Source organism: Secundilactobacillus muriivasis (assembly GCF_054785195.1).
Genome location: NZ_BAABMI010000021.1, coordinates 1 through 44,963, shown reverse-complemented (window position 1 = coordinate 44,963; position 44,963 = coordinate 1). Strand labels below are relative to the sequence as shown.

General features: G+C 47.9%; 45 protein-coding genes, 2 pseudogenes and 1 other annotated feature. Of the genes and pseudogenes, 2 read left to right on the top strand and 45 right to left on the bottom strand.

All coding sequences use genetic code 11. The features are described from left to right. The 8 genes and pseudogenes from ACYVR3_RS06155 to ACYVR3_RS06120 all read right to left on the bottom strand — a co-directional run. Positions 1–236: pseudogene (locus ACYVR3_RS06155) on the bottom strand (hypothetical protein); the annotation flags it as partial. 24 nt (positions 237–260) lie between these two features. Next, a complete protein-coding gene (gene smc / locus ACYVR3_RS06150; RefSeq protein WP_461243512.1) occupies positions 261–3,821 on the bottom strand; it encodes a chromosome segregation protein SMC in 3,561 nt (1,186 codons plus the stop codon). Positions 3,822–3,846: 25 nt separating this feature from the next. Further along, positions 3,847–4,548: a ribonuclease III gene (rnc, locus tag ACYVR3_RS06145; RefSeq protein ID WP_054737265.1), complete on the bottom strand. Its 702-nt coding sequence runs from the start codon at positions 4,546–4,548 to the stop codon at positions 3,847–3,849. Positions 4,549–4,701: 153 nt separating this feature from the next. Next, entirely contained in the window at positions 4,702–4,950 is a 249-nt protein-coding gene (acpP, locus tag ACYVR3_RS06140; protein ID WP_054737264.1) for an acyl carrier protein, read from the bottom strand. A gap of 93 nt (positions 4,951–5,043) precedes the next feature. Next, on the bottom strand, positions 5,044–6,078 hold the full coding sequence (plsX, locus tag ACYVR3_RS06135) for a phosphate acyltransferase PlsX (RefSeq protein ID WP_054737263.1): 1,035 nt from the start codon (positions 6,076–6,078) through the stop codon (positions 5,044–5,046). 33 nt (positions 6,079–6,111) lie between these two features. Next, positions 6,112–8,142, bottom strand: a complete 2,031-nt coding sequence (recG, locus tag ACYVR3_RS06130; protein ID WP_461243511.1) for an ATP-dependent DNA helicase RecG — start codon at positions 8,140–8,142, stop codon at positions 6,112–6,114. Between the two features lie 154 nt (positions 8,143–8,296). Beyond that, positions 8,297–9,949, bottom strand: coding sequence for a DAK2 domain-containing protein (locus ACYVR3_RS06125; protein WP_461243514.1), 1,653 nt, complete (start codon positions 9,947–9,949; stop codon positions 8,297–8,299). 58 nt (positions 9,950–10,007) lie between these two features. Continuing rightward, on the bottom strand, positions 10,008–10,370 hold the full coding sequence (locus ACYVR3_RS06120) for an Asp23/Gls24 family envelope stress response protein (RefSeq protein WP_054737260.1): 363 nt from the start codon (positions 10,368–10,370) through the stop codon (positions 10,008–10,010). 424 nt (positions 10,371–10,794) lie between these two features. Here ACYVR3_RS06120 and rpmB point away from each other — a divergent pair, with 424 nt between their 5' ends. Then, positions 10,795–10,980: a 50S ribosomal protein L28 gene (gene rpmB, locus ACYVR3_RS06115; RefSeq protein ID WP_054737259.1), complete on the top strand. Its 186-nt coding sequence runs from the start codon at positions 10,795–10,797 to the stop codon at positions 10,978–10,980. 172 nt (positions 10,981–11,152) lie between these two features. On the opposite strand, the gene ACYVR3_RS06110 is transcribed toward rpmB, so the two are convergent. The 11 genes from ACYVR3_RS06110 to gmk form a co-directional block, all read right to left on the bottom strand. Continuing rightward, positions 11,153–11,806, bottom strand: coding sequence for a thiamine diphosphokinase (locus ACYVR3_RS06110; protein WP_461243510.1), 654 nt, complete (start codon positions 11,804–11,806; stop codon positions 11,153–11,155). Between the two features lies 1 nt (position 11,807). Then, positions 11,808–12,458 (bottom strand): ribulose-phosphate 3-epimerase, encoded by a 651-nt coding sequence (gene rpe, locus ACYVR3_RS06105; RefSeq protein WP_054737257.1) that lies wholly within the window; start codon positions 12,456–12,458, stop codon positions 11,808–11,810. 11 nt (positions 12,459–12,469) lie between these two features. After that, entirely contained in the window at positions 12,470–13,363 is an 894-nt protein-coding gene (gene rsgA, locus ACYVR3_RS06100) for a ribosome small subunit-dependent GTPase A (protein WP_461243509.1), read from the bottom strand. Between the two features lie 562 nt (positions 13,364–13,925). Then, a complete protein-coding gene (gene pknB, locus ACYVR3_RS06095) occupies positions 13,926–15,917 on the bottom strand; it encodes a Stk1 family PASTA domain-containing Ser/Thr kinase (protein ID WP_461243508.1) in 1,992 nt (663 codons plus the stop codon). Next, positions 15,917–16,660: a Stp1/IreP family PP2C-type Ser/Thr phosphatase gene (locus ACYVR3_RS06090; RefSeq protein WP_057151617.1), complete on the bottom strand. Its 744-nt coding sequence runs from the start codon at positions 16,658–16,660 to the stop codon at positions 15,917–15,919. Before ACYVR3_RS06090 ends, pknB begins: the two co-directional genes overlap by 1 nt. 16 nt (positions 16,661–16,676) lie before the next feature. After that, the gene (gene rsmB / locus ACYVR3_RS06085; RefSeq protein WP_461243507.1) at positions 16,677–18,029 is read right to left on the bottom strand and encodes a 16S rRNA (cytosine(967)-C(5))-methyltransferase RsmB; all 1,353 of its coding nucleotides are present in this window, start codon (positions 18,027–18,029) and stop codon (positions 16,677–16,679) included. After that, positions 18,026–18,973: a methionyl-tRNA formyltransferase gene (gene fmt, locus ACYVR3_RS06080; protein WP_461243506.1), complete on the bottom strand. Its 948-nt coding sequence runs from the start codon at positions 18,971–18,973 to the stop codon at positions 18,026–18,028. Before fmt ends, rsmB begins: the two co-directional genes overlap by 4 nt. A 32-nt stretch (positions 18,974–19,005) precedes the next feature. Then, the gene (priA, locus tag ACYVR3_RS06075; protein ID WP_461243505.1) at positions 19,006–21,417 is read right to left on the bottom strand and encodes a primosomal protein N'; all 2,412 of its coding nucleotides are present in this window, start codon (positions 21,415–21,417) and stop codon (positions 19,006–19,008) included. A gap of 1 nt (position 21,418) precedes the next feature. Then, a complete protein-coding gene (gene coaBC, locus ACYVR3_RS06070) occupies positions 21,419–22,630 on the bottom strand; it encodes a bifunctional phosphopantothenoylcysteine decarboxylase/phosphopantothenate--cysteine ligase CoaBC (protein ID WP_461243504.1) in 1,212 nt (403 codons plus the stop codon). 287 nt (positions 22,631–22,917) lie between these two features. After that, the gene (gene rpoZ / locus ACYVR3_RS06065; protein ID WP_057151619.1) at positions 22,918–23,130 is read right to left on the bottom strand and encodes a DNA-directed RNA polymerase subunit omega; all 213 of its coding nucleotides are present in this window, start codon (positions 23,128–23,130) and stop codon (positions 22,918–22,920) included. 2 nt (positions 23,131–23,132) lie between these two features. Continuing rightward, complete coding sequence (gene gmk / locus ACYVR3_RS06060) at positions 23,133–23,744, bottom strand: guanylate kinase (RefSeq protein WP_461243503.1); 612 nt, start codon at positions 23,742–23,744, stop codon at positions 23,133–23,135. 358 nt (positions 23,745–24,102) lie between these two features. Between gmk and ACYVR3_RS06055 the strand changes: the two genes are divergently transcribed. Continuing rightward, a complete protein-coding gene (locus ACYVR3_RS06055) occupies positions 24,103–24,417 on the top strand; it encodes a hypothetical protein (protein ID WP_461243502.1) in 315 nt (104 codons plus the stop codon). A gap of 135 nt (positions 24,418–24,552) precedes the next feature. On the opposite strand, the gene recN is transcribed toward ACYVR3_RS06055, so the two are convergent. The 26 genes and pseudogenes from recN to ACYVR3_RS05925 all read right to left on the bottom strand — a co-directional run bounded on the left by recN (position 24,553) and on the right by ACYVR3_RS05925 (position 44,956). Then, positions 24,553–26,253, bottom strand: a complete 1,701-nt coding sequence (recN, locus tag ACYVR3_RS06050) for a DNA repair protein RecN (RefSeq protein WP_461243501.1) — start codon at positions 26,251–26,253, stop codon at positions 24,553–24,555. 105 nt (positions 26,254–26,358) lie between these two features. Further along, positions 26,359–26,811: an arginine repressor gene (locus tag ACYVR3_RS06045; RefSeq protein ID WP_054737094.1), complete on the bottom strand. Its 453-nt coding sequence runs from the start codon at positions 26,809–26,811 to the stop codon at positions 26,359–26,361. Between the two features lie 89 nt (positions 26,812–26,900). Continuing rightward, positions 26,901–27,713, bottom strand: a pseudogene (locus ACYVR3_RS06040) (TlyA family RNA methyltransferase). A gap of 8 nt (positions 27,714–27,721) precedes the next feature. Next, positions 27,722–28,624 carry a polyprenyl synthetase family protein gene (locus ACYVR3_RS06035; RefSeq protein WP_461243500.1) on the bottom strand — a complete coding sequence of 301 codons (903 nt, stop codon included), beginning with the start codon at positions 28,622–28,624 and terminating at the stop codon, positions 27,722–27,724. Beyond that, positions 28,617–28,862: an exodeoxyribonuclease VII small subunit gene (locus ACYVR3_RS06030; RefSeq protein ID WP_054737091.1), complete on the bottom strand. Its 246-nt coding sequence runs from the start codon at positions 28,860–28,862 to the stop codon at positions 28,617–28,619. Before ACYVR3_RS06030 ends, ACYVR3_RS06035 begins: the two co-directional genes overlap by 8 nt. 5 nt (positions 28,863–28,867) lie before the next feature. Then, the gene (gene xseA / locus ACYVR3_RS06025) at positions 28,868–30,214 is read right to left on the bottom strand and encodes an exodeoxyribonuclease VII large subunit (RefSeq protein WP_461243499.1); all 1,347 of its coding nucleotides are present in this window, start codon (positions 30,212–30,214) and stop codon (positions 28,868–28,870) included. Next, the gene (locus tag ACYVR3_RS06020; RefSeq protein ID WP_461243498.1) at positions 30,201–31,067 is read right to left on the bottom strand and encodes a bifunctional 5,10-methylenetetrahydrofolate dehydrogenase/5,10-methenyltetrahydrofolate cyclohydrolase; all 867 of its coding nucleotides are present in this window, start codon (positions 31,065–31,067) and stop codon (positions 30,201–30,203) included. Before ACYVR3_RS06020 ends, xseA begins: the two co-directional genes overlap by 14 nt. Before the next feature lie 574 nt (positions 31,068–31,641). Then, positions 31,642–32,064, bottom strand: a complete 423-nt coding sequence (gene nusB / locus ACYVR3_RS06015) for a transcription antitermination factor NusB (RefSeq protein ID WP_082405091.1) — start codon at positions 32,062–32,064, stop codon at positions 31,642–31,644. After that, complete coding sequence (locus tag ACYVR3_RS06010) at positions 32,061–32,504, bottom strand: Asp23/Gls24 family envelope stress response protein (protein WP_054736575.1); 444 nt, start codon at positions 32,502–32,504, stop codon at positions 32,061–32,063. Before ACYVR3_RS06010 ends, nusB begins: the two co-directional genes overlap by 4 nt. Positions 32,505–32,540: 36 nt before the next feature. After that, positions 32,541–33,101, bottom strand: a complete 561-nt coding sequence (gene efp / locus ACYVR3_RS06005; protein WP_057151926.1) for an elongation factor P — start codon at positions 33,099–33,101, stop codon at positions 32,541–32,543. Positions 33,102–33,192: 91 nt separating this feature from the next. Next, entirely contained in the window at positions 33,193–34,248 is a 1,056-nt protein-coding gene (locus ACYVR3_RS06000) for a M24 family metallopeptidase (RefSeq protein ID WP_461243497.1), read from the bottom strand. A gap of 62 nt (positions 34,249–34,310) precedes the next feature. Continuing rightward, complete coding sequence (rpmA, locus tag ACYVR3_RS05995; protein ID WP_054736572.1) at positions 34,311–34,607, bottom strand: 50S ribosomal protein L27; 297 nt, start codon at positions 34,605–34,607, stop codon at positions 34,311–34,313. A gap of 23 nt (positions 34,608–34,630) precedes the next feature. Beyond that, positions 34,631–34,960 carry a ribosomal-processing cysteine protease Prp gene (locus ACYVR3_RS05990; protein ID WP_054736570.1) on the bottom strand — a complete coding sequence of 110 codons (330 nt, stop codon included), beginning with the start codon at positions 34,958–34,960 and terminating at the stop codon, positions 34,631–34,633. 19 nt (positions 34,961–34,979) lie between these two features. Further along, a complete protein-coding gene (rplU, locus tag ACYVR3_RS05985) occupies positions 34,980–35,288 on the bottom strand; it encodes a 50S ribosomal protein L21 (RefSeq protein WP_054736568.1) in 309 nt (102 codons plus the stop codon). 22 nt (positions 35,289–35,310) lie between these two features. Continuing rightward, positions 35,311–35,388: a sequence feature (ribosomal protein L21 leader region), on the bottom strand. A 71-nt stretch (positions 35,389–35,459) separates the two neighbouring features. Further along, the gene (gene accA, locus ACYVR3_RS05980; protein WP_461243496.1) at positions 35,460–36,218 is read right to left on the bottom strand and encodes a carboxyltransferase subunit alpha; all 759 of its coding nucleotides are present in this window, start codon (positions 36,216–36,218) and stop codon (positions 35,460–35,462) included. Then, positions 36,215–37,075 carry an acetyl-CoA carboxylase carboxyltransferase subunit beta gene (locus ACYVR3_RS05975; RefSeq protein ID WP_461243495.1) on the bottom strand — a complete coding sequence of 287 codons (861 nt, stop codon included), beginning with the start codon at positions 37,073–37,075 and terminating at the stop codon, positions 36,215–36,217. The genes accA and ACYVR3_RS05975 overlap by 4 nt, the downstream gene beginning before the upstream one ends. Continuing rightward, the gene (locus ACYVR3_RS05970) at positions 37,075–38,451 is read right to left on the bottom strand and encodes an acetyl-CoA carboxylase biotin carboxylase subunit (protein WP_461243494.1); all 1,377 of its coding nucleotides are present in this window, start codon (positions 38,449–38,451) and stop codon (positions 37,075–37,077) included. Before ACYVR3_RS05970 ends, ACYVR3_RS05975 begins: the two co-directional genes overlap by 1 nt. A 9-nt stretch (positions 38,452–38,460) precedes the next feature. Beyond that, on the bottom strand, positions 38,461–38,910 hold the full coding sequence (fabZ, locus tag ACYVR3_RS05965) for a 3-hydroxyacyl-ACP dehydratase FabZ (protein WP_082405090.1): 450 nt from the start codon (positions 38,908–38,910) through the stop codon (positions 38,461–38,463). An 11-nt stretch (positions 38,911–38,921) separates the two neighbouring features. After that, positions 38,922–39,395 carry an acetyl-CoA carboxylase biotin carboxyl carrier protein gene (accB, locus tag ACYVR3_RS05960; RefSeq protein ID WP_461243493.1) on the bottom strand — a complete coding sequence of 158 codons (474 nt, stop codon included), beginning with the start codon at positions 39,393–39,395 and terminating at the stop codon, positions 38,922–38,924. Between the two features lie 2 nt (positions 39,396–39,397). Further along, entirely contained in the window at positions 39,398–40,630 is a 1,233-nt protein-coding gene (gene fabF / locus ACYVR3_RS05955) for a beta-ketoacyl-ACP synthase II (protein ID WP_461243492.1), read from the bottom strand. A 12-nt stretch (positions 40,631–40,642) separates the two neighbouring features. Continuing rightward, positions 40,643–41,377 carry a 3-oxoacyl-[acyl-carrier-protein] reductase gene (fabG, locus tag ACYVR3_RS05950; RefSeq protein WP_461243491.1) on the bottom strand — a complete coding sequence of 245 codons (735 nt, stop codon included), beginning with the start codon at positions 41,375–41,377 and terminating at the stop codon, positions 40,643–40,645. 2 nt (positions 41,378–41,379) lie between these two features. Next, positions 41,380–42,312, bottom strand: a complete 933-nt coding sequence (locus ACYVR3_RS05945; protein WP_461243490.1) for an ACP S-malonyltransferase — start codon at positions 42,310–42,312, stop codon at positions 41,380–41,382. Position 42,313: 1 nt separating this feature from the next. Beyond that, positions 42,314–43,264: an enoyl-[acyl-carrier-protein] reductase FabK gene (gene fabK, locus ACYVR3_RS05940; protein ID WP_461243489.1), complete on the bottom strand. Its 951-nt coding sequence runs from the start codon at positions 43,262–43,264 to the stop codon at positions 42,314–42,316. Further along, the gene (locus ACYVR3_RS05935) at positions 43,264–43,512 is read right to left on the bottom strand and encodes an acyl carrier protein (protein WP_054736554.1); all 249 of its coding nucleotides are present in this window, start codon (positions 43,510–43,512) and stop codon (positions 43,264–43,266) included. The genes fabK and ACYVR3_RS05935 overlap by 1 nt, the downstream gene beginning before the upstream one ends. 51 nt (positions 43,513–43,563) lie before the next feature. Continuing rightward, on the bottom strand, positions 43,564–44,541 hold the full coding sequence (locus ACYVR3_RS05930; protein ID WP_461243488.1) for a beta-ketoacyl-ACP synthase III: 978 nt from the start codon (positions 44,539–44,541) through the stop codon (positions 43,564–43,566). Between the two features lie 13 nt (positions 44,542–44,554). After that, the gene (locus ACYVR3_RS05925) at positions 44,555–44,956 is read right to left on the bottom strand and encodes a MarR family winged helix-turn-helix transcriptional regulator (protein ID WP_461243513.1); all 402 of its coding nucleotides are present in this window, start codon (positions 44,954–44,956) and stop codon (positions 44,555–44,557) included. Positions 44,957–44,963 lie beyond the last annotated feature (7 nt).

Below are 44,963 nucleotides of genomic sequence, written 5' to 3'. Positions count from 1 at the left end.
TCAGCCTCTGGTTCAGTTGCCGGTTCAGCCTCTGGTTCAGTTGCCGGTTCAGCCTCTGGTTCAGTTGCCGGTTCAGCCTCTGGTTCAGTTGCCGGTTCAGCTTCTGCCTGATTAGCCACTTTTGGTTCAGGTGTCGACTCTGGTGCTACCGGCGTTTCAACCTGTTCTTCAGCCGGTTTTGGGCTCGTTTTCTTATCTTCTTTCGAGCGTCGCTTAAAAAAATCAAATAATCCCATGAGCTTCACTTCCTGTTGTTATGATTAGTTTTGACTAACAGTTTGGTTCAAATCAACGGAAACCAGTTTTGATACACCGGATTCCTGCATTGTGATGCCATACAAACGATCCGTTTGGACCATCGTTTCTTTTCGGTGGGTGATAACAATAAACTGAGTGTCATCCTCGAATTGGCTTAAATAACTGGCAAACCGGGCCGTGTTGGCTGGATCTAAGGCCGCTTCGGCTTCATCCAGTACACAGAATGGTGCTGGTTGAACCTGTAACACCGCAAATAGCAACGTAATCGCTGTTAATGCGCGTTCACCACCAGATAACAATCGCATACTTTGGAGCCGTTTACCAGGTGGCTCGGCCATAATTTCAATTCCAGTCGTCAATAATTGATCTGGCGTCGTTAAAACAAGTTGCGCCTTCCCACCACCAAACATCCGCTTGAAGGTCGTTTGGAACTGTTCATTTAGTTCATCAAAGGTCACCTTAAAGCGTTCACTGACCTGTTGATCCATCTCATTCATGGTCGTTAACAGGTTTTCCTTTGACGCACTCAAGTCGGCCTGTTGCTGACTCAAGAAATCGTAGCGTTCCTTGACCCGATCATACTCTTCAATCGAAGCAACGTTTACCGTTCCAATATCGGCTAACCCCCGCTTGACCAACTTCAACTTTTGCTGAATCGTTTCAAGTGGCAGCGCCAAAATTTGCCGTTTGGCGATTGCGACGCTAACATGATATTCCTCAGTCAGGGTTGATTGCAGATCATCTAATTGACGAGATAATTCCGAACAGTTGAAGGTTAACTGTTGCACGTTGCGTTCTTCGCTAGCCAGTGTCTGACGCGCAGCCTGATTAGTACGTTCAAGCTCGGTCTGCTTATCCTGAGCTGCTGTCAAAGCGGTGTCATTGGTTGCTAACTGGCTTTCGAGTTGCTTTTGTTGCTTCGTTAATTCTGCCAACGTCGCCTGATGGGTGCTAGCCTCTTGACCAACATCCGTCTGGCGTTGCGTCAACGCAACCACTTTATCATCAAATGCCGCTAACTGAGCTGTTAACGTTGCGATGGTTTCCTTGGTTGCTTGTTGATCCTTGCGGGACTGCTTGACTTCCACGGAATGGCGTTCAATGATTGCGCGCTGGTCTTGATACTGGTCACTCACAGCTTGCGTTGTCTGGGACTGATTTTGCTGTTGATCCTTGGCCGCCGCCATCTGGGTTTCGAGGGTGGTGATCTTTTGGTCGGTCAATGTGGTTTGTTGCTCGTTTTGACGTAACGCCGTTTCAAAATCATCAACATCATCGTCCTGCAGCCCCCATTGTGCTTGTTGCACTTGGATCTGTTCAGTGACTGTTGTAACCCGCTCCTGCAGTAATTTGACCTGACCTGCTGCTCGTTGCTGCACGGTTAACGCTTGTTGACGAGCAGATTGATGCGCTTGCTCATCAGCTTGCGCATCCGTTTGTGCCTGCTTCAACGTTTGTAAGGCTGTTTGTTTTTCCGCCAACTGTGTCGTCATTTGCTGAACGGTAGCTGCCAGACGTTTCAAGTCTTGTTGCTGGCTTAAAACGCCAGCTCGGTCACGTTTATCGCGGCCACCAGTCATGGTCCCACTCGTCGATACCACTTCACCGGCAAGTGTAATAATGCGGTACCGGTGATGAATCAGTTGGGCTAACTGAGTAGCGTGCGTTAAGTCATCAACAATTAACACATTACCTAGTAAATGCGCCTTAACTACATTGAATTTAGGTTCGGCAACCGTTACTAGGTCGGCCCCAACACCTAAAAATCCGGGTGCTTGCTGACAAGTGACTAAGATACTTGAGGTCACCTGTGACGTGCGAATCGTCGTCAGCGGTAAGAAGGTGCTTCGCCCTAAGCGCTGGCTGGTCAAATACTTAATGGCCGTTTTACCAGCCGCCTCATCCGCCACCACCACGTGCTGTTGTTGCGCACCAATGGCGACTTCAATGGCCTTGGTATAATCGGCGGGCACCTGTAACAACGTTGCCACCGGGCCAATAATTCCAGGTAGTTTAGCCTTAGCCTGCATAACCGCCTTGGTGCCTTGATAAAAGCCACCGTAGTTGTTCGCAAATTCCTGCATGCTCTTCAAACGCGCCTTTGCGGATTCGCTTACTTCCAAAGCAGCTAACCACTGCTGATTTTGTTGATCTAACTGTGTGGCTCGCTTTTGGCGAATCGCGTTATCTTCATCACAGACTGCTTGTTTGTCAGTGAGTTCCGTCTCCGCTTGTTGAAGTGCCTGCTGCGCGTCCGTTAGTTGCTTTTGCTGATCAGCCAACTGCGTTTTAAGCGCGGTTAACCGCTCGCGCGCCTGATGATTCTCAGAGTTAGCCCGCTGCTGATTTTTTTCCAAATACTGTCGCTGATTATGCAGTGTCGTGCGGGCCTGTAGTTGTTCGATATACTCAGCTTGTAACTGCTCTTGCTTGGCGGCTAATCGATCCGCATCTAAAGCATCCAACTGCGTTTTCAACTTAGTCGCCGCCTCACGAGCCGCCTTCAAAGCAGCTTGTTGCGTGGTGAGTTGTTCGGTCAGTGCTGTTAACTTAGTTTGCGCGGTTGTTAGCGCCGTCGACGTTTCCTTGATGCGCGTCTTGAGTTCCGTCAACGATTGCGTGTGACTCCGTTGCCGCTCACTACTCAACGCCCGTTCGCCCGCAGTCCGTTCCCGTTTTTCATTCACCGTCATCAACTGTTGCGTCAACGTATCCTTCGTTTTTTGAAGTTGCGTGACCGCTTTTTTAGCCGCAGTTAACGCGGTTGTTGTTTGATCAACGTGTTCGGTCGTTGCTTTGACCCGCGCCTCTTGCTCAGTCTGTTGCGCCTGTTCAGCTCGCAACTTCGTCTGAGTCGTTTCAATCGTAAGGACTAGCCGTGACTGTTCTAACTGATCATAGGTCTTTTTTTGTTCCAGATATTCCTTTGCCAAGCTACTTTGCTGCGCAAGTGGCTCGATTTGACCACCAAGCTCGGTCATTAAGTCGTTGACCCGGTCAAGGTAGCCCGCCGTTTGTTCAAGTTCTCGTTGGGCTTTTTCCTTGCCCTGGCGGTATTTTGAGACCCCAATCAGTTCTTCCACGATGAACCGGCGATCTTCTGGTTTACTGTTGAAGATAGCTTCAACTCGGCCTTGTGAAATCATCGAAAACGAACCGTCACCAATACCCGAATCCATAAACAGGGCCAAAATATCCTTTAATCGGCAATCCTGACCGTTTAACTGATAGACACTATCGCCATTCCGAAACAGCTTTCGCGTGACACTCAGCTCCGTGTACGTTGATTTCAGATAGTGATCCGAATTATCAAGCACCATCGTGACCATTGCGCGATTCAGCGGTTTACGGTCAGCAGAACCCGCAAAAATCACATCAGGCATTCGTTGTCCACGCAAATTCTTAGCCGATTGCTCCCCCAACACCCAGCGAATCGCTTCACTCACGTTACTTTTACCGCTCCCATTGGGGCCAACGATACCGGTCACGCCGTCTTCAAATTCAATTTTAGTATCGTCCGCAAAGGATTTGAAACCACTAATTTCTAGCGATTTTAACTTCATCGCTCAATTCCCCAATCATTATAAATTAACGCGCTTGCTGTTGCAGCTTGTTGAGTGCTTGCTTAGCTGCGACCTGCTCCGCATGTTTCTTTGAGTGTCCTTCACCGACACCTAGCGTTTTACCATCAATCTTAACGGCAACTTTAAACGCCCGGTCGTTATCAGGACCGTTTTCAGATAACAGCTCGTACGCAATCGTCACTGGCCCATTTTGTTGTGCCAATTCCTGTAATTCCGTTTTGTGATCGAAAAACTCATCAAACCGACCCTCATCAAGTTTTGGAAAAATCACCTGGTTGGCAAATGCCACAACCGGTTCCACCCCTTGATCAAGGTATAAAGCCCCAATGAATGACTCAAAAATATCACAGAGTAGTGAATCTCGTTCACGGGCGTGGGCCTTCTCTTCACCCTTTCCTAATCGAATGTACTGGTCAAAGTGACATTCTCGGGCAAAACTAGCGAAACTATCTTCGTTCACCATGGCTGCCCGTAACCGAGTCAACCGGCCCTGAGGCAGTTTCGGATAACGCCGGTAAATATACTCGGATACAACTAATTGCATCACGGCATCGCCCAAAAATTCGATCCGTTCGTAAAACTTCAAGCCTTCGTTTGGATGTTCGTTAACGTACGACGCCTGAGTAAACGCCTCATCCAATAAACTTTTATCATGAATCGTAATATTAAAATTATCTTTTAATAATTGGTCTAATCCCTTAATCAAACCGATACACTCCTTTAATGATGTTTGTGATTGACGTACAAAAGGGTTGTGACAAAACAATCCGTTTTACCGCAACCCCACTTGTCTAACTGCCAGAACAATGCCGCCAAGGCGCACACCGTTCCTTGTTTTACCATCCTAGTGAATCCTAGTTCAGTTATTATGAGCCACGATGTAGTCCACCGCTTCGCCCACCGTATTTAGATTTTCAGCCGCTTCATCAGAAATCTCGGCACCAAACGTGTCTTCAAGTTCCAAGATGAATTCAACGAAATCGATTGAATCGGCATCTAGATCCGTTTTAAAGTTCAACTGTAACGTGATCGTTTCCCGATCAACTTGGAACCGGTCCGCAATAATATCTGCAATTTGGTTAAAGACTTCTTCTTTTGACTGTGCCATTATTATCCCTCACTCATTCTTGACGTTGTTAATCGTTAGTTAGTTTATCACAAAAACCGCCGTCCGCAAACCATTGCTGGTACGGACACGTGATTACTTCAGTGCTTCCTTAGCAGCAATCATCTCATCACTGTGCTCGCCAAAGTAAGTGACCACGTCATCGACAATGTGATTTTCAAGCATTGACTTGATTTGGCCGATCGTGTTGGCAACCGTTTCGGCCTTCGTTGAGCCGTGAGTCTTGATTACTGGCGCCTTAACACCGAGTAAAACGGCGCCACCGTACTGCGAGTAATCCATCTTTGCTTGAATGGCCTTAAAGGTTGGCTTCAACAACGCAGCGCCCAGTTTGCCACCAAGCCCGCCATCCATGATCGATTGCTTGATCAGCTTCAACATGGATAATGCGGTGCCTTCCGTGTTTTTCAAAACGGCATTACCAGAGAAACCATCGCTGACAACGACATCAGCGGCACCATTCAACAGTTCACGTGATTCAACGTTGCCGATGAAGTTAAGGTCTTTGGCATTGGCTAAAGCTTCATGAGTGGCCTTGTGAACCAAGTCGCCCTTATCCGCTTCGGTCCCGTTATTCAGTAACCCAATGCGGGGATTCTCAACGCCCATCACCGTTTGCGCGTAGTATTTGCCTAAAATGGCGTATTGATACAAGTTAAATGGTTTTGTATCAGCGTTAGCACCCACGTCTAACATCAAGAACTGGTCTTGATCAGGGTTATTCAACACTGGCAACGTGGTCGTTAAGCCGGGCCGGTCGATCCCCTTGATTCGGCCAATGATCAACAAACCGGCAGCAAGGATCGCACCAGTGTTCCCAGCAGAGAAGAAGGCATCCGCTTCGCCGTCCCGAACCGCTTGGGCAGCTAATACAATGCTAGACTGCTTTTTACGGCGAATCGCTTTAACGGGTTCGTCTTCCATCGCAATCACTTCATCCGCTTGGACGAGGTTGATTCGATCTGACGTTGTTAAGAATGGTTTGACCTTATCAATTTGGCCGTAAAGGTCAAACTCAATTTCTGGGTACCGGTCGCGAGCCTCTTCAACTCCGGCAACAATTTCCTTTGGGGCGTAATCGCCGCCCATTGCGTCAACTGCAATTTTCAATATGTTCATCCCTTCTGAGGTGCTACATTTCAATTAATCATACATATACGTGCTTGCTTCTTGGTGTTCCATGTAATTGGCTAACCCTAAGTTTTCTGGTTGAATCGACCAGTCGGCGGCATCCGTGATGCGCTTGGCTTCTTGTTGAGCCACGCTCAGCATGGTGATATCCGCCACCGGATCGCCCACTTTAAAATCAGGCATGCCGGATTGCTTCTTACCTAACACGTCACCAGACCCCCGTAACTCAAGGTCCTTTTGCGAAATCACGAAGCCATCGTTGGTTTCGGTCATGACTTTCATCCGCGCGACACCGGTTTTGTTTTTCGGATCCGCTACCAAGATACAGTAGGACTGCTGATCTGACCGGCCAACCCGACCACGTAACTGGTGCAACTGCGCCAACCCAAAGTGATCGGCATCATAAATCAGCATCACCGTGGCGTCCTTCACGTCCACCCCGACTTCGATCACCGTGGTTGCCACCATAACCTGAAACTTTTTAGCTTTAAAGTCACTCATAATGGCGTCTTTTTCGTCGTTCTTCATCCGGCCATGGAGCAACCCAACTTGGTACTGCGGGGCAAAATACTGCGAGAAGCGCTCATAAATGGCTTGCGCATTCTTCATATCCACCGCTTCAGACTCTTCAATCAGCGGTGTCACTACGTACGCTTGATGTCCCGCTGCTAACTCCCGCATCACAAATTGGATTGCGGCATCGATCTGCGCATTTTTGATCCACCGGGTCGTAATCGGTTTTCGCCCAGCTGGCAGTTCATCAATGACCGAAATGTCCATCTCACCATAGCTGGTGATTGCCAAGGTCCGCGGAATCGGCGTTGCGGTCATCGCCAGTACATCGGGATTAGCGCCCTTTTGACGTAACGCTTGTCGTTGCGCGACCCCAAAGCGGTGTTGCTCATCGACCACGACTAACCCTAGCCGGTGATAGTCAACACCCTCTTGAAACAGCGCGTGGGTCCCAACGATCAGGTTCACTTCACCCGAAGCCAGCCGCGGTAAAATCTCTTTACGGGCGGCTGGTTTCGTTGCCCCAGTCAACAACACAATGTTGACTGGGAAATCGGCAAACAACTGTTGGAGTTTATTGGCGTGCTGTTCAGCTAAAATTTCAGTTGGTGCCATCAAGGCTGCCTGATAGCCAGCAGTGATCGCGGCGTACATCACAATAGCTGACACAACCGTTTTCCCACTCCCAACGTCTCCTTGAAGGAGGCGGTTCATGTGGATCGGTCGCTTTAAATCCGCACAGATTTCATTAACGACCCGTTTTTGAGCGTTCGTTAACTCGTAAGGTAAACTGGCAATCAGTGCTTGCAGCGCGGCATTGTCGTAAGGCAACGCTTGCCCGACCTGAGTTTGGTCATGTCGTTTCAGTAACTGCAGTTGCATTTGGAATAAGAAGAACTCTTCAAACTTTGCGCTACGACGAGCCGCCTGTGCATCCGGTGTTGTTTTGGGAAAATGCATGTCATGAACCATTTTCGCGCGGTCTAACAGTCGATAATGTTGCTGAATCGATGCTGGTACAACGTTGACAATGTCATCATGGTACTGTTCCCAAGCAGCAACCACCAACTGTTGAATCGTCTTTTGACGAATACCAGCGTTGGCCGGATAAACCGAAGCCATCGGGTCATCACGACCGCTCGATAAAATCTTCATCCCATTCAACTGTTTCTTAGCCGCATCGAAGCGACCGTACACCATGATAGGCGCTTCAACCTCAATTTGGTTTTTCAACCAAGGTTGATTAAAGAAAGTCACGGGGACCACGTCTTGATCGATCAGTAATCGAAAGTTTAACCTACTCTTCTTGCGACCAAATCGGCTAAGTGTTGGCGGTGCCGCCACGATTCCCTTCAGGGTGACTTGTTCTTGATCTGCAATCTCAGTCAACGCTTTGGCCCGCAGATCTTCGTAGCGAAACGGGAAGTAGGTTAACAGGGACTCAATGTCCGTAATGCCAAGTGACGCCAGTGCTTCAACTCGTTTCGGGCCAACGCCCGGTAACGTACTCACTGAATCTGTTAACGGCATCACAACGCACCTCCTCACATCTTTACCGTTTAAATTAACTCGGTGTAGCCACATAAGTGGAAAATCCGGATGAGTCGATCAACGTCATCCGGACTTTCCACTTATGCGCTAGATACCATTACTGGTAATCCGGGCGTTTATTTCAGGGTTTAATTTATTCCACAGACACGATGAATGGATAGACTGGTTGGTCACCTTCGTGAACTTCAATTTCAAGTTCATCGTCCAGCTCACCAATGGCAGCCTGCACTTTATCGGCAACCGCCGCAGTTGTGTCACTGCCGTAAATCACAGTAACAATTTCGCTGTCGTCATCCAGCATCTTGTTCACCATTTGAACGGTGGTTTCTTCAAGGTTCTCCGTAACCACTTGAATCTTACCGTCAATGATGCCCATGTAGTTGCCTTCTTTGATTTCAAAGCCATCAACGTGAGTGTCACGAACGGCGTGAGTCACTTCGCCACTCTTAACCGTTGATAAGTTGGCTTCCATGTCCGCTTGATTATCCGTTAAGCTGTGATCTGGTTCGTAACCCAGCATCGCGGTCATCCCTTGCGAGATCGAGCGACTATGCACGATAACCGTTGGAATATCGACCACGTCAACGGCTTGTTCAGCCGCTAAAAAGATATTGCTGTTGTTTGGAATCACGATTGCTTGCTTGGCGTGACTGGCCTGAATGGCATCCACGATATCTTGCGTACTTGGGTTCATGGTTTGACCACCACTAATGACCGTCGTTGCGCCAAGGCTTTCAAACAATGATTTAATCCCATCACCAGCAGCAATCGTAATGATTGCGGTCTCAGGGGCTTCAACTGGAGCGGCTGGTTCAGCAGCCTGTTCGTTGGCTTCATCTTGTTCGATAATGGTTTCTTGTTGAAGGCGCATGTTATCGACCTTCACCTTCGCAAGATCCCCAAATGATTGCCCCCAAGCGATAACCGTTCCGGGATGTTCCGTATGCACGTGAACCTTCACGATTTCGTCATCATTAACAACGAGTAGTGAATCCCCAAGTTCGGCCAAACGTTGGTAGAAGGTATCGTAGTCAAACTCATGTTCAACTTGCTTGCCCTTACCCAGACGAACCATAATTTCGGTACAGTAACCGTACACGATTGAATCTGGATCAAGCTTACCTTGTACGCTCCGGTGATGTTCAGCGTCAATCATCTCATCCATTTCAGATGAGTTTGGTTGGTGTGTTGCCGAAACCGTAATCTCACGACCATTTAAGACATCGTCAAATGCCTGAAGCACAAACGTCAGCCCTTGGCCACCGGAGTCAACAACCCCAACCTGCTTCAAGACGGGTAGTAAATCTGGGGTCGTCTTCAAAGCGGCTTCAGCGGCCTCGTAAGTTGCATCCATCACTGCCACAATATCATCACTGCGAGCAGCGGTTTTCCGGGCGGCCTTTGCGGCTTCTCGAACCACCGTCAACACCGTACCTTCAGTTGGCTTCATCACTGCTTTGTAGGCCGTTTGCGCCCCTGCGGCAAATGCATCGGCCAGATCAACGGCACTTAGCTCGGTCTTATCCGCAACGTCCTTAGAAAAACCACGGAAGATTTGAGACAGAATAACGCCAGAGTTACCCCGAGCCCCCATTAGTAATCCTTTAGCTAACGCTTGCGAAATGTCACCAACTGAAGTTGATGCCGTTTCATTCACGTACTTTAACCCGCTATCCAGAGATAGACTCATGTTTGTCCCAGTATCGCCATCCGGCACGGGGAACACATTCAGTGAATTGATAAATTCAGCGTTTTGATCCAAAAAGGCCGAAGCCGCTTCAATCATCTTTCTGAATTCACGATCCGTAACTTTCTTAGTTTGCAACAACTTATTCCTCCGATTCTTACTCGCTGAGCACTTGTACGCCCTGTACCGTCACGTTCACAGCGTTAGCGGTAATGCCGAGCATTGTTTCTAGATTATACTTTACTTTTGATTGGACTGTTCGTGAAACTTCAGAAATCTTGGTCCCATAGCTGACGATGATGTTCACGTCAACGGCGACCCCGTTATCTTCTTGGCGCACGACAACACCCTTTGCGTAGTTTTCGCGCTTCAAAATATCGTTCACATTATCGCGAATCTGATTTTTGCTTGCCATACCCACAACACCATAACTGTCGGTAGCAGCCCCACCAACAACCGTTGCGATGACATCATTATCAATATCAATCAAGCCATGTTGCGTTTTAATTTTTACGGCCATCAAGAACAGCCTCCTTGCATCCTAGTCTTAACGATAATTTATATTAACACAAGCCTGCTAAAAAACAAATTTTCAGATTAACTGACAGCTATCAGTAACAGACTCGCTATCGTCACATAGTTTCATTATACACTGCCTGAACGCCGGTGAAAAGCCAAGCGTTCGCTTTAATTCACGTCATTTTTTTAGGCATCATTTCGCTTCATTGAATCTTCCTTTATCTTTCATTCAATCGGTTAATGACCGTTAATATTTTGATACAAAATCACATATTTGACACTTTTTTCAAAAAAAAGCGGCAAATTTCACTGTAAAGTAATTTTACTTGCCAGAAAACTATTGCAATCCGAATTTGTCTATGATAAATTGTTTTAGTGAGCTAAAAACAACGTTTTATAGATAAGTCTTAAAGGAGGTAGTTACCATGGCAAAAGATTTCATCAACGGCAAGCGTACTCGTTTCGGTAACAAGCGCTCCCACGCCTTGAACTCATCACGGCGTTCATGGAAGCCAAACTTGCAAAAAGTTACGATCTTAGTGAATGGCAAGCCTAAGAAGGTTTGGCTTTCTGCTCGGACTTTAAAGTCAGGTAAAGTAACCCGCGTTTAATTAAAAAAGTTTGGCGCTGCGCCAAGCTTTTTTTGTTTCAACGACGTGGTCATGGTCGTGAGGTCACTCACCCTCTCAGACGTGATGCGTCAAACAATTCAGTTCTTTCAACCAAAAAATGGCGACCAGCGCACTTGCGCTGATCGCCATTTTTTGTTGTCTTGACGTTTGTTTAATGGGTGTCTCGGCTTTGAATCACCGCTAACAACCCTGACGTAAATGAGAAGTGACCCGTTTCGCCCACAAACTCGTTACTAGCATACGAAATCGGATACGGCACATTTTCGTCCGCTAACCGGTATTTTTCATCCAGTAGTTTCAAATGATCGACCTTTTCCAAGGGAACAAAAGCCAGATACTTTTTATCGGCTTCTTTTTGGAGCTCATATTCCCCAGGGAGGTAAAAGGTGATCGTGTTGCCGCGATCGATGAAGCGAATCTTTGGCGCAAATTCACGATAGCGTGGTTTTAGCACTAACCATAAATTCGCTAAAAAGTGATCAAGCCGGCCGCCAGTCGCACCATAGATATCTAATCGATCAGACTGATACTCCTTGAGCGCCACCGTAATAGCTAACTCGGTATCCGTCTCATCTTTTTCGGGAATCGCCTGACGAATATCCGTTACGGATTGCTTCACTAATGAGAGCTCGTCAGCTGATAATGAATCAAAATCACCGATGGCAACCAACGGCGTAATTCCCATTTTGAGCAATCGTAACGTACCGCGATCCACCCCGATCCAATCGCCACTTACCTTGCCAGCGGCTAATTGATCTGGCCATTCGCTGGTTGGACCACCGACCAGCAAGTTTAAGTGTGTCATGTTACTTCGTCGCTTCCTTCAAAGTGGCTACTTGACCAGCAGGATCAGCAGCATCAAAAATGTATGAGCCGGCAACAGCAACGGTCGCCCCAGCATCCTTGCAGGCCTTGATGGTGTTGTCCTTAACACCGCCATCAACTTCGATATCAAAATCGTAGCCTTCAGTTTGCTTTAATTGATCTAATTGTTGAATCTTCTTCAACGTTTCTGGCAGGAACTTTTGGCCACCAAAGCCTGGGTTAACGGTCATTACAAGGACTTGGTCAACCATGTAAAGAACTGGCTTGATCATTTCAACTGGGGTCCCAGGGTTGATCACAACTTCAGCCTTGGCACCAGCGTTCTTGATTTGTTGTAAGGCCCGGTGAATATGTGGGGTTGCTTCAACGTGCACCCCGATAATATCAGCGCCACTTTCAGCAAATAATTCAACGTACCGTTCGGGATTTTGCACCATTAAGTGAACATCTAACACCATGTTGGTAATTGGGCGAATTGCTTTGACCCAACCAGGACCGTATGACAGTGCGGGTACAAATGATCCGTCCATCACATCAATATGCAGGTATTCGGCCCCAGCCTTATCAACTACTTCGATATCCTTTTGAAGATTAACGTAATCAGCACTCAAAATCGATGGTGCAATTTTCATGAAAAAGTCCCTCATTTCTTATAGTTTGGTTTTTGATTCTTTAACGCTTGGTATAACAACAAATAGTTATCGTACCGACTCTGAAGAATAGTCCCGTCCTCGACCTGTGCTTTGACGGCACAGCCGGGTTCATTCACGTGAACGCAACCCCGAAAACGACAATCAACGGCAGCCCGCCGAAACTCTCGGAAATACTGGCCGAGTTCCTTTTCGGTCAAGTCAAACGCATCATACGATGAAAAGCCAGGGGTGTCAGCAATCAAGCCATCGGCAACGGGTAACAACTGTACCCGCCGAGTCGTATGCTTCCCACGGTTCAGCGCCTGTGAGATCTCACCCGTCGCAAGTTCAAGGTCGGGCGCAACGTGGTTCAGCAGGGTCGATTTACCCGCCCCAGTTTGCCCCATGATGACGCTCACCTTATTAGCCAACAATTGCTTGACCGTCGCAATTGCCTCATCCGAAAACGGCACCGGCGTATACACGACCTCATACCCAATTTTGCGGTAATCTGCCGCTAACTGATCAAACTCAGTTTGTTCAGTCGCCGTCAATAAATCCGTTTTGGTGAGGTAGATCACCGGTTCAATGTCGGCAATTTCAAGTGCCAATAACTGACGATCCAATAAATTGGTTGAAAAAACCGGTTCCCGAACCGCAGTAGCAACAATCGCCTGATCAACGTTAGCAACCGGTGGTCGAACCAGGCTATTGTGCCGAGGCTTGACTTCCAAAATATACCCTTCGTGATCATTGGGGGCATCGATCACCACCCGATCCCCCACCAATGGGGTAATCTTTCGGCTCCGAAAATTGCCTCGTGCCCGGGTTCGAACTAACTGCCCCTCATCTGTCATTACGTCGTAAAATCCGCTTAATGATTGTCGAATTTGGCCTTCCGCCACATCAACGCCACCTTTCAAAGTTGTTTAAAGTATCAAAACCAATTCTTTTTCATTATAAAAGATGTCTAGACAAAAAACAATTAAGAGTGTGCGGAGCGAGGCGGTTAGAAAGCGGCGTGTAACGGGGACTAAGGTAAACTACCGGGGTTTGGTAGTTTGGCTTAGTCCCCGTTACACATAGCTTTCTGCCTCGCGTAGCACCATTCGGCACGGTAGTCGAAAAACACGTGATGGCTGCGTTACAACGACTTCAGTATTTCTAAAAATACGATTCAAACTAGCGCCGAATTCACCGCAGCTTTAGCCAGCGAAATGATGACAAATACTCATCTCCAAATTTAAGGCCAACACCTCAGTTGGATAAGAAAAAAAGCCAGATTGATCAGCATCAATCTGGCCCCTTAACTTAGCGTTATTAACCTCAACCCTGTTACCAGGTCTAATCATCAGCTAGAAAACATTAATTCCAACACTCAAAAAAAATAACCCGCAGATTCCAAAACCAGGAACCCACGAGTTATTTTGATATTTTGGAACTTAACCACTTTCAGCCACTCACAACTCAATGCGAATTCTTAGTCACATGATTATCCGCCAAAATCACCTTACCATCTCGCATAATCTTATAGCCACCACTCTTACCCGATTCAACCGCAAATGACAGGGTCACCTGCGTATCTTTAGCAATTGTCAGTTGCTTATAAACGGTGCTGTAATCGTGATCTTGATCGCGCAGATAAATCTGAATGACGTTTGATTCCGTTGTTGATTCACTGCTGCTCGTCGCATCATCACTAGTGGTGCTATCAGAAGACGATGCCGCCTGTTCAAACGGAATATCCACCGTGACGTCAAAATCATTCACCTTAGGCGTTGAATCGGCCACCGGCTTCTTCCCCCGAGACAGGGTCACAACGATGGTTGTCCCTTCGCTCAGCATGCTACCAGCTGCTGGTGATTGGGCAATCGTGACGTCCTTTTTCTCAGAAGCGTATTTATAGTTAAACGACACGTTCAGTGATTCTCGACTAACGTAATTTTGAACCTCGGACTTGGTTTTACCAATCAAGTTAGCTAAGGTCAGTTGACGTTGACCGGCAGAAACCGTAAAGGTCACCGTCGTCTTCTTGGGGTTAATGTACTGACCAGCTTGGATACTTTGCTGCATAACCATGCCGATCGCCACATCACTTGACGTTTGGTTTTGTTTTTTAACCGTTACCCCACGCGCCTTCAATAGTGCCGCCGCGCGCGTGTAAGACTGGCCGATATAATTACCAACTCGAACCAATTTTGGCCCTGAACTGATGATCAACTTCACCTTGCTCTTTTGCTGTACGGCATGGGCCCGCGTTGGATCGGTTTTAATCACCCGATTTTTAGCAACTCGGTTGCTGGCCTGACGTTTGATCGTCCCCACTTCTAAGTTTTGATCAGCTAATTTCTTAGTTGCTTGGCTGACCGTTAACCCTTGAACGTTGGGAATATCCGCATACCGTGGTCGCCCAAGCCAAAACGCGAGGACCAGCACGGCAATCATCACCAGCAATGCGATCAAGCCGCCAATCAGCCACTTTTTCCGCCGGCGCATCGGCTTCTTTTTCTTAGTCGCTTTTGCCGCTTTATCCGGACTATCGGGTGCCAACGTTGCTTGAAGTGCTGACTTATCCAGCACCTTTGTCTCGCCATTATCTGCACCGTCATCGGGCACAAACCGACCTTCACTGGCTCGCCGCGGTGATAGCGACGTCTCTAGGTCATCCGCCATCGCCGCAACACTTTCATACCGGTCAGCCGGTCGTTTAGACGTCGCCTGTAACACCACGTTTTCCAACGCTTGCGGGATGCGGGGATCAAACTCTCTCACCGAAGGAATCTCTGATTGGAAATGTTTGATGGCAATCGATACCGCGGTTTCACCCTTAAACGGCACCGTGCCCGTCAACAGTTCATACAAAATAATCCCCAATGAGTAGATATCCGACTTCTTAGTCGCCATGCCACCCCGAGCCTGTTCAGGCGATAGGTAGTGGACGGAACCGAGCACAGTATTGGTTTGCGTCAGTGAATTTTCAGATAGTGCCACCGCAATCCCGAAGTCGGTGATTTTTGCCACCCCATTTTCATCAATTAAGATGTTTTGGGGTTTTAGATCCCGGTGAATAATATTGTGCTCATGAGCCACCGACACCGCCGAGAGCACTTGTTCCATGATGTTGATGACTTCTTGGTAGGGAATCGGAAAATGTTTTTGAATGTAGGCTTTCAGATCCATCCCTTTAACGTATTCCATAACCAGATACTGCATGCCGTTTTCTTCACCAACGTCATACACACTGACCACGTTAGGATGAACGAGCTCCGTTGCCGCCAGACCTTCACGCTGAAAGCGTTTGACCGTCTGCGGATCATCTCGTAAATCTAATCGCAGTAACTTGACCGATACATCTCGGTCCAAAATCAAATCATGGGCCAAATAAACGTTGGCCATCCCACCTTCACCAAGCGACCGGGTGATTCGGTACCGACCGCCTAACATATATCCTGGTCGCATCAGTCAGCACCCTCCGATCCGTTGTCGATGATCACAACCGTAATATTATCCAAACCACCAGCCTCGTTAGCAAGGGCAATCAACTGATCACACTTGGCCAACAATGACTGCTCTGTTTCTAAAACGGCCTGAATTTGGTCATCACTCACCATGTTAGTTAGGCCATCCGAACACAAAAGAATCTGATCATTGGCAGCTAACTTTAAGTAACGCAAATCGATGGTCACTTGCTTATCGATTCCTAATGACCGGGTGATCACGTTTTTTTGAGGGTGGACTTTAGCCGCTTGCTTTGATAATTCACCGCGTTTCACCAGTTCGTTAACCAGTGAATGATCTTCCGTTACCTGAGTAAACTGATGATCACGCAATAGGTAAGCCCGACTGTCGCCAATGTTACCAATCAAATACGCCGATTGAAAAATCATCGTCAGCACAACTGTAGTGCCCATTCCCATCAAATCCTCAAATTGCTGTGAACGCTCACGAATCGTTTGGTTTTCAGTTTCAATTTGTTCTTGCAGCCAGTCCGATGCCGTCTCGTAATCGGTTAACGTAGTAGCTTCAAACGCATGGCCAATGTGGGAAACGGCCATCTCAGACGCAACGTCACCGCCCTGATTGCCACCAATCCCATCGGCAATAATGGCTAAATTAACGCCAGCCTGATTGGTAAAAGTGCCGACATTATCCTCGTTATCCGTTCGTCGTTCCCCGATTGCTGTTCGATAAGCAATTTGCATGTTGTTATAACCTCACTTAACGTACTCGTTTAAATTGGCTAATGAAGAACCCATCAGAATCATAGTCATCCGGGTAAATTTCCAAGTAGTCAGTCGTTCGATCAGGTTTCAAATCGTTAGCCGTTGCCACCCGTTGAGACTCAAATTCGGGGTGAGCAGCTAAAAAGGCTGCCACGACGTCCCGGTTTTCCTGATTCAAAATCGTACAAGTACTATAAGTTATTATACCGTCAATTGCGACCTTCGTGGCAACTGCATTTAAAATTGATAGCTGAACTTTCGCTAAATTCTGAGAATCACTCAGTTGTTTTTCGTAACGGATCTCTGGTTTCCGGCGAACGAGACCAATCCCAGAACATGGTGCATCAACCAAAATTTGGTCAAAGGCATCGTCTGGATATTGATCATCGATTTTTCGAGCGTCCAAGGCAACCGCAGTCACCCGATCGTTAACACCCATCCGTTTTGCGTTATGCTTGATCAATTTCACTTTATTTTCGTGAATGTCGAGGGCCACGACTTCACCGCCGTCAGCCACCGTTAACTTTTCAGCTAATTGGACCGTTTTACCACCTGGAGCAGCACAAGCGTCTAAAACGCGCATGCTTGGCGTCAAAGCCATACTTTCTGCTGGCAACATGGCACTTTCGTCTTGGATCGTCATTGCCCCATCTTTAAACAAGGCAGACTGATTAGCTGGTCGGCCACTCAACACAAGACCGGCTTTCGCCACTTGACTGCGCGTCACGTCATAACCTTCCGCCGTCAGTTGTTCAACCGCAGCATCCACGGTTCCCCGTTCCAAGTTCACCCGAACGGATTGGTTAGCCGGCTGATTAATGTGACTTAAAATGGATACCGTTTTGGCCTGGCCTAATTGGTCAGTCAACGTTTCAATTAGCCAAGTTGGTACCGAATAAGTCACACTTAATCGAGTGAGCGGGTCATCAATTGTCGCTGGATCAGGAATGCCGACCCGGTCAATTTGGTGAAGTACCCCCGTCACAAATCGACGAATGCCTTCGTGACCGCGCTTCTTGGCAATTTGAATCGTTTCATCGAACACGGCGCGCTTAGGCACCCGTTCCAGATACTGCCACTGGTAAAGGGCAGTTTCTAACAGTACCATGACCCAATCCGTCACCTTTTGTGGCTTCTTGATAAACGGCTTTAATTGGTAAGTTAACGTCAATCGGTGCTGAATCACGCCGTAGACGATCGTTGTCAACAACCCCGTATCTCGTGGTGAAAGGTCATTATCATCGATTAATTGGTTCAATTGTAAGTTTGAATAAGCCCCGTTTTGAACCTTCATTAGTGCCGTGACGGCTAATGACCGCGGGTTTTGATCCTGTTTCGTTGTTGTCATAGTGTGACCACCTGTTCGCCGACTTCAAGGGCGTCTTCCGTTCCATTCAAAAAATCAGTAATACTTTGCTTGGGTTTTCCCGCTGGCTGGAGTTTGTTGATGGCAATAACGCCGTGATTACCGGTCGCCAATGCCAATTCATGCTTACCCCGACGAACAACTTGTCCAGCGGTCAATTCTGTCGTTTCATCTAAAATCGTGACGTCCCAGAGTTTAGTTCGAACGCCAGCTAAAATGATAAAGGACGATGGGAACGGCCGTAGCCCACGAATCTTGGCATCGATCAACGCTGCTGGCAACGTAAAATCAACTTGCTCTTCTTCGGGTTTGATCGTTGGTGAAAAACTAACCCGTTCCGGATCTTGTGGCACTGGGTGCACATCGCCAGCAATCAACTTAGGCAGCGTTTCTAACAGTAAATCTCGACCTAAGATGCTGAGCTTATCAAACATCGTGCCAACATCATCCGTTTTTTCGATTGGAATGGCACGTTGACTGATTACGTCACCGGCATCCATCTTCTTGACCATGTAAATAATCGAGACGCTAGTTTCAGCATCGTTGTTCATCACTGCATAGTGAACTGGTGCGCCACCCCGGTATTTTGGTAACAGTGAGGCATGCACGTTGACCGCTGCTAATTTGACTGATTCTAATAGCTTCGTTGGCAAAAATTGACCAAAGGCGGCCGTTACAATGAGATCAGGGGCCAGTGCAATCACTTCTGCCATTTCATCGCTACCACTGATCTTTTCGGGTTGTAGTACACGAATATCGTGTGCCACAGCCACTTTTTTAACGGGTGAGGCCGTTAACACGTGCTTCCGACCAACTGGCCGATCCGGCTGCGTCACCACTGCCTTCACATCGTAACCGGTTTGAATCAAACTCTCTAAAATTGGCGCCGAAAATTCCGGCGTTCCCATAAACACAATTGACGTCAAACTTAACACTCCTTCATTGATCACCCAAGAGACTACATAAAGCTCATGGGGTTATTATCGATTGCAATTTGCAGGCCAGAACGACTCTTACGTTGCGCTTGTGACAGCAGCTTAAACAGCGCGGTCTGCAACTGCGGTTCTTGCTTATACTTAATGACTAATTGATAGTAGTACCGTTTATTGATTCGAGCAATTGCCCCTGGCGTGGGACCCAGCATGATTGCATTTGGACTCAGCGTGGTTTGGAGTTGCTGGACGATTTGATGAATCGCCGTTGCGGCGACGGACTCGGTTTCATCACTCACCGTCAGCTTAACGGCGAAGTAGTACGGCGGGTAATTGCCACGGTGACGCAAGTGCATTTCACGCACGAAGAATTGTTCGTAATCCTGACGCTTAGCGAGTTGGATGGCGTAGTGGTCCGGATTATAGGTCTGAATCACCACTTCACCCGCCTTCTTCGCACGGCCCGCACGACCACTGACCTGTGTCAGCAACTGAAAGGTCCGTTCACTCGCCCGAAAATCAGGTAACCCGAGTGCCGTATCGGCGTTAAGTACCCCAACAAGGGTCACATCCGGGAAATCGAGTCCCTTAGCAATCATCTGCGTCCCTAATAAGATATCAGCCTGATGGGCACCAAACTGCTTTAACAGGCGCTCGTGCGCCCCTTTTCGCCGAGTTGTATCCACGTCCATTCGAATAATGCGGGCTTCTGGCAACAGCTCATGTAATTCGGCCTCTACTTTTTGCGTTCCCGTCCCGTAGTAACGAATATGGCGACTTTTACAGTTCGGGCACCGGTGTGGAATTGGTTCTTCATGACCACAGTAGTGACACTTCATCGTTTTGGTATCCATGTGCAGCGTCAACGAAATATCGCAATTAGGACACGTCAACACAAACCCACAGTCTCGACACATCACAAAGGATGAAAAGCCCCGCCGATTCAACATCAGCAGTGACTGTTCGCCCCGTGCAAGTCGATCCTTCAACGCCGTCATTAAGACCGTTGAAAAGTTACTTTCTTTGTGATGTTTCAACTCTTCAGTCATATCAACCACGCTCACTTCAGGCAGCGCCTGTTGGTTGGCCCGGGTTGGTAACAATAATCGTTGATAGCGTTGCTTTTGTGCTCGAGCCCGACTTTCAAGTGATGGCGTCGCACTTCCTAGAACCACTGGACAGTGGTGATACCGTCCCCGCCACAGCGCAACATCGCGCGCATGGTAGCGCGGATTATCCTCTTGCTTGTAGCTGGCCTCGTGCTCTTCATCTACGATAATCACACCAAGGTTCGTGATAGGTGCAAATACCGCCGACCGGGCGCCAACTACGACCCGGGCTTCCCCACGGGAGATTCGCCGCCATTCATCAAATCGTTCTCCGGCTGACAGACCACTGTGTAAAACGGCGACCTGTCGGCCAAACCGGCCACGAACTCGACCCACAATTTGGGGCGTCAATGAAATTTCAGGAACCAGCATCAACGCTTGTTTTCCTTGTGCCAAGGTGTTGGCAATCGTCTGTAAGTATACCTCAGTCTTACCGCTACCTGTGACCCCTTGCAGCAAAAACGGGGTGCTCTGCTGATCATCCGTTGCTTGGTTGATCGCATTGACCGCGGTTTGTTGATCCGGGTTAAGTTGAAGTGCCTTGGTCGTCGTCACAGCTGATTGAAATGGATCACGGTAAACTTCTGCTTGTGAGCGACTCAGCCAACCGTTTGCCTCGCCGGTCTTGATGGTCGAAGCACTCAGTCCTAGTTGCTTCTCCAGCACCGTTTGTTGAACTGGCTTCGAATGGTCGATCAAGTACGTCAGCAATTGTTCTTGCTTTAACGCACCCTTTCGCAGACCAGCTCGAGCTGACTGTAACTCATCTGAAGCCAAAGCCGGTTTCACCATCGTGACCGTTTTAACGTGGCCCTTGTTTTGAACTGCGTAACTCACCGTCACCTGTTGCTGTTTTGCTAACCGCATCAACTGCTTCACTACTGCCGGTGCAACATCATCATCCCATAAAAGTCGGTCTTGTTGGCCAAACAATGCCTGCCGGGTCTCTTCAGGTAAACTAGCTGTTGGTGTGACCCATTTTTCATAATTGGCCTTCAGTGCATTGGGTAACATTGTCTGAAGACAAGTGATCGTAAACGCATAGGTGGTTTTAGCCAGCCAGTCAGCTAACTGCATCAGTTCGGCATCTAACACTGGTGCCGGATCCATGACCGTATCGATTGCCTTTAACGTGACTGTTGCGTCCTCAACCTGATCGATCAACTGCCAGACCACGCCCTGTACCTTCCGACCACCGTTGCCAAACGGTACCACCACACGCATGCCGGGTTGAAGCATTTCTTGAAATTCTGCCGGAATCACATACGTATACGGTGTATTGGTCTGCATCGTCGGCACATCCACGATGACTTCTGCGTATTGCGTCATGCTACCCCTCTTTTTGAACGCGCTGACTGATCTGATCGACCACTTGTTGGGCAATTAACCGCTTCGACGCCAACTTGGTTTTAATCGGCGCTTGGTCCGGTTGCAAAATCGTGACCTGATTGGTATCACCGTTAAAGCCGACACCCGGTTGAGAAACATCATTGGCAATCAGCAAATCAAGGTGTTTTTCACGCAACTTTTTCGTGGCGTTATCAATCAGGTTTTGCGTCTCGGCTGCAAACCCAACGGTGAGTTGTTCGCTGGTTTTGACCTTTGCGACGGTCTTTAAAATATCAGTGGTTTTCACCAATTCAAGTGTCATCTGATCATTATCAGCCGTTTTTTTAATTTTTTGATCAACACTAACTGCCGGTTTAAAATCGGCAACTGCAGCCGCCATCACTAAAATATCAGCATCTTTAAACGCCGTTACAACGGCCGATGCCAAATCTTCGGTGCTCACAACTGGGACTAAATGCACCCCTGCTGGTACCGTCAATTTAGTTGGTGCTGAAATCAGCGTTACAATTGCGCCACGTTGTTGTAGCTCAGTGGCGATTGCGTAACCCATCTTACCAGACGAATCATTTGTAATGAACCGAACGGGATCGATGCGTTCTCGAGTCCCACCGGCGGTCACGACGACGCGCTTACCCGTTAACGGTGTCTTGGCCGTCGCCATGACACTGGCTGCCGCCAAAATGGTTTCTGGTTCAGGCATTCGACCACGGCCGGCATATCCTTCGGCCAAGAAACCAGTTTCCGGTTCCAAAATCGTGACCCCATCCGCCTTTAACGTGGCTAAATTCCGTGTCGTCGCCGGATTGGTCAGCATATGTTCGTTCATTGCTGGCACAACTAACTTAGGGGCGGTCGTGGCCATTAGCGTCAAACTCGCCATATCGTCGGCAATCCCGTTAGCCATCTTACCAATGATATCTGCGCTTGCCGGCGCAACAATTGCTAAATCGGTCCAGTCTGCTAGTTCGATGTGATCCACCGACTTGGTCTTAGCACCTGCGAAAACATCCGTCGCAACAGGTTGCTTCGATAACACTTGAAAACTAAGCGGCGTTACAAATGCCTGCGCTGCCTGCGTCATCACAACGCGAACTTCAGCACCTGATTTCACAAGCAACCGCGTTAACATCAATGCCTTATAAGCGGCAATGCTACCGGTTACGTATAGTGCAACGTGCTTTTGATTATCCATGTTTTAACGCCTCCGTTTTTTCACACACATTCTGCATTCATTGTACCAGATATCACCAGAGCGCGAAACGAAACGCGTCAGTATCGCCCCAGTGACAGACCGCTGAAATCAGCCGTCACAATAGCTAATTCACACGTGATCTCAAATCGCCAATTCACCGTATATCGGTCGCAAACAACTTCAATCGCTCAAAAAAATCCAGATATTCAATCAACTGAATATCCGGATTCTTTCAAGATTATTGAGTTATCTGCCACTAACTGAGGTGGCTGACTCACTTAATGAAACTAAGCTAAATCGTCTTCGTCAGGGTCGATTTGAACCTTACCTGCAGCGATTTCTTCTAGCGCCCGACCAATCGTTTTTGGTGATTCGTAACTAGCCAATAATGGCTTAGCACCTGCATCCAATTCGTGCGCCCGTTTGCTGGCTAACATAATTAATGAGTACCGTGAATCAACTTGTTCCAATAACTTATCTACTGATGGGTATAATAACATGTTTACTCTTCTCCAATCTGTTCATAATCCGGCATGACCCGCGTCACACGGAGACGTTCCGAGCGAATGATCGTCCGAATGCTGGCAACGGCGTTCGCAACTTCATCATTAACGACAGCGTAATCGTAATTGCGCATCATCTTGATTTCCGAAACCGCCTTTTTGATCCGAGCATTGATCACGTCAATTTCTTCAGTGCCACGGCCAATCAACCGGTGCTTTAATTCCATTAAATCAGGGGGTGTCAAGAAAACAAACACGGCATCCGGACAGTTTGCCCGAACCTGCATCGCACCATTCACTTCGATCTCTAAAAAGACATCTTTACCGGAATCTAGCGTCTCGTTCACGTAAGTCAGTGGTGTACCGTAGTAGTTATCAACGTACTTAGCGTACTCCAACATCTCACCATTCTTAATGTTTTCTTCGAACTGTTCCTTTGAAACAAAGAAATAGTCAACGCCATCCCGTTCGCCGTCGCGCGGTTGCCGGGTGGTCATTGAAATCGAGTACTGAAAGTCCGTATCTGGTTCATCAAAGAGTGCCTTGCGGACGGTCCCTTTGCCGACACCCGATGGCCCAGATAAAACGATCAACATTCCTCTTTTTGTCATTACTTGAGATCCCCTTAATTTTCAGCGTGATTATCTATCTATTATCGCACGAAAACTAACTACTTGACAAGTAGATTCTACTGTTTATACTAGTTTAATCGTCTTTAAAATCCGAAATCGGCGAAACCAAAGCGTCTAAGCCGTTATTTTACGGTCTTGCGCTCAATGATTGGATCGTGCCATTTGATTCGACCAACACCCGATATTGAGTTTAAATTCAATTAATTTAACCGTGACCAGCTAAGTCATCGTCTCGGTTTCTTTCCGTTGTCCATTTCTGAGAAAAACATTTCTCTTGCAAAATCAAACATAGGTTCGTATAATAAATTATGCAAACAAACGTTCGAGGTGATTATTCATGTCTACAGAGGTATCCGCACTTAAAAAGATTTCTAACCAACTTAATGACCGTTACCGTCAATTTTTAGAACTCGACCCGATAGAAGCCCTTCGTATGCCCGCATCTCAATTAACTTACTTTCTCAACCAGGCCATGACTCGACACTACTACGTCACCCTTCACTTAGTGGGTGATGACGAGCCGACCATGACCGGTTACCTATCCCAAGGTCCCCGCGACACGATTTTGGTCACTTTTCCACACCAAACCATGACGAGTGTTGCCCACCTGTCTCAAATTAAGTATGTCTCACGCTTAGATTATTCGGCCTAATTCGTAGGCTGACGCTAAGCGACATGAACCGTTAAACCTGAAAGTTATCCGACCTGAAAGTAACCGATTACTAACCAATAATAGTGCCGTGAATTCTAAATTCCAGAATTCACGGCACTATTTGGTATCTACAACTTATCGTTTGCCCTTCACCTGATCAGCCAGTTCAAGCAGTTCTTTGGCATGGTCTAACGCTAGATCCGTTACCGTCGTGCCGGCTGACATTCGAGCCAACTCTTGAACACGCGTATCCGTTCCCAATCGCTTAATATGGGTCTCGGTGCGATCACCCGTTACCTGTTTGGCAATAAAGTAGTGGTGGTCACTCATCGCTGCAACCTGTGGTAAATGGGTAATACAAAGGACTTGAGAATTCTGCGCAATGCCACTGATTTTTTCGGCAATTGCTTGCGCTACCCGGCCTGACACCCCGGTATCAACCTCATCAAAGATAATCGAGGTGACCCCTTGGGACTTAGAAAAAATTGTCTTTAACGCTAACATCAGGCGAGACAGCTCCCCACCAGACGCAATTTTGGCTAACGGGCGAATCTCTTCACCTGGGTTAGGTTGAATGTAAAATTCAACGTCATCCATGCCGGACGCAAAGTAGGTTGTTTCGTGGGGTTCCTTAAACCGAACCTGAAACACCGTCTTAGCCATGTACAGGTCACCCAGTTCACGCTTAACCGCCACTTCCAAGGCCGCCGCGACTTCATGTCGTTTTTCAGACAGCGCTGCACCTTGCGTCTGGAGTTGCTGTTCTTGCTCAGCGAGTTCACTATCTAAGTCGCCCTCATCAATTTCGGCCGCTTCCATATCAGCAAGTTCGCGAGTAATTTTCTTCAAATAAGCTAAAATTTGCGCTTCTGAATCCCCATACTTGCGCTTCAATTGATGAATGACATCCAGGCGTTGCTCAATCGCATCGAGTTTGTTTTCGTCCCATTCAACTAAATCAACTTGCTTAGAAAGTTCACCAGAAGCATCCTGCAACGCGTAGTACGCCGTCTGCAGTGCTTCTGAAAGTTGCTTGAATTCAGGATCAAGGTCAACGATTTCGGATAACGCGTTCATCGCTTGACCACTTAGATCCAACGCCCCGGTCACTTCTTCATTCCCATTGAGCGCTTGAAAGCTTTCCTGCAGCGCGGTATTGATTTTTTGATAGTTCACTAACCGGTCACGCTGCTGGACTAACCCGGCCTCTTCATCTGGTTGTAGACTAGCGGATTCAATTTCCTTCACTTGGAATCTCAACATATCCAATCGTTGGGCCCACTCTTTTTGGTGGGTGTTGCGATCGACCATCGATCGGTGTAATCGCTGGTACGTTTTGTAGGTAGTTTGGTAGGCCGTCTTAAGGGTCAACAACGCTTGGCCACCAAACTCGTCCAGTAACCGTAAATGCTTATCGGGTTGCATCAGCTCTTGATGTTCATTTTGACCATGAATATCAACAATGGTTTCACCGAGCTGCTTGAGGGTACTCGTATTCACCATCATGCCGTTGACGCGACAAATGTTACGGCCGCTCCGGTAAATTTCACGCTGAATGATCACCGAACCATCTTCATGATCGATGCCAAGGTCATCTAATAACTGATAGGTCTCCCCGTTATCCGGGAACACAAACGCGCCCTGTAGCACACACTTATCAGCCCCAGTTCGGACAAAGTGTTGTGACCCTCGTCCCCCCGCAAGTAGACCAACGGCGTCAATAATAATCGACTTACCGGCACCAGTTTCCCCCGTTAGAACGGTCATCCCATTTTCAAATTCAACGTCTAAACTCGCAATAATTGCGAAATTTTTAATGGATAATTCTTGTAACACTGCGTTCATCCTCCAGTATCCGTCGCAGCATGCGTGCTCGACAGTTCATCCGTAACCTAAAAACGAGTTCGGTTCACCAGACTGGTCGACCCAACTCGTTTGACATTACTGCAACAACTCTTCGATTGCCGCTTGTAACTGCAACGTTCCCGCCTCAGTTTTACAGATTGCTAGGACCGTTTCGTCATCACCAATCGTTCCAAACACAAAATCGTACTTCATCTGATCGATCAGTGCTGAAATTGCCGGCCCATTACCAGGCAATACTTTCAGCATCGCATTTTTTTCTTGGACTTTAAAGCTCACGTACGCGTCTTGCAACGTTCGCTTGAGTTTCTTTTTCGTATCTAGCTTTTTTTGAATCGGCATGTTGTAGCGGTAACCGCCCGAAGCAGCTGGTACTTTGACCAGCTGCATATCCTTGATATCCCGTGAGATTGTTGCCTGGGTCACATGAATATTTTGGGCTTCCAGTAATTTGACAAAATCTTCTTGACGCTCAATATCCTGCGTATTTAGTAGTTGGCGAATCAACCGCTGACGATCTTGTTTTTTCATGTGGCCATCTCCTTGCCCGAAAATTACTTTAGTCCCATTCTACACCCCATGCGCCACATTCAAAAGCATTTAAAAACATTTTGATAGTTTTATGCAGTTAAAGTTTGATGAGCTGTTGCCACTGTTTCAGCCACGTTGATTGCCTCCGAAATTGCTGGCGTCGTCGTCGACTTCAAGTGAACTAAGAATTCGATATTCCCTTCACCACCCGTAATTGGTGAAAAATCAAGGTGTTCAGCACTAAAGCCGCTATCAAGAGCCAACTGTAGCACCTTTTGAATCACAGCCTCATGAACCTTAGCATCCTTGACGATCCCGTGCTTACCAACGTTTTCACGCCCAGCTTCAAACTGTGGCTTGATCAAAGCAACCACTTCACCACCCGGCGCTAAAATTTTCTTCAGTGGTGGCAGGATCAAACTCAACGAGATAAACGACACATCAATCGACGAGAAGGTTGGCTGACCTTGCGTGAAGTCTTCCGGTTGACTATACCGAAAGTTCGTATGTTCCATCACAACGACCCGGTCATCTTGACGGAGTTGCCAAACGAGTTGGTTACTCCCAACGTCTAACGCGTATGACCGTTGAGCACCATTTTGGAGCATCACGTCCGTAAAGCCACCGGTTGATGACCCAATATCTAACACTACCCGATCAGTCACATCAATATTGAACACCTTTAGCGCCTTAGCAAGTTTCAGGCCACCCCGACTGACGTACGGTCATGGTTTACCCTTAATATGCAGGTCAGTTGTCACCGGAATCTTAACGCCCGGTTTATCCAAACGTTCTTCATTATCACCCAAAACTTCACCGGCCATAACCGCCCGCTTTGCTTTTTCCCGGGTATCAAATAACCCTTGGGTGACAAGTAATACATCAACACGTTGTTTTTCCATTGGTTCTCCTATTCTTTCACGCGAAAATAACTGCAAAATGACGCTAATAAACTGGTATCTAAGCCGGTTACACGTTGCAATTCGGTTAAGTTTTGTTCGGCCGATGCCACAACTTCTCGTAATCGTTGGCGCGTTCCAGCAACGCCAAATAATCCCGGATAGGTGTTCTTTGCTTCAGCGGCATCCTTGTGCGTTTGCTTACCAAGTTCAGCCGTTGTTGCGGTCACATCCAATAAGTCATCATAAATTTGAAAGGCCAGTCCGAACTGATTCGCAAACGCAAGTAATAACTGCGTCGTTTCACCAGTAACGTCACCCATAATCGTCCCCGCTTGAACGGCATAGTGTAGAAGTGCTCCCGTTTTTTGACGGTGTAACTGTTCAAGTTGGGTAAGTTCTAATTGCTGGTGCTCGCTACTAATATCTTGCGCCTGACCAGCAACCATCCCACTGGGACCCGCAGCAATTGCTAATTGTTGTGCTAACTTTAAACGTTGTGCCACTGGTAGTTGACTATCTGTGAGCCATTGAAACGCCAACGTCAATAACCCATCACCAGCTAAGGTTGCCATGCCAGCCCCGAATTTAACGTGGTTGGTTGGCACGCCGCGACGCAAGTTATCATTATCCATTGCGGGTAAGTCATCATGAATCAGTGAATAAGTATGCAGTAGTTCCAGCGCACTTGCTGCTCGAATGTGCGCCTCAGTTAGTGGCACCCGTAACGTTTTTAAAACCGCGAGCGTCAATAACGGCCGCAGTCGCTTCCCACCAGCGTTCACGGAGTACGTCATCGCATCCGTCAGAAGCGCCTGATCACTATCAACGGGGACCGCTTGCGTCAAATACCGGTTGATCACCGGAACATAGGTCGCTTCAAAGGCCGATAATTTAAGCTTAGCCCTAGTCATGATCAGTGGCCTGAGCATCCGCTGAGGTTTCAAATGGGACGGTTTGATCATCATCAGTCATCATTTCCGCCAGCGTCTTTTCTGCATCCGTTAATTTCACTTGCAGGTCGTGGCTCAAAGCGACACCCTGCTTAAATTGTGATAGCGCTTCTTCCAACGGTACATTACCCTTTTCCAGTGCCGTTACGATTTGCTCGAGTTGCGTTAAATTTTCTTCAAAAGTTGGTTCTTGGCTCATATTAGTCAGTCCTTTTCATCGGGTTCAATTGTTTTAACTTCTGCGGTGGCATTCCCGTTCTTAAAGTGCATCGTCACGGCTTCGCCCACCTGTAACTCGTTCACATCAGCGACCACTTGGTCATCACGGGTCAAATAACTGTAACCACGACCCATGATTTTCAACGGGCTTAAGTAATCCAGCGATTGCGCTAATTCGGCAACCCGTTGCTGCTGTTGTTTGAAGTTTTGTAGGCTACCGCGTCGTAGCCGATCGGTTAAGGCGGTCACTAGCTGTTGCGATTGGGCAACCTGATTGGCCGGTGTGGCACTCTGCAACCGTTGCCGTAGCGCCGTCACTTGCGTCTGGGTCAACGTTAACTGGTGATCCATCGTTTGTTGCAGTTGGCGACTAAGTTGATCGACCTTTTGACTATAACCTTCATATAACCGTTCCGGCTGCTGAAAAACGTAGGCGGTTTTTAATTTGGTCAACTGTTCATTCAACATTGCCAGTTGGTGTTTAAAGGCATTTAACAACCGCACGCGATCTTGCTTCAATGCCAGTAACACATCACTCAACACCGGAACGGCTAATTCAGCCGCAGCTGTCGGGGTTGCTGCTCGAACATCCGCCACCAAATCAGCGATGGTCGTGTCAGTTTCGTGACCAACGGATGAAATGATGGGAATTCGACTATTAAAAATCGTTCGGGCTACTCGTTCTTCATTAAACGGCCAGAGGTCTTCAATCGACCCACCACCCCGACCGATAATCAGTGTATCAAAGTTGCCAAGTTGGTTGACGCGTTCAATTTGACGCACAATATCATCAGCCGCTTCATTGCCTTGTACCAGCGCCGGAAAAAGCACGATTTGGGCAATCGGATATCGCCGGCGAGTCGTGGTGATGATGTCTCGAATCACCGCGCCACTCGGACTGGTTACGACCGCAATTCGTTTAGGGAACCGCGGTAACGCCTTCTTAGGTGCTTTAAACAGGCCCTCCGCCGAAAGTTTTCGTTTCAACTGTTCATAGGCTTGATAAAATTGGCCCACACCATCTGGTTCCATTCGTTCAACGTAAATCTGATAGTTGCCGCTCGCTTCGTAAAGCGAGATGCGACCAACTACCATGACCTTCATTCCTTCTTCCGGGGTGAACTTTAACTTCGAAAACGCCGATTTAAACATGATGGCGCTAATTTTAGCGTGATCATCCTTTAAGCTAAAGTACTGATGGGCATTTCGACGTAACCGAAAGTTGGAAATTTCCCCCGTCAGATAAACCTTGCCCAAATACGGGTCGACATCAAATTTTCGTTTGATATAACTCGTCAGGGCACTGACTGTTAAATACTCACTTGGTTCCACGTGTCTCACTCCATTTAGCTAATTCAACCGTCTGTTGCATCAACGTGGCAATGGTCATTGGACCAACCCCACCTGGTACGGGGGTAATCAATCCAGCAACCTCCTTCACGCCGTCAAAGTCAACGTCTCCAGTCAGTTTACCGTTTTCGTCTCGATCCATCCCAACGTCAATCACAGTTGCACCCGGCTTCACATCGGCTGCCTGGATCAAGTGGGCAATTCCCGTGGCAACGACCAAAATATCGGCATCCCGGGTGTAGGCCATCATATCAGCCGTCTTAGAGTGAACAACGGTTACCGTTGCACTCGCATTCAGCAACAACGCCGCCATTGGTCGGCCCACAATGTTGGAACGACCAACAATCACCGCGTGCTTACCAGCAACGGGAACATGGTAAGCTTCAAGCATGGTCATAATGCCCTTGGGCGTGCACGAAACCGGAAAATCAAGTTGAGCGTTCGTATAGAGTTTACCGACGTTTTCAGGATGAAAACCATCGACATCCTTAGTTGGTGCAATGGCCCGGGTAATTGCCAACTCATCAATTTGTGATGGCAATGGTGATTGAACTAAGATACCGTGGACCTGATCATCTTGATTTAAAGTCTCAATCACTGCCAACAACTCTGCTTGAGTGGTCGTTTCTGGCAATGCTTTAATTTCAGAAATAATGCCGATTTGTTCAGCCTTTCGGTGCTTACTACGGACGTAAATTTCACTAGCAGCGTCACCACCAACAATGACTACCACAAGTTTGGGGGTAATGCCGATTTCTTTCAAAGCCGCCACTTCTGCTTTAGTTTTGGTATTGATCTGCTTTGCTAATTGTTTTCCATCTATCAACTCTGCCACGCGCGTCACCTTCACTACTCTTCATTTTAATTAAACTACCGTGTATTTTATCACATACCAGCCTGCCATTGGAACACCTGCGAATCAAGCTGGGCTGAATTATTGCGTTACTACTAGTTTAACATTTCTGTCACGGGCTAACTACGGTTGACATGCTGGAAATGTTTTTTGCTGTCGTTTGTGTCTAGCGATAGTGTGCGGAGCGAGACGGGTTGAGAGCAGTGTGCAAGGTAACATCGGTGAAGGCGCCTGGTCCTGGCGGTTTTACCGATGTTGCCTTGCATGCAGCTCTCAGTCTCGCGCAGCACCATTCGGCGTGGTGGCCAGAAAGCGCGTGGTTGACAAGTTCTTACAGTGACAGGAACCCTAGAAATGACAGTTCAAGTGGCGCCGAATTTTGTAGCCTGAGAGCGCTGGCTTTCATGCGACTTTGGCGAGCGAAGCGACGCCAAACAGCCAACACCCAAATCGCACCCAACACTTACGCTGGACACAAACAATACTCTAACCATATAAAAAACGGACCAAAGCCAACATCGCTTTGATCCGCTATTGAGCTTGATTAAGCAAAAGCCTAATCTTGCGTTTCGATTTCGTGTGATAACACACCGTTGATAAACCGGCGAGAACGATCATCACTAAATTGTTTTGATAGTTCCAGTGCTTCGTTGACTGCCACCCGCTTTGGAATGTCAGTTTGATATTCCAATTCGTAGAAGGCAAGTCGTAAAATCACCAAGTCGGTTTTCGCGATTCGGGGTAACGTCCACCCAGTTGTCAGATACTTTTTGATCAAGTCATCCAACTGTGCTTGGTTCGTCAACACTCCCGAAACTAATTGATCCAGATATGGCGGTACCGTGACTGGTTCGTCATCGGAATCAGTCAATAACTGCCGGTAAATCACCTGTTTATCCGCCTCAGGATTAGCATTCATTGCAAAGAGCGTTTGAAAGGCCCGAACGCGAATCTGGTGCCGTGTTAACTCTTCTGTCACTTATCTTCACCATTTTCACTTTCATCGTCGTCATCAAACAGGTTATTTGGATCAACTGCTTGAGTCGTTTTTTCCGGAATCACGCCTTCAATATGAACGTTAACTTCACTAAGTCGTAAATCTGTCATAAACAGTAACTGTTGCTTGACCTGCTCTTGAACAGCCAATGCGACTTTCGGCACCGACACACCGTAATTGAGATAGGCATACACATCAACGGACAACGTTTCATCCGTGAATGACAGCTTAACGCCCTTACCGCGTTCTTTTCGGCCAAATAATTCGTTAACACTGTTCGCCAGCGAACCCCGCATCCGGGCAACCCCGTCTACGTTACTAGCAGCAATGCCAGCAATGATTTCAAGAACTTGTGGTGCAACTTCGATATTCCCTAAAGCGGGTTCAGTTGCCTCTAAAACAATATTGGTATCTTCAGCCAATGAGTGAGCCTCCGTTTCAAAAAAAAGGTCAGATGCTTAGGCACGTGAAATGTAAGAACCGTCTTGCGTGTTGATTGATAACTTGTCACCTTCGTTAACGAAGAATGGCACTTGAACAACTAGGCCAGTATCCATCGTTGCGGGCTTTGAACCACCAGAAGCAGTGCTCCCCTTGATGCCTGGTTCAGTTGCGACAACCGTCAAGACAACCGTGTTAGGTACTTCGATGCCTAAGGTTTCGCTACCATATTGAACTAAACTAACTTCCATGTTTTCTTGCAAGTAGAGTAATTCGTTCTTAATTGCGTCGTCAGGAACGGAAACTTGTTCGTAGTTGTCCATGTCCATGAAGACCCGTGAATCGCCGTCAGCGTACAAATATTGCATCTTACGGGTGTTGATTGGGGCTTGTTCCATCTTGGCACCGGCCCGGAAAGTCTTTTCTTGAACGGCACCTGTCCGCAAGTTCTTTAACTTAGAACGAACAAACGCGCCACCCTTACCTGGCTTAACGTGCTGGAATTCAACAATCCGCCAAATTGCGTTGTCAACTTCGATAGTTAAACCGTTTTTAAAATCCGCTGTAGAAATAGCCATAACGATAAATTCCTCCTCAAAATCATTCAGTTATTATAATAGCAATTATACGCGTTAGATTGCAAGCTAGCGACTGAATTAATTCCCTATTTTATAGGATAATTAATCCAGTGTCACTCGCCGTTAAAACTTCACTATGCGTTGCTTGCACCAAAACGTCATCTTCGATTCTAACACCACCAACGTCGGGTAGGTAAATCCCCGGTTCAACGGTAACAATTTGATTGGCCTGCAGTGGTGTTTTTGCGCGCGTATTAATGTTTGGTCCTTCGTGGATCGCCAGCCCAATTCCGTGGCCAGTTCCGTGGTTAAAATAGGCCCCGTATCCGGCCTCAGAAATAATCTGACGGCCAATTTGATCCAATTGCCGCCCGGTTACGCCTGCTCGAACAGCTTCAATAATCGCACGTTGCGCGTCTTGGACAACCTGATACACTTCTTTTAACTGGGTACCAGGATCCCCAACCGCAACGGTTCGCGTCAAATCTGACGTATAGCCATCAACGAAGTAGCCAAAATCAACGGTCACGAGTTCACCAGCTTGAATCAACTTATCACTGGCAGCCCCGTGCGGCAATGCCGATCGATAACCACTGGCAACAATCGTTTCAAAGCTCGGCCCACTTGCACCTAACGTTTTCATGATGCAATCGAGTTGGTTCGCGACCCAACGTTCGCTGACCCCCGGTTTGATAACGGGTAAAAGTTTTTCAAACCCTTGGACCGCTAGCTTAGCCGATCGAGTGAGTATCGCAACTTCTTCAACCGACTTAATCGTTCGCAGCCGTTCAATTACTGCATCGACTGGTACAAGGACCATGCTTGTCAACTGCTTTAACCGAGCGAAAGTCCGGTAGGCAAGCTGATCCTCGAATCCTAGGGTCGTCACTTGGTGCTCGTGAGCTAACCGAATTGCCACCTCAAGATAGCTACGCGTAATGGCCACCTCAAATGGGTGTGGCGTTGCAGCAAGCGCCGTTGCGTACCGGTCATCCGTGACGAGAATCGTTATTTTAGCCGTCACCAAGACGAGACCATCACCATCAAAACCAGTGAGATAGCCCATATTAACCGGATCCGTCACTAATAACGCATCGATGCCTAATTGTTTAAAGGTTAGTTGCAGCTGTTGGAGTCGAGTTTCCACGTTATCCGCCTCGATTTGGAGAATTTTTTCAAAATAAAAAGGCCCCAGGGGCCTTTTTATTGTTATCTTGCTGCGGCTTCTGATACTGGGTATACAGAAACTTGGCGCTTGTCACGGCCCTTACGTTCGAAGCGAACGACACCGTCGACCTTTGAGAATAACGTATCATCGTTACCACGAGAAACGTTAACACCTGGGTAGATGTGCGTTCCACGTTGACGGTAAAGGATTGATCCGCTGGTAACAGTTGAACCGTCAGCAGCCTTCGTACCGAGACGACGTCCGGCAGAATCACGACCGTTGGCAGTAGAACCGCCCCCTTTATGGTGAGAGAAGAATTGTAAGTTCATTTCTAACATTGAGTTTCACCTCCATAAAAGATTTATCGAATTAGAATGTAATCCGAATATTGTTTTTCAACATCTAAAAGTCCATTTTCAAAACTTTGTAACAACGCCTGACTGATCCGTTCTTGGATGTAGTCATCAACTGGTGGCATCCGGAGACTTAAAAAGCCGCCTTCATCCGGCTTCGATACCACGATTGGGGTAACTGAAGCGACGGTTGATAATCCATTGACGGTACTGATCGATAAGGCAGATACAGCGGCACAGACGATATCACTACCGTAAGGGCCACTATCCGCATGACCGGTCAGCTTAAACCCGACAATCCGATTAGCGTCATCGTGTTCAAATGTTGCTTGTATCATTGTGAATCACCCACATTAATTAGGCGTTGATTGCGTCGATAACAACCTTGGTGTATGGTTGACGATGACCAACTTTCGTGTGTTGACCCTTCTTAGGCTTGTACTTGAAGGAAACAACCTTCTTTTCACGGCCTTGCTTTTCAACAGTCCCGGTAACAGTTGCACCGTCGACTAATGGGGCACCAACCTTAGTGGCGTCACCACCAACGAAAACAACTTGGTCAAAAGTGACCTTGTCGCCTGCCTTGGCGTCTAACTTTTCGACGTAAACAGCTTCACCTTGTTGAACACGGTATTGCTTACCGCCAGTTACGATAATTGCGTACATGTATGTGCACCTCCTTCATAAAAGTTTCACTCAGACTCGCCGAGAACAAGTGTCGGTTAACACCGAACTTAAAACTTGGCCCGTGCGGTTGCAGCTGTGGAAGTCCACAAATACAACAAATTGCATTTTACTAGAAAAAACGACCAACGTCAACCCTTTCAGGTCCTAAACTTAAAACTTTCTGAAAAAGCGTTGCCGTTCTTGAAGCCGTTCGGCCGTATCTTGTGCACTGAGTTGAGTGAGTTCCGTTATAATTGCTTGTTTTAATTTTGGACTGCGTAACCACGCGTCCGGAATAATTCGGTGAATCGCATGTTGCTTCAGTAGCCATTCTGGGGTGAGTCGCATCAGTTCAGCGGCTTCATCAGCCCGATGCGCATCCTTCCACATGATTGCGGCGAACCCTTCTGGGGATAAAATCGAATACATACTATTTTCTAACATCCAGATTTGATCTGAACAAGCCAACGCTAAGGCACCGCCCGAACCGGCTTCACCAATAATAATGGTTAAGATTGGAACGGTGATCGCTAACATCTCGCGGATGTTCTTGGCAATCATCTGCCCCTGTCCAGCCGCTTCGGCATCCGCCCCAGGATAGGCCCCCGGCGTGTTGATCAACGTTATAATAGGAAAGTTTAACTTTTCTGCTAAATGCATCACACGAAGCGCCTTACGATAGCCAGCGGGTTCGGGGCTCCCGAAGTGAGTCGCCAACCGTTCTTCAAGGGTGTTGCCCTTCTGGGTCGCAATAATCGCCACTGACTGGCCATTTAAGGTTGCTAAGCCAGCAATAATTGCGGAATCATCACCCGTTAACTGGTCACCATGGCATTCAAAAAAATCATCGACTAACGCTTCGATGATTTCGGTTGTATTGGCCTTTTGATCGCTTCGAGCGCCCGTTACGATTTGTGAGGTTTGTGTCATTTTATGGTCCCCCATTTCGGTGCGTTAAAAATCGTCAGTAACTGACCCAGACGTTTGGCAAGTTGATCACGAGGCACAATTTCATCAATGAAGCCGCGTTTTAAGCTATTTTCAGCACTCTGAAAATCGTCCGGTAACTGCTTATTGATGGTTTGTTCGATCACCCGTTTGCCCGTAAAGCCAATCAGCGCCTGTGGTTCAGCTAAGGTGATATCCGCTTGCGTCGCAAAACTAGCGGTGACCCCGCCAGTCGTTGGATCCATCAGAACCGAAATATACGCAAGACCGGCATCACCATGCTGATTGACGGCCTGAGAGATTTTCGCCATTTGCATCAACGAATAAATCCCCTCTTGCATCCGCGCACCACCAGAGGCTGTCAGGAGCACCACCGGCAGTTCTTGCTCAGTTGCCCGCTCAAATAACCGGGTAATCCGTTCGCCATTGGCGGTTCCAAGACTCCCCATGATGAATAGCGGGTCCATGATTCCCAACGCCGTCTGTTGCCCATTAATCGTTGCAAGGCCAGTGAGCACCCCATCTTTAAGATGAGTGGCACTCTGGGCTTTTTTTAATTTCGCTTCGTAATCCGGAAACTGTAGTGGATCATCGGAACTAATGTCGGCATCCCACTCCTCAAAGTGCTTCGTCAGCATCTTAAGTCGCCGGTGAGCCGTTACCCGAAACCCGTATCCGCATTCTGGACAAACTCGGTACTGGCCAGCTCGTTTAAAGTAAAAACTAGCGTGACACCGAGGGCACTGCATCCAAATACCGTTAGGCACCTGCGCTTGGTAGTGTTTCAAAATCGATAATGATTCGGATGAAAACCGCTTTACGTGTTCGCCAAACGACATTACGACACCTCCTTAACCAATTGTGATTTAAATCTTGGTAAGAAAGCTTCCGTTACGTAGTTCGTCGTGGCCGTACCCGCTTGCACAGTCGGATCACTTAACAGTGCCGTCAAAAAAAGTTGGTTGGACGCAATGCCACTTAACTCAAATTCAGACAACGCTTCAGTTAACTTAGCCAAAGCTTCAGCATAAGTACCAGCGTGGGCGATTAACTTAACCACCATGGAATCGTAAAACGGTGAGATCATATCACCGCTGGTAATCCCGCTATCAACCCGAATACCGGGGCCGCCTGGTAATTTCAGTTGCTTAACGACCCCAGCTTGTGGCATAAAGTCCAAGTTAGGATCTTCGGCATTGACCCGGGCTTCAATTGCAGCGCCATTCAGTTGAATGTCCGCCTGTTCAAACGGCAGTGGTTCACCGGCAGCAACGCGAATCTGTTCCTTGACGAGGTCCACGCCGGAAACGGCTTCGGTAATCGGGTGTTCAACCTGAATCCGGGTGTTCATTTCCATAAAATAGAAATGATGGTCTTGATCCATCAAGAATTCAATCGTTCCGGTGTTGAGGTACCCGATTTGAGTCGCCGCCCGAACCGCAATCTGTTGTAATGTCTCACGTTCGGTCGCTGTCATCGTCACACAAGGACTGATTTCCAACACCTTTTGTTGTTTGCGTTGCAGTGAGCAATCCCGTTCCGGAAACGCCACCACGTGACCAAACTGATCCGCAAACACCTGAACTTCAATGTGCTTAGCTGGCGCAACAATTTTTTCCAAATACATCCGGCTATCGCCAAATGACAATTCAGCTTCTTGAGTTGCGTCCCGGTAAGCTGATGACAGCTCATCCGGTGCTTCAACGCGACGAATACCTTTACCACCGCCACCAGCGGCCGCTTTCAACATCACAGGGTAGCCCACTTGATCGGCAACCGCTAACGCATCAGCCTCATCCTTTAAAAAGCCGGTACTGCCAGGAATAACTGGCACGTCAGCCGCCTGCATTTGACTTCGGGCATTGGCCTTATTGCCCATCAACGCAATGGTTGCGGGTTTGGGACCGATAAACGTAATCTGGCACGTTTCACAAAGTTCGGCAAAATCCGAGTTTTCCGACAAGAAGCCGTACCCCGGATGAATCGCTTGGGCGCCGGTTAACACCGCTGCACTCACAATGTTTTGCATATTGAGATATGAATCGGCAGGCTGTGGCCCACCAACACAAACAGCTTCATCCGCTAACTTGACGTACTGAGCATCCGCATCCGCCGTTGAATACACGGCTACTGATTGAATACCAAGTTCCCGTAATGCCCGAATAATCCGTACAGCAACTTCCCCACGATTGGCAATCAATACTTTTTCAAACATGCTTGTCACCTACCCGATCATGAAGGTGAGGTCTCCGGAGCAAACTTTGTGGTCATCAACGTAGGCGATTCCGTGACCGAGTCCTGCGTTACCGCGAACCTTATCCAAAGTTACTTCTAACCGAAGCGTATCACCAGGCTTAACCATCTGACGGAATTTGACCCGTTTTAACCCACCGAAGTACGCCGTCTTGCCCTTAAATTCATCAAGGGTCAATAGGGCAATCGCCCCGGCTTGTGCCATCGCTTCAACGATTAAAACGCCAGGCATCACTGGGTTACCAGGAAAATGGCCCTGGAAGAAGGCTTCGTTGACCGAAACGTTCTTCTTAGCAATGACACTTTCCCCTGGCACAACGTCCAATACCCGATCCACTAACAGCATTGGGTAACGGTGCGGTAAAATTTTTTGAATCTCAACAACGTCTAACGTTCTTGGTTCTCTTGCTTCTTCTGACAACTTCGTTCACCTCATTTAGATACTTTAAACAGTGGTTGATCAAACTCAACGACTTCTTCATTTTCAACTAAGATCGACGTAATCTTCCCAGCAACCTTACTCTTAATTTCGGTCATCATCTTCATGGCTTCGATCACACAAACCACTTCGCCAACTTGAACCGTGTCACCAACCTGCTTGTATGCTGGTTTATCTGGTGACGGTTGTAAGTAGATGACGCCGACAAGCGGTGCCTTGATTGCTTCTTCATTGACGGCTGGATCAGTTGCTGATTTAGCCGGTTCAGTCGTATCAGCCGCGGTCACCGCTGGCACGTTACTCGTTGTTTCTGGTGCTACCGCTTTGGCTGGTGCTTCACTCGCTGAATGTTGTGTCGTTCGATTCTTATTCAGGTACAGGTGAAGATCTTGGTAGTTTAAATCAATTTCGCGAATATCACTGGCATCAATTTGATCAATAATGGCTTGAATTTCTTCCAAAGTCATAACTAATCCGCCCACTTTCTAAACGCTAATACGGCGTTGTGACCACCAAATCCGAAGGAATTACTGATTGCATAGTCAACCGCTGTATTGCGGTTATCATCGTTGACTAAGTTAACGTCACAGTTAGGATCTTGTTCCGTTAAACCAACGTTAACTGGTAACTGACCAGCTTGAAGGGCTGAAATCGTAGCAACTGCTTCAATCGCGCCCGCAGCACCTAGCAAGTGTCCCGTCATACTCTTGGTACTTGAAACCAACACATCACTATCTTGGCCAAATACTTGGTTGATAGCAGCCGATTCCGCACTATCGTTGCCCATTGTTGCAGTCCCGTGAGCGTTGACGTAACCCACTTGCGCTGGCGTAACGTCTGCTTCATCGATAGCTAATTGCATTGCCCGCGCAGCTTGCGTCCCGGCTGGATCTGGTGACGTCATGTGATAAGCATCTGAGGTTGCACCGTAACCCACAACTTCGCCTAAGATTTCGGCACCACGCGCTTGGGCATGTTCGAGCGATTCCAAGATCAATGTCCCGGCACCTTCACCCATCACAAAGCCCAACCGATTGGCGTCAAATGGTAGTGAGGCTTTAGTTGGATCGGTGGCCGTTGACAGCGTTGATAACGCCGCAAAGCCGGCAATTCCGATTTCGTTGATGGAAGCTTCAGAACCACCAGTAATCATCACCTGCGCGCGACCTTCTTTGATCTGACGGAAGGCTTCCCCGATAGCGTTGGTCCCTGAGGCACAGGCCGTCACGATGGTGGTACAAATGTTCTTAGCGTGGTAACGAATCGCAATGTTACCCGAGGCCATGTTTGAGATCGCCGTTGGCACAAACATTGGCGATACCCGTTGAGGGCCCTTCTCATTCATCTTAGTAACCTGTTCTTGAATGGTCGTTAAGCCACCGATTCCAGAGCCGTAGATCACACCAAGCTGTTCAGCTTCCGTATTCTCTTCAGTGATTCCGGCTTGTTCAATCGCTTCAGCAGTTGCGTACACCGCATATTGACTGAAGGTATCCATCCGCCGAAGGTCCTTTTTACCTAACCGGGTCAACGGTTCGAAATCCGTTAATTCCCCAGCCAACGTAATACCCGTTTCACTCGCATCAAAGTGCGAAATTAGGTTAAACCCAACCTTCGAAGCAGCTAAACCTGCTTGAAATTCATGGACATCATTGCCGATTGGCGTGAGTGCCCCCATTCCTGTAATCACAACTCTTGGCATAGTATTCGCTCCTTATTGCATTGTTAAACCGCCGTCAATGGTGACGGTTTGTCCGGTAACGTAATCATTTTCTGCTAAAAACAGGGCAGCGTGCGCCACTTCTTCAACCTGACCAAACCGCTTGAGTGGGATTTGGGCCAAAATGCCGTCTTTCACCTTATCACCCAATTGGGCCGTCATGGCCGTGTCGATCATTCCTGGCGCAATGGCGTTGCAGCGAATGCCCCGCATTGCGGCCTCTTTGGCGACCGATTTGGTCAACCCAATAATACCGGCCTTACTAGCAGCGTAGTTGGCCTGCCCGATGTTGCCGGTTAGGCCAATGACACTTGCTAGGTTAATAAACACGCCCGAACGCTGTTTGTACAGTGGTCGTAAACACGCCTTGATCACGTTAAACGTTCCAGTTAAGTTCGTATCGATCACGGTTGCAAAATCATCGGTACTCATCCGATTAAGCAACTTATCGTTAACGATTCCCGCGTTGTTCACGACAACGTCAAGGTGATCAGTCACCGTGTAAATTTGGTCGATCATTGCCTTCACCGTTTCCGGGTCGGTAATGTCTGCTGAGATATCCCAGCAATCAACCCCAAACTGCTTAATCGATTGCACCGTTTCTTCACTAGCCGCATGGCGACCATTTAACACGATTGCTGCACCCTTCTTCGCAAAGGCCTGCGCAATTGCAAGGCCGATACCCTGTGTACTCCCCGTGACGAGGACGGTTTTTCCTGAAAGTTCCATCGTTACTTCCCTTCCAACACCTTTAGCGTGTCTTCAAGTGTTTCAAGACTATCAACGTGACAGTAATTAAGGCCCTTAACCGTTTTTCTTGCAAAACTCGTTAACGTCTTCCCTGGTCCCAGCTCGATCACCGTATCCAATTGGCCATCAAGCGTTTGTAACGCGGTGGCAAAGTGGGTCGTTGACACAAGTTGGGTCGTCAAAGTCGTCGTCATGTCTGCCGTAACAAACGGCTGTTGGGTCGTATTACTGATCACCGGGAACTGACCATCTTGCCAGTTGGTTTTTAAAAGCGCCTCGTGAAGCGGTGCCTGTGCCGGCTGCATCAGTGGCGTATGAAAGGCGCCACTCACGTTCAACGGCACGATTCGCTTCACGTCATGTTCAGTGAGGTAAGCGGTCGCCGCTTCAACGGCAGCGACTTCCCCACCAATGACGACTTGCTTTGGCGTGTTTACGTTGGCGATCGTTACGATGCCCTTCGTTGATGCGGCTTCACACGCTTCTTTGATCAAGTCCAAGGACGTGTTCATCACGGCGGCCATTTGACTCGCCGTTTGCTCACTGGCTTGTTGCATCAATTCACCACGTAATTTCACCAACGTCAACGCATCATCAAGTGCCACGTTCCCCGCACAAGCTAACGCACTGTATTCACCAAGGCTAAGTCCGATTCCCGCAACCACGTTGTCTAATTGTGGTTGGATCACCTGATACAAGGCTGCACTCATGGCAACGATTGCCGGTTGCGCATACTGCGTCTGGTTGAGTAACGTTTCTTGGTCGGCGTCAAAATACAGTTTGGGTAAGTCAATCGACAACACGTCACTCGCATGATCGATTGCCGCTCGATAAGTTGCATTTTGCTCGTACAACGATTGGCCCATGCCCGTTTTTTGAGCGCCTTGACCGCTAAATAATAATCCGATTCGCACCTTATTCACGTCCCATCAACTGATTAGCTTGGGTATAGACGTCCGCTAAAATGTCAGCTGCTGATTCTGCTTTGGTCACCATGCCGGCAACCTGACCAGCCATATAGGCGCCGGTCGTGGCATCACCAGTCAACACGGCATTTCGAAGACTGCCATTTCCAATTTGTTCAACTTCAGTAAAATCAGGATGTGCCTTCGCAGCTTCCGCCTTTTCTAAGCGCATAAACTGCTTGGCCATCTTGTTTTTAAGCACTCGGGCTGGATGACCAGCATACTCGCCAGTCACGACTGTATCGATATCTTTAGCCTTCAAGACCGCCTGTTTATAGTCGGGATGAATCTTGGATTCAGTGGCCACCAAAAAGCGGGTTCCCATCTGCACGCCAGCAGCGCCTAGCATAAAGGCCGCGGCTAAGCCACGACCATCAGCGATACCACCGGCAGCAATCACAGGAATATCTACTGCGTCAACAACTTGTGGCACCAGCGCCATCGTTGTCAATTTGCCAATGTGACCACCTGATTCCATGCCTTCTGCTACAACGGCATCCGCACCGACCCGTGCCATCCGTTTAGCTAACGCAACTGATCCCACAACTGGAATCACTTTGATGTTAGCAGCCTTAAACGCTGGCAGATACCGGGATGGATCCCCGGCACCCGTCGTCACAACGGTAATGTTATCCTGTTCCGCCAAAATCACCTCAACCACGTCAGCCACGTGTGGCGACAATAGCATGACGTTTACCCCAAAGGGCTTATCCGTCAGTGACTTGGCAATTTGAATCTCGTCGTGAACGACTTGACCAGAAGCATGGCCAGCACCGATGATACCCAGACCACCGGCATTTGAAACCGCAGCAGCTAACCGACCATCAGCGACCCAGGCCATCCCACCCTGAAAAATCGGGTAAGTCAGACCGAGTGATTGCATGAATGGATCTAACGGCATTAGTCTTGTTCCTTGCCTAATTGGGCTTCAACGAACTTCACTAAGTCAGACACTGTTTCAATGCCTTCTTCAGTTTCAATCTTGATGTCGAATTCGTCTTCGATTTCGTTGATCACTTCAAAGATGTCCAAGCTATCAGCATCTAAGTCTTGTTTGATGTTAGTAGTCATCGTTACCTTTTCAGCATCTTCACCTGTTTGTTCCACGATAATTGCTTGTACCTTTGAGAAAATTTCGTCGTTAGTCATAATATGTTATCCCCTTAATTAAATGTGTTAGTTTTGTGTGTTTAACTTAATTTAATACTGAATCAATTGGGTGCCAATGGTCAGGCCACCACCAAATCCGCTTAACGCAATGGTTTGGCCACGCTGAATCGTCCCGTTACGAACTGCTTCATCCAATAAAATCGGGACGCTAGCAGCCGATGTATTGCCGTAATTGGCGACATTGCTTAAAAATTTATCGGTTGGCTGTGCCAGTCGTTTCGCAATCTGATCAATGATGCGTTGATTAGCTTGATGAAGCAAAAAATAATCAACGTCCTTAACCATTAAAAAACTTGCGGTAACCGCCCGTTCGATTGAACGTGGCACATCGTGCGTTGCAAACTTGTAAACTGCACGACCATCCATTTCAAAATAGCGTTGATGAGGATCAGTTGCATCCGTTGCAAACGGTGACGTCACAGGTTGGTACCCTGCTGTTAACCGATCACCTAATTCACCGAGCGTCTGCAAGTCGCTGGCCAAAAACTGGGAGGTTGTCTCATCAGATTGCTCTAACAACACCCCACCAGCGCCATCACCAAACAAAACAGCCGTTGAGCGTTCCTGCCAATCAACTAGCTTAGACAAGACTTCACCGCCAATTAATAGGCCGCGATGACAGTCACCAGCAAGTAGATCCTTGGCAACCCGAAGACCATAAATGAACCCGGAACACGCCGCACTTAAATCAAACGCAAACGCATGTTGTGCGTGAATTCGATTTTGAACGATTGCCGCCGTCGCCGGTGTCATATAGTCTGGTGACATCGTCGCCACGATGATGAAGTCCAAGTCATCAGCTGACCACCCGGATTGCGTGAGTAGCTGCTGCGCAACCGATGTACATAAATCAGCCGTTGTTTGACCAGTTGACACATGGCGCTGCCGAATCCCAGTCCGACTGCTGATCCATTCATCCGAAGTATCCATGTACTGTTTTAACTCGTCGTTTAAAACCACCTTGTCAGGAACTTCATGGGCAGTTTGCACAATTCTAATTCCTGCCATTCAACTAAACTCCTTACTTGTTGATCGTTGAATCTGTAAATTCCAGAAACGCCTGAAGGTTCAGGAGCGCCTTTTCAATAAACTGAACTTGAACATCGTCCATGTCTTGAATAAAGCTTTGAACCATATGCCGATGAAACGACTCATGAGCCCGAAAAATCAACCGACCGCGTCTGGTCAATCCCAGCCGAACGAAGCGTCGATCATCGTCACTTCGAAGCCGAACGACATACCCTTTTCGTACCAAATGGTTGACCATTGTGGTTAGCGTTCCCGGGGTAATTCGCAACTGTTGCGCCACCTGCGACGTCGTTTTATGTTCATACATCGTAATGGCATCAATGGCGTGAACTTCCTTGATTGAAATATCTTGAAACCGACTCTTCTTCAGTTCGAGTTCTTCAACCCGTAAAATATCACCG

Coding starts and splice junctions, on each gene's coding strand:
- smc (WP_461243512.1), bottom strand. CDS start 3,821: ATGAAGTTAAAATCGCTAGAAATTAGTGGTTTCAAATCCTTTGCGGAC.
- acpP (WP_054737264.1), bottom strand. CDS start 4,950: ATGGCACAGTCAAAAGAAGAAGTCTTTAACCAAATTGCAGATATTATT.
- recG (WP_461243511.1), bottom strand. CDS start 8,142: ATGCCGTTAACAGATTCAGTGAGTACGTTACCGGGCGTTGGCCCGAAA.
- ACYVR3_RS06125 (WP_461243514.1), bottom strand. CDS start 9,949: ATGATTGAAGCGGCTTCGGCCTTTTTGGATCAAAACGCTGAATTTATC.
- ACYVR3_RS06120 (WP_054737260.1), bottom strand. CDS start 10,370: ATGGCCGTAAAAATTAAAACGCAACATGGCTTGATTGATATTGATAAT.
- rpmB (WP_054737259.1), top strand. CDS start 10,795: ATGGCAAAAGATTTCATCAACGGCAAGCGTACTCGTTTCGGTAACAAG.
- ACYVR3_RS06110 (WP_461243510.1), bottom strand. CDS start 11,806: ATGACACACTTAAACTTGCTGGTCGGTGGTCCAACCAGCGAATGGCCA.
- rpe (WP_054737257.1), bottom strand. CDS start 12,458: ATGAAAATTGCACCATCGATTTTGAGTGCTGATTACGTTAATCTTCAA.
- pknB (WP_461243508.1), bottom strand. CDS start 15,917: ATGCGACCAGGATATATGTTAGGCGGTCGGTACCGAATCACCCGGTCG.
- ACYVR3_RS06090 (WP_057151617.1), bottom strand. CDS start 16,660: ATGCAAATTGCTTATCGAACAGCAATCGGGGAACGACGAACGGATAAC.
- rsmB (WP_461243507.1), bottom strand. CDS start 18,029: ATGACAACAACGAAACAGGATCAAAACCCGCGGTCATTAGCCGTCACG.
- priA (WP_461243505.1), bottom strand. CDS start 21,417: ATGACGCAATACGCAGAAGTCATCGTGGATGTGCCGACGATGCAGACC.
- coaBC (WP_461243504.1), bottom strand. CDS start 22,630: ATGGATAATCAAAAGCACGTTGCACTATACGTAACCGGTAGCATTGCC.
- rpoZ (WP_057151619.1), bottom strand. CDS start 23,130: ATGTTATTATACCCATCAGTAGATAAGTTATTGGAACAAGTTGATTCA.
- gmk (WP_461243503.1), bottom strand. CDS start 23,744: ATGACAAAAAGAGGAATGTTGATCGTTTTATCTGGGCCATCGGGTGTC.
- ACYVR3_RS06055 (WP_461243502.1), top strand. CDS start 24,103: ATGTCTACAGAGGTATCCGCACTTAAAAAGATTTCTAACCAACTTAAT.
- ACYVR3_RS06045 (WP_054737094.1), bottom strand. CDS start 26,811: ATGAAAAAACAAGATCGTCAGCGGTTGATTCGCCAACTACTAAATACG.
- ACYVR3_RS06035 (WP_461243500.1), bottom strand. CDS start 28,624: ATGACTAGGGCTAAGCTTAAATTATCGGCCTTTGAAGCGACCTATGTT.
- ACYVR3_RS06030 (WP_054737091.1), bottom strand. CDS start 28,862: ATGAGCCAAGAACCAACTTTTGAAGAAAATTTAACGCAACTCGAGCAA.
- efp (WP_057151926.1), bottom strand. CDS start 33,101: ATGGCTATTTCTACAGCGGATTTTAAAAACGGTTTAACTATCGAAGTT.
- rpmA (WP_054736572.1), bottom strand. CDS start 34,607: ATGTTAGAAATGAACTTACAATTCTTCTCTCACCATAAAGGGGGCGGT.
- ACYVR3_RS05990 (WP_054736570.1), bottom strand. CDS start 34,960: ATGATACAAGCAACATTTGAACACGATGACGCTAATCGGATTGTCGGG.
- rplU (WP_054736568.1), bottom strand. CDS start 35,288: ATGTACGCAATTATCGTAACTGGCGGTAAGCAATACCGTGTTCAACAA.
- accA (WP_461243496.1), bottom strand. CDS start 36,218: ATGACACAAACCTCACAAATCGTAACGGGCGCTCGAAGCGATCAAAAG.
- ACYVR3_RS05975 (WP_461243495.1), bottom strand. CDS start 37,075: ATGTCGTTTGGCGAACACGTAAAGCGGTTTTCATCCGAATCATTATCG.
- ACYVR3_RS05970 (WP_461243494.1), bottom strand. CDS start 38,451: ATGTTTGAAAAAGTATTGATTGCCAATCGTGGGGAAGTTGCTGTACGG.
- accB (WP_461243493.1), bottom strand. CDS start 39,395: ATGACTTTGGAAGAAATTCAAGCCATTATTGATCAAATTGATGCCAGT.
- fabF (WP_461243492.1), bottom strand. CDS start 40,630: ATGCCAAGAGTTGTGATTACAGGAATGGGGGCACTCACGCCAATCGGC.
- fabG (WP_461243491.1), bottom strand. CDS start 41,377: ATGGAACTTTCAGGAAAAACCGTCCTCGTCACGGGGAGTACACAGGGT.
- fabK (WP_461243489.1), bottom strand. CDS start 43,264: ATGCCGTTAGATCCATTCATGCAATCACTCGGTCTGACTTACCCGATT.
- ACYVR3_RS05935 (WP_054736554.1), bottom strand. CDS start 43,512: ATGACTAACGACGAAATTTTCTCAAAGGTACAAGCAATTATCGTGGAA.
- ACYVR3_RS05930 (WP_461243488.1), bottom strand. CDS start 44,541: ATGGCAGGAATTAGAATTGTGCAAACTGCCCATGAAGTTCCTGACAAG.